The organism is Streptomyces sp. NPDC017225, assembly GCF_044331465.1.
GTDB lineage: Bacteria > Actinomycetota > Actinomycetes > Streptomycetales > Streptomycetaceae > Streptomyces.
In genome coordinates this window covers 86,141-143,811 of sequence record NZ_JBIRNE010000019.1, presented here as the reverse complement: position 1 = coordinate 143,811, position 57,671 = coordinate 86,141, and the positions used below count along the sequence as shown (strand labels likewise).

40 protein-coding genes and 1 pseudogene (1 of these 41 cut by a window edge) are annotated in these 57,671 nt (G+C 72.9%); 18 read left to right on the top strand and 23 right to left on the bottom strand.

Annotated elements, in window-relative coordinates; all coding sequences use genetic code 11:
• The 5 genes from ACH4NX_RS31305 to ACH4NX_RS31285 all read right to left on the bottom strand — a co-directional run.
• Positions 1 to 453 carry the beginning of a DUF58 domain-containing protein gene (locus tag ACH4NX_RS31305; protein WP_351399836.1) on the bottom strand. 858 nt of this gene lie to the left of the window's left edge, so the window shows 453 of its 1,311 coding nt (coding positions 1–453); its start codon is at positions 451 to 453; its stop codon lies off the left edge, out of view.
• Entirely contained in the window at positions 453 to 1,442 is a 990-nt protein-coding gene (locus ACH4NX_RS31300; RefSeq protein ID WP_398129571.1) for an AAA family ATPase, read from the bottom strand. The genes ACH4NX_RS31305 and ACH4NX_RS31300 overlap by 1 nt, the downstream gene beginning before the upstream one ends.
• Positions 1,442 to 2,680 (bottom strand): DUF4350 domain-containing protein, encoded by a 1,239-nt coding sequence (locus ACH4NX_RS31295; protein WP_351399841.1) that lies wholly within the window; start codon positions 2,678 to 2,680, stop codon positions 1,442 to 1,444. Before ACH4NX_RS31295 ends, ACH4NX_RS31300 begins: the two co-directional genes overlap by 1 nt.
• On the bottom strand, positions 2,677 to 3,369 hold the full coding sequence (locus ACH4NX_RS31290; protein ID WP_398129572.1) for a DUF4129 domain-containing protein: 693 nt from the start codon (positions 3,367 to 3,369) through the stop codon (positions 2,677 to 2,679). The genes ACH4NX_RS31295 and ACH4NX_RS31290 overlap by 4 nt, the downstream gene beginning before the upstream one ends.
• A 94-nt stretch (positions 3,370 to 3,463) precedes the next feature.
• Entirely contained in the window at positions 3,464 to 4,819 is a 1,356-nt protein-coding gene (locus ACH4NX_RS31285) for a glycerophosphoryl diester phosphodiesterase membrane domain-containing protein (protein WP_398129519.1), read from the bottom strand.
• A 140-nt stretch (positions 4,820 to 4,959) separates the two neighbouring features.
• Here ACH4NX_RS31285 and mtnA point away from each other — a divergent pair, with 140 nt between their 5' ends.
• The 7 genes from mtnA to ACH4NX_RS31250 all read left to right on the top strand — a co-directional run bounded on the left by mtnA (position 4,960) and on the right by ACH4NX_RS31250 (position 13,872).
• Positions 4,960 to 6,102 carry an S-methyl-5-thioribose-1-phosphate isomerase gene (mtnA, locus tag ACH4NX_RS31280; protein WP_398129520.1) on the top strand — a complete coding sequence of 381 codons (1,143 nt, stop codon included), beginning with the start codon at positions 4,960 to 4,962 and terminating at the stop codon, positions 6,100 to 6,102.
• Between the two features lie 4 nt (positions 6,103 to 6,106).
• Positions 6,107 to 6,796, top strand: a complete 690-nt coding sequence (mtrA, locus tag ACH4NX_RS31275) for a two-component system response regulator MtrA (RefSeq protein ID WP_193776289.1) — start codon at positions 6,107 to 6,109, stop codon at positions 6,794 to 6,796.
• A 1-nt stretch (position 6,797) separates the two neighbouring features.
• Positions 6,798 to 8,882, top strand: coding sequence for an MtrAB system histidine kinase MtrB (gene mtrB / locus ACH4NX_RS31270; RefSeq protein WP_351399847.1), 2,085 nt, complete (start codon positions 6,798 to 6,800; stop codon positions 8,880 to 8,882).
• A complete protein-coding gene (locus tag ACH4NX_RS31265; RefSeq protein ID WP_398129521.1) occupies positions 8,872 to 10,752 on the top strand; it encodes an LpqB family beta-propeller domain-containing protein in 1,881 nt (626 codons plus the stop codon). The genes mtrB and ACH4NX_RS31265 overlap by 11 nt, the downstream gene beginning before the upstream one ends.
• Positions 10,753 to 11,002: 250 nt before the next feature.
• Positions 11,003 to 11,884, top strand: coding sequence for a ComF family protein (locus ACH4NX_RS31260; protein ID WP_351399851.1), 882 nt, complete (start codon positions 11,003 to 11,005; stop codon positions 11,882 to 11,884).
• A gap of 313 nt (positions 11,885 to 12,197) precedes the next feature.
• Positions 12,198 to 12,890, top strand: a complete 693-nt coding sequence (hpf, locus tag ACH4NX_RS31255; RefSeq protein ID WP_351399853.1) for a ribosome hibernation-promoting factor, HPF/YfiA family — start codon at positions 12,198 to 12,200, stop codon at positions 12,888 to 12,890.
• 223 nt (positions 12,891 to 13,113) lie between these two features.
• A complete protein-coding gene (locus tag ACH4NX_RS31250) occupies positions 13,114 to 13,872 on the top strand; it encodes a response regulator transcription factor (protein WP_351399855.1) in 759 nt (252 codons plus the stop codon).
• 21 nt (positions 13,873 to 13,893) lie between these two features.
• Here ACH4NX_RS31250 and ACH4NX_RS31245 read toward each other — a convergent pair whose 3' ends face one another.
• Positions 13,894 to 15,069, bottom strand: coding sequence for a DNA glycosylase AlkZ-like family protein (locus ACH4NX_RS31245; RefSeq protein WP_351399857.1), 1,176 nt, complete (start codon positions 15,067 to 15,069; stop codon positions 13,894 to 13,896).
• A gap of 244 nt (positions 15,070 to 15,313) precedes the next feature.
• Positions 15,314 to 15,880, bottom strand: coding sequence for a GNAT family N-acetyltransferase (locus tag ACH4NX_RS31240; protein ID WP_351399860.1), 567 nt, complete (start codon positions 15,878 to 15,880; stop codon positions 15,314 to 15,316).
• A gap of 276 nt (positions 15,881 to 16,156) precedes the next feature.
• On the opposite strand from ACH4NX_RS31240, the gene secA reads away from it, so the two are divergent.
• A complete protein-coding gene (secA, locus tag ACH4NX_RS31235) occupies positions 16,157 to 19,003 on the top strand; it encodes a preprotein translocase subunit SecA (protein WP_398129522.1) in 2,847 nt (948 codons plus the stop codon).
• A gap of 177 nt (positions 19,004 to 19,180) precedes the next feature.
• Here the strand turns inward: secA and ACH4NX_RS31230 are convergent, their stop codons facing one another.
• Positions 19,181 to 19,969 carry an Rv3235 family protein gene (locus tag ACH4NX_RS31230; protein WP_398129523.1) on the bottom strand — a complete coding sequence of 263 codons (789 nt, stop codon included), beginning with the start codon at positions 19,967 to 19,969 and terminating at the stop codon, positions 19,181 to 19,183.
• A 330-nt stretch (positions 19,970 to 20,299) separates the two neighbouring features.
• Between ACH4NX_RS31230 and ACH4NX_RS31225 the strand changes: the two genes are divergently transcribed.
• The 3 genes from ACH4NX_RS31225 (at position 20,300) to ACH4NX_RS31215 (ending at position 27,146) form a co-directional block, all read left to right on the top strand.
• The gene (locus tag ACH4NX_RS31225) at positions 20,300 to 20,845 is read left to right on the top strand and encodes a DUF6912 family protein (protein WP_351399866.1); all 546 of its coding nucleotides are present in this window, start codon (positions 20,300 to 20,302) and stop codon (positions 20,843 to 20,845) included.
• Between the two features lie 137 nt (positions 20,846 to 20,982).
• Positions 20,983 to 21,654 carry an HAD family hydrolase gene (locus ACH4NX_RS31220; RefSeq protein ID WP_351399868.1) on the top strand — a complete coding sequence of 224 codons (672 nt, stop codon included), beginning with the start codon at positions 20,983 to 20,985 and terminating at the stop codon, positions 21,652 to 21,654.
• 542 nt (positions 21,655 to 22,196) lie between these two features.
• Positions 22,197 to 27,146, top strand: coding sequence for an NAD-glutamate dehydrogenase (locus tag ACH4NX_RS31215; protein ID WP_351399870.1), 4,950 nt, complete (start codon positions 22,197 to 22,199; stop codon positions 27,144 to 27,146).
• Positions 27,147 to 27,231: 85 nt separating this feature from the next.
• On the opposite strand, the gene ACH4NX_RS31210 is transcribed toward ACH4NX_RS31215, so the two are convergent.
• Both ACH4NX_RS31210 and ACH4NX_RS31205 read right to left on the bottom strand, forming a co-directional pair.
• Positions 27,232 to 28,083 carry an ABC transporter ATP-binding protein gene (locus tag ACH4NX_RS31210; RefSeq protein ID WP_398129524.1) on the bottom strand — a complete coding sequence of 284 codons (852 nt, stop codon included), beginning with the start codon at positions 28,081 to 28,083 and terminating at the stop codon, positions 27,232 to 27,234.
• Positions 28,076 to 29,005 carry an ABC transporter permease gene (locus tag ACH4NX_RS31205; protein WP_351399874.1) on the bottom strand — a complete coding sequence of 310 codons (930 nt, stop codon included), beginning with the start codon at positions 29,003 to 29,005 and terminating at the stop codon, positions 28,076 to 28,078. The genes ACH4NX_RS31210 and ACH4NX_RS31205 overlap by 8 nt, the downstream gene beginning before the upstream one ends.
• A 176-nt stretch (positions 29,006 to 29,181) precedes the next feature.
• On the opposite strand from ACH4NX_RS31205, the gene ACH4NX_RS31200 reads away from it, so the two are divergent.
• Complete coding sequence (locus tag ACH4NX_RS31200; RefSeq protein WP_351399876.1) at positions 29,182 to 29,808, top strand: TetR/AcrR family transcriptional regulator; 627 nt, start codon at positions 29,182 to 29,184, stop codon at positions 29,806 to 29,808.
• 113 nt (positions 29,809 to 29,921) lie between these two features.
• Complete coding sequence (locus ACH4NX_RS31195; protein WP_398129525.1) at positions 29,922 to 30,359, top strand: glutaredoxin domain-containing protein; 438 nt, start codon at positions 29,922 to 29,924, stop codon at positions 30,357 to 30,359.
• 19 nt (positions 30,360 to 30,378) lie between these two features.
• Here ACH4NX_RS31195 and ACH4NX_RS31190 read toward each other — a convergent pair whose 3' ends face one another.
• The 3 genes from ACH4NX_RS31190 to ACH4NX_RS31180 all read right to left on the bottom strand — a co-directional run bounded on the left by ACH4NX_RS31190 (position 30,379) and on the right by ACH4NX_RS31180 (position 32,861).
• Positions 30,379 to 31,317: an ADP-ribosylglycohydrolase family protein gene (locus tag ACH4NX_RS31190; RefSeq protein ID WP_398129526.1), complete on the bottom strand. Its 939-nt coding sequence runs from the start codon at positions 31,315 to 31,317 to the stop codon at positions 30,379 to 30,381.
• Between the two features lie 16 nt (positions 31,318 to 31,333).
• Positions 31,334 to 32,314, bottom strand: a complete 981-nt coding sequence (gene galE / locus ACH4NX_RS31185; RefSeq protein WP_398129527.1) for a UDP-glucose 4-epimerase GalE — start codon at positions 32,312 to 32,314, stop codon at positions 31,334 to 31,336.
• A gap of 76 nt (positions 32,315 to 32,390) precedes the next feature.
• Complete coding sequence (locus ACH4NX_RS31180) at positions 32,391 to 32,861, bottom strand: MarR family winged helix-turn-helix transcriptional regulator (RefSeq protein WP_398129528.1); 471 nt, start codon at positions 32,859 to 32,861, stop codon at positions 32,391 to 32,393.
• 125 nt (positions 32,862 to 32,986) lie between these two features.
• On the opposite strand from ACH4NX_RS31180, the gene ACH4NX_RS31175 reads away from it, so the two are divergent.
• Positions 32,987 to 33,400 carry an organic hydroperoxide resistance protein gene (locus tag ACH4NX_RS31175; protein WP_351399884.1) on the top strand — a complete coding sequence of 138 codons (414 nt, stop codon included), beginning with the start codon at positions 32,987 to 32,989 and terminating at the stop codon, positions 33,398 to 33,400.
• 65 nt (positions 33,401 to 33,465) lie between these two features.
• Here ACH4NX_RS31175 and ACH4NX_RS31170 read toward each other — a convergent pair whose 3' ends face one another.
• The 10 genes from ACH4NX_RS31170 to ACH4NX_RS31125 form a co-directional block, all read right to left on the bottom strand.
• A complete protein-coding gene (locus tag ACH4NX_RS31170; RefSeq protein WP_398129529.1) occupies positions 33,466 to 35,031 on the bottom strand; it encodes a hypothetical protein in 1,566 nt (521 codons plus the stop codon).
• A 113-nt stretch (positions 35,032 to 35,144) separates the two neighbouring features.
• Positions 35,145 to 36,422: a hypothetical protein gene (locus ACH4NX_RS31165; protein ID WP_351399888.1), complete on the bottom strand. Its 1,278-nt coding sequence runs from the start codon at positions 36,420 to 36,422 to the stop codon at positions 35,145 to 35,147.
• Complete coding sequence (locus tag ACH4NX_RS31160; RefSeq protein WP_398129530.1) at positions 36,419 to 38,674, bottom strand: CDP-glycerol glycerophosphotransferase family protein; 2,256 nt, start codon at positions 38,672 to 38,674, stop codon at positions 36,419 to 36,421. Before ACH4NX_RS31160 ends, ACH4NX_RS31165 begins: the two co-directional genes overlap by 4 nt.
• A 7-nt stretch (positions 38,675 to 38,681) precedes the next feature.
• Positions 38,682 to 40,889: a CDP-glycerol glycerophosphotransferase family protein gene (locus ACH4NX_RS31155; RefSeq protein ID WP_398129531.1), complete on the bottom strand. Its 2,208-nt coding sequence runs from the start codon at positions 40,887 to 40,889 to the stop codon at positions 38,682 to 38,684.
• A gap of 234 nt (positions 40,890 to 41,123) precedes the next feature.
• Positions 41,124 to 43,385, bottom strand: coding sequence for a CDP-glycerol glycerophosphotransferase family protein (locus tag ACH4NX_RS31150; protein ID WP_398129532.1), 2,262 nt, complete (start codon positions 43,383 to 43,385; stop codon positions 41,124 to 41,126).
• A 183-nt stretch (positions 43,386 to 43,568) separates the two neighbouring features.
• Positions 43,569 to 44,486 carry a carbohydrate ABC transporter permease gene (locus ACH4NX_RS31145; protein ID WP_351399895.1) on the bottom strand — a complete coding sequence of 306 codons (918 nt, stop codon included), beginning with the start codon at positions 44,484 to 44,486 and terminating at the stop codon, positions 43,569 to 43,571.
• A gap of 91 nt (positions 44,487 to 44,577) precedes the next feature.
• Positions 44,578 to 45,951, bottom strand: coding sequence for a carbohydrate ABC transporter permease (locus ACH4NX_RS31140; RefSeq protein WP_398129533.1), 1,374 nt, complete (start codon positions 45,949 to 45,951; stop codon positions 44,578 to 44,580).
• Between the two features lie 4 nt (positions 45,952 to 45,955).
• On the bottom strand, positions 45,956 to 47,353 hold the full coding sequence (locus tag ACH4NX_RS31135; protein WP_398129534.1) for an ABC transporter substrate-binding protein: 1,398 nt from the start codon (positions 47,351 to 47,353) through the stop codon (positions 45,956 to 45,958).
• 296 nt (positions 47,354 to 47,649) lie between these two features.
• On the bottom strand, positions 47,650 to 48,270 hold the full coding sequence (locus ACH4NX_RS31130) for a proteophosphoglycan 5 (protein ID WP_398129535.1): 621 nt from the start codon (positions 48,268 to 48,270) through the stop codon (positions 47,650 to 47,652).
• A 139-nt stretch (positions 48,271 to 48,409) separates the two neighbouring features.
• Positions 48,410 to 52,375: an FHA domain-containing protein gene (locus ACH4NX_RS31125; RefSeq protein ID WP_398129573.1), complete on the bottom strand. Its 3,966-nt coding sequence runs from the start codon at positions 52,373 to 52,375 to the stop codon at positions 48,410 to 48,412.
• A 429-nt stretch (positions 52,376 to 52,804) separates the two neighbouring features.
• Here ACH4NX_RS31125 and ACH4NX_RS31120 point away from each other — a divergent pair, with 429 nt between their 5' ends.
• The 4 genes and pseudogenes from ACH4NX_RS31120 to ACH4NX_RS31105 form a co-directional block, all read left to right on the top strand.
• Positions 52,805 to 54,556 (top strand): serine/threonine-protein kinase, encoded by a 1,752-nt coding sequence (locus ACH4NX_RS31120; RefSeq protein WP_398129536.1) that lies wholly within the window; start codon positions 52,805 to 52,807, stop codon positions 54,554 to 54,556.
• Between the two features lie 105 nt (positions 54,557 to 54,661).
• A complete protein-coding gene (locus ACH4NX_RS31115) occupies positions 54,662 to 55,906 on the top strand; it encodes a serine/threonine-protein kinase (RefSeq protein ID WP_398129537.1) in 1,245 nt (414 codons plus the stop codon).
• Positions 55,907 to 55,982: 76 nt separating this feature from the next.
• Complete coding sequence (prfB, locus tag ACH4NX_RS31110; protein WP_351399907.1) at positions 55,983 to 57,089, top strand: peptide chain release factor 2; 1,107 nt, start codon at positions 55,983 to 55,985, stop codon at positions 57,087 to 57,089.
• A gap of 318 nt (positions 57,090 to 57,407) precedes the next feature.
• Positions 57,408 to 57,671: pseudogene (locus ACH4NX_RS31105) on the top strand (hypothetical protein); the annotation flags it as partial.

The window sequence follows — 57,671 nt, the reverse complement described above, 5'->3', positions numbered from 1 at the left end:
GGTGCCCTGACGGGCGAAGAGCCCCAGGGGGCCGTACGAGCGGATCGTGACGCGGTCCGCCTGGCGGTCGCCGCGGCGGGTGGGACGTAGGCGGGTGGTGACGCGGCGGCGTTCGCCTGCGGGCACCGTCACGCGATGGCGGGAGGCCGTCGTCTCCGTTCCGGGCTGCCAGGTGCTGGGCGGCCAGGCGTCGCGGAGATGGGCTCGGAGCGGTCGGCCGGACGGGTTGCCGACCGTCAGGGTGACGTCGGCGGTGTCGCCCAGGCGCGTGGAGGTCTCGCCGGAGCGGGTCAGGAGCAGGCGTCGTACGGGGGCGGCCAGGGCGAAGTCGCAGGCGCAGGCCGCGGCCAGCGGGGCGTTGACCGCGAGGACGCCAGTCCAGCTGGGGTCCCAGATGCCGATCGGGACGGAACCGATGGCCGCGAGGAGCGCGGCGCGTCCGGTGAAAGCCATCAGCGGGGGACGGGGACGTGGGCGAGGATCGCGTTGATCACGGAGTCCGTGGTCACGCCCTCCATCTCGGCCTCCGGGCGGAGCTGGACGCGGTGCCGGAGAGTGGGAAGAGCCAGGGCCTTCACGTCGTCGGGGGTGACGTAGTCGCGGCCCGTCAGCCAGGCCCACGCGCGGGCCGTGGAGAGAAGCGCCGTGGCACCGCGGGGGGAGACCCCGAGGGTGAGGGACGGCGAGTCGCGGGTGGCGCGGCAGAGGTCGACGACGTAGGCCGTGATCTTGGGGGAGATCGTCGTCCTGGCCACCTCGGCGCGGGCGGCGTCCAGGTCGGCGGCGTTCGCCACGGGGCGTACGCCGGCGGCGCGCAGGTCGCGCGGGTCGAAGCCCGAGGCGTGGCGGGTGAGGACGTCGATCTCGTCCTGCCGGGAGGGGAGCGGGACGGTGAGCTTGAGGAGGAAGCGGTCCAGCTGGGCTTCCGGGAGGGGGTACGTGCCCTCGTACTCCACCGGGTTCTGGGTCGCAGCGACCAGGAACGGCTCGGGGAGCGGGCGGGGCGTGCCGTCGACCGTGACCTGGCGTTCCTCCATGGCTTCGAGGAGGGACGACTGGGTCTTCGGGGGTGTGCGGTTGATCTCGTCGGCGAGGAGCAGGTTGGTGAAGGCCGGGCCGGGCTGGAAGGAGAACTCGGCGGTGCGCGCGTCGTAGACCAGCGAGCCGGTGACGTCGCTCGGCATCAGGTCGGGGGTGAACTGGACGCGCTTGGTGTCGAGCTCGGTGGCGGCTGCCAGGGCGCGGACCAGAAGGGTCTTGGCGACTCCGGGGACGCCTTCGAGGAGGACGTGGCCGCGGCACAGGAGCGCCACGACGAGACCGGTGACGGCGGCGTCCTGGCCGACCACGGCCTTGGCGATCTCGGCGCGCAGGGCCTCCAGGGCGGCGCGGGCTTTGCCCGGGTCCCCGGTCTGCCCGGCGTTGTCAGTGGTCGGGTCCATCATGGACGGCGTACCTCTCTTTCGAGGGCGTCGAGTTGGTCGGCGAGTGCGATGAGGGCCGCGTCGTCGCCGGGCGGCGGGCCGAAGAGGAGGGCGTGCGGGGACTGTCCGTCGCGGTGTTCGCCGTGTTCGCCTTGTTCGCCGTGGAGGTGGGCGGACAGGGCGGGGAGCAGGGCCTCGGGCGTGTGCGCCTGGGTGGCGGGGACTCCTACGAGGGGGGCGAGGCGGGTGCGGGTGGCGGAGCGAAGAGCGGTGGCCGCGCGGTCGCGGGCGCCCGCCTTGCGGTAGAGGCGGGCGCGGCCTTCGGCGGTTTCGGAGGCGCGGATCGCCACGGGGAGTCTTTCCGGCACCAGGGGGCCGAGTCGGCGTGCCCGCCACAGGGCCGCGAGGGCGGCGGCGACGAAGAGCTGCAGGGTGCCCCAGAGCCAGCCGGAGGGGAGCAGGTCGAAGAAGCTGCGCTCGTCGTCCGGGGCCGTGGTGTCGGAGACCGAGGGGAGGTACCAGACCAGGTGGTCGCGGGAGCCGAGGAGCTGGAGGGCGAGCGAGGCGTTGCCGTGCTCGTCGAGGTGGTTGTTGTAGAGGATGTCGGGGGCGCCGAGGACGACCGTGTCGCCCGGGGCTCCCTCCTGGGCGGTTTCTCCGGATGCCTCGGGGATGCGCAGCAGGGTGGCCAGGCGCCGGCTGGGGTAGCAGGCGTCGGCTTCGAGGTGGGCGCTGCTGTAGCGGATGCCGCCGGTGTCGGCGGTGCCCGCACGCCGGGCGGCGGGCAGGTCGCAGTCGGGGGCCAGCGTCGAGTCGAGGCTGAGCGCGGGGTCGGCGGTGACGCCGGGGACGAGACGTTCGACAGCGGGACCGCCCGGAGCCACGAGCACGGTACGGCCGCCGGAGCCTTCGGTCGCGGAGCGCAGCCGCGTCTGCTGATGCCCGGTCAGGAGGTCGGGGACGGCGACCAGCAGGGTGGTGTCGGGACCGGCCGCGGCGCGGGCCTCGTCCAGGGTGGTGACCACGCGTGTGGATACGCCCCGGTCGGCGAGGAGCTCCGCGGCGGCCCGGCTGCCGTAGGGGTCGGCGGAGCGCGGGTCGAGTTCGCCGTGCCGGGCGTCGGAGCGGACGACGGCGATCGCGACGGCGCCGACGAGCAGCACGACGAGGGCGAGCGCGATGCCCCGCGTGCGTGTCCACACCTGGCGTGCGGTGGGCGAGGCCGAGGTGGTGGGGAGCGTGGCCTCGGTGGTCATCCGGCGGCTCCCTGGCGGGCGTTCGGGTCCGTGCTGTCGGCGTTACCGACGGTCGTGCTGTCCGCCGGCTGTGGCTTGCCGCGTTCCAGCGCGCGGTCGAGTTCGGTGAGGCGCCAGTACGACTGCTCGGTACCGGGACGGCCGCCGTATGTGACGTCGTCGAAGTCCCGGGCGGCGGCGCGCAGTCCGGCGCCGTGGGCGGGCAGGGCGCGGCCGGCCTCGACGGCCGCCTCGTCGGCGGTGCGGCCGGGGCGGATGTCGAGGAGGGCGCGTTCCTCCAGGGCACGGACGACGGCCCGCATGCGTTCCTGGACGGCCTGGTTCCAGTGGCCCTGGGCGGCGTGCGCGTCGGCGGCGGCGCGGTGGTCGGCGGCGCTGCGAGGGCGGTCGTCGAAGAGAGCGGGCGCGGAGGCCGCCTGGCGGCGCGGGGTGCCCAGGCGCCACCAGAGGGCGCCCAGCACCGCCACGACGGCCACGATGACGATGACCAGGCCGAGCGTGCCGCCGGGGGTTGCGGAGGCGGCGCTGCTGAACAGGTCGTCGATCCAGTCCCAGAAGGCGTTCAGGGCGCGCTGGAACCAGCTGGGGTCGTTCTCGTGGTACATCCGCTTGGACAGCTCACGCCGCGCGGCCTCCCGCGCGGGGTCGCGCGGGATCGTCACCGGCGGTTCGTCGCCCGAGCGTGACATCGACAGCGCGAAGCTGTCGCCGGCCCGCGCCGGCGCCCGTACGGCGGCGCGTGACAGCACCTCTGTGAGAACTCCCCCCGCCGGGATCACCGCATCAGCTCCCCGGGGTGGTGCCGGGCGCGCCGGTGTCCCGGAGACCGGCGGCACGGGCCAGTTCGAGGTCGAGGGCCTCGCGGCGGATTCGCTGGTCGATGTAGAGCAGCACGGTGACGCCCGCCGTGATCGGGAAGGTGATCATGGAGCCGATCACCGAGCCGATGCCGCTGACGATGAGAAACGTCCAGCCGAGGCCCCCGGTGCCCTCCAGGAAGCCGCCGACGCCGTCGCCGCCGAGGGCCGCCGCGAGGAAGGTGAAGGGGATGATGATGATCGACGTGATGACGTACGCGATGATCGTCGCGAGCAGCTGGATGCCGAAGACCCGCCACCAGGAGCCGCGCACCAGCTTCCCGGAGCGGCTCATCGCCTTCTTGACGCCCTGCTTCTCCAGCATGAGAGCGGCGGACGCCAGCGAGAAGCGGACCATGAGCCACACCGCGACGACGCCGGCCGCCAGGACTCCCAGGACGGTCAGGGCCACGCCCGCGTCGCCGCCTCCCGCGGCCGCGACGAGGAGACCGGGTGCCATGCCGACCGTGACGATGCCGGCGACGATGAGCAGGAGCAGGACGATCAGGCCGAACAGCTTCGGTACCTGGGGGCGGGCGTCCCGCCAGGCCTCGCCGATGGCCACCGGCCTGCCCAGGACGGCGCGGCTGGTGACGGTCGTCAGCAGGGCGGTGGCCAGGACGGTGCCGATCAGGGAGATCAGGAGGATGACACCCGAGCTGATCGTGGTTTCGGCAAGGGCGTCGCCGAGTTCGCTCAGGGTGGCGTCGGGGTCGTTGAGGGCCTCGGTGCCGGTGTCGTCCAGGACCAGGCCCTGGAGCAGCACGACGATGATCTCCGTGAAGACCGCGACGGTCAGCGAGATGCCGAGGACCGTGCGCCAGTAGGTGCGCATGGTGGAGACGGCGCCGTCGAGGATCTCGCCGACGCCCAGCGGGCGGAGCGGGATCACGCCGGGCTTGGCCGCGGGCGGGGGTCCTCCCCAGCCGCCTCCCCAGCCGCCGTGCCCACCAGGGGGGCCGTAGCCGCCGTATCCGCCGCCCTGACCGCCGTATCCGCCCGGACCTCCGTAGCCGCCCCCGGGGGGCGGGGCGCCCCAGCCCTGGTTCGGCGGTGGGGGAGGCGGGGCCTGGTCGGGGCCGGTGGGCGCGGACCACTGGCCGGCGGGCGGCTGCTCCTTGGACCACTTCGTGCCGGGACTCGTCGGTTCCGCGCCCGGCCGGTCCGCGGGCTGCGCGGGCTGATCGGGGCCGCCGGGGCGGTCGGCGGGGCCGGACGCGCCGGGCTCCCGCCCGTCGGACGGGGCGGATCCGGGCGAGGCCCAGCCCGGAGTGTCGTTCATCGTCGCTCCTTCACGGTGCCCGTCCGCGGTCGCGGCGGCAGGTTGGCAGCCATCGTGCCATGGGGCGGTCGGCCGTGGACCGGGCGCGGTATGGGCTGCGCACCTTCAATTGTCCGTCGGGTAGGGGGCAGACTGGCCGCATGGCTGATCAGTACGCGCAAAGCGGCGACGGCAAGCGGCCGGCCGGCATACCGGCTCTTCGCTGGGAGGAACCCCCCGATGGCCCGGTTCTGGTCCTGCTGGACCAGACCAGGCTGCCGGCCGAGGAGGTCGAGCTGGTCTGCACGGACGCGTCCGTGCTCGTGGAGGCGATTCGCTCGCTCGCCGTGCGCGGGGCGCCACTGCTCGGCGTCGCGGGCGCCTACGGTGTCGCGCTCGCCGCCGCCCGGGGCTTCGAGGTGGAGGAGGCCGCGGCCGCGCTGGCGGGGGCCCGGCCCACCGCGGTGAACCTCGCCGTCGGGGTGCGCCGGGCGCGGGCCGCTCACCAGGCGGCGCTCGTGAGGACCGGTGACACCCGGCAGGCCGCCGCGGCCGCGCTGGCCGCGGCGCGGGCGCTGCACCGGGAGGACGCCGAGGCCAGCGCCCGGATGGCCGCGCACGGGCTGGCCCTGCTGGACGAGCTGCTGCCCGCCGGCGGGCACCGCGTCCTCACCCACTGCAACACCGGTTCGCTGGTGTCGGGCGGCGAGGGAACCGCATTCGCGGTGGCCCTCGCGGCGCACCGGTCGGGGCGGCTGCGGAGGCTGTGGGTGGACGAAACGCGTCCCTTGCTGCAAGGTGCTCGCCTGACGGCATACGAGGCGGCCCGCCACGACATGGCGTACACCTTGCTCACCGACAACGCGGCCGGTTCGCTGTTCGCGGCGGGTGAGGTGGACGCGGTGCTCATCGGCGCGGACCGCATCGCGGCCGACGGTTCGGTGGCGAACAAGGTGGGGAGCTATCCGCTCGCCGTGCTCGCGAGGTACCACCACGTGCCGTTCATCGTGGTGGCCCCGGTCACGACGGTGGATCCGGACACGCCGGACGGGGCGTCCATCGAAGTGGAGCAACGCCCCGGATACGAAGTGACCGAGGTCACAGCACCTCAGGTGCCGGTGGCCGGAGCGGGAGGCGGGATTCCGGTGGCACCCCTGGGGACCCAGGCGTACAACCCGGCGTTCGATGTGACTCCGCCCGAACTGGTGACGGCGATCGTCACCGAGGAGGGCGCGGTTTCGCCCGTGACGACCGAGGCTCTCGCCGAGCTGTGTGCCAGGTCACGCCAGGTAACGATTAGCTAATGGGATGATGTCGTTTATGAAGGGACGAGTCCTTGTCGTCGACGACGACACCGCACTGGCCGAGATGCTCGGCATTGTGCTGCGTGGTGAGGGTTTTGAGCCGTCTTTCGTAGCCGACGGTGACAAGGCGCTGGCCGCCTTCCGGGAGACCAAGCCGGACCTGGTGCTCCTCGACCTGATGCTGCCCGGTCGGGACGGCATCGAGGTGTGCCGCCTGATCAGGGCGGAGTCGGGTGTGCCGATCGTGATGCTGACGGCGAAGAGTGACACCGTCGATGTCGTGGTGGGTCTGGAGTCGGGCGCCGACGACTACATCGTGAAGCCGTTCAAGCCGAAGGAGTTGGTGGCCCGTATCAGGGCGCGCCTGAGGAGGTCCGAGGAACCGGCGCCGGAGCAGCTCGCCATAGGCGACCTGGTCATCGACGTGGCCGGTCACTCCGTGAAGCGGGAGGGTCAGTCGATCGCGCTGACGCCGCTGGAGTTCGATCTGCTGGTGGCGCTGGCCCGCAAGCCGTGGCAGGTGTTCACGCGTGAGGTGCTCCTCGAGCAGGTCTGGGGTTACCGGCACGCGGCCGACACCCGGCTGGTCAACGTGCATGTGCAGCGGCTGCGCTCCAAGGTCGAGAAGGACCCGGAGAAGCCGGAGATCGTGGTGACCGTCCGTGGCGTCGGTTACAAGGCCGGACCGAGCTGACATGACCAGGGACAGTGCCGCTTCGGCGCCCGGCCGGTCCGGGGCCCACGCCGGAGGGCCTGTCGGTCACCCGTCCACCGGTTCCCGCTGGAACCGGCTGCTGGAGGGTGGGCTGCTGCACGGCGGGGTGCAGGGCAGCCCGGTGCTCCGGCTGTTCATGCGCTGGGTGCACCGTCCGCTGCTGCCCGTCATGCGGCTGTGGCGGCGCAACATCCAGCTCAAGGTCGTCGTCACCACGCTGCTGATGTCGCTCGGCGTGGTGCTGCTGCTCGGCTTCGTGGTGATCGGGCAGGTCCGCAACGGGCTGCTGGACGCGAAGGTGAAGGCGTCCCAGAGCCAGGCCACCGGCGGGTTCGCGGTGGCCAAGCAGAAGGCCGAAGAGGCGGCCAGTGTGACCGGTGACGACGGCGTGCCCGTCGTCCCCGTGGACGGCCGCCCCCCGCAGAACGTCAACCAGTGGATGAGCGAACTGGTGAAGTCGCTCTCCAGCGGCGGCCAGGGCGCCTTCGACGTGGTCACCCTCCCCATGGGCGGGGAGAGCGGCAGCGGGCGCGGTCTGCGCGCCTCCGGCTTCGTCAACTGGTCGCGCAGCGTGCCCGAGGATCTGCGGGAGCGGATCGACGGCAGCACGGTGGCGGCGCAGAGCTACACCCGGATCGTCTACGACTTCGGCGAGCCGTCCCAGCCCGGTCTGGTCATCGGCAAGCAGGTCAACGACCCCAACGGTGAGCCGTACCAGCTCTACTACCTCTTCCCCCTCACGCAGGAGGAGGAGTCGCTCAGCCTGGTCAGAGGCACGCTGGCGACGGCCGGGCTCTTCGTCGTCGTCCTGCTCGGGGCCATCGCCTGGCTCGTGGTGCGCCAGGTCGTCACGCCCGTACGGATGGCGGCGAGCATCGCGGAGCGGCTGTCCGCCGGGCGGCTGCAGGAACGGATGAAGGTCACCGGCGAGGACGACATCGCGCGGCTCGGCGAGGCCTTCAACAAGATGGCGCAGAACCTGCAGCTGAAGATCTCCCAGCTGGAGGACCTGTCGCGGATGCAGCGGCGGTTCGTTTCCGACGTGTCGCACGAGCTGCGAACGCCGCTGACCACGGTGCGGATGGCCGCCGACGTCATCCACGACGCGCGCGTGGACTTCGACCCGGTGACCGCGCGGTCGGCGGAGCTGCTCGCCGACCAGCTGGACCGGTTCGAGACGCTGCTCGCGGACCTGCTGGAGATCAGCCGCTTCGACGCGGGCGCGGCGGCGCTGGAGGCGGAGCCGATAGACCTCAGGGAGGTCGTACGGCGGGTCGTCGGCGGCGCCGAACCGCTCGCCGAGCGCAAGGGCACACGGATACGCGTCGTCGGCGACCAGCAGCCCGTCGTCGCCGAGGCGGACGCCCGGCGGGTGGAGCGGGTACTGCGCAACCTCGTCGTCAACGCCGTCGAGCACGGCGAGGGCAACGACGTCGTCGTCAAGCTCGCCGCGGCCGGAGGCGCGGTCGCCGTGGCGGTGCGCGACTACGGCGTCGGACTCAAGCCGGGCGAGGGCGCCCGTGTCTTCAGCCGCTTCTGGCGGGCCGACCCGGCACGCGCGCGTACCACCGGCGGTACGGGGCTGGGGTTGTCGATCGCCCTGGAGGACGCGCGGCTGCACGGCGGCTGGCTGCAGGCCTGGGGTGAGCCCGGTGGCGGCTCGCAGTTCCGGCTGACGCTGCCCAGGACGGCGGACGAGCCGCTGCGGGGTTCGCCGATACCACTGGAGCCGGCGGACTCGCGGAGCAACCGCGCGCTGGTCGACGCCGGCCCCGACGGCGCCGGTCCGCCGCGGGGCGCGGACAGGGCGGCCACCGTCCCGGCGCAGGCGTCGGTCGGGCAGGCACCCCCGGTGTCCGCCCGAGGACCGATCCCGCCGCGGTCGGCCGCCGGGGCCCCCACGGCCGATCCGACGGCACTGCCCGGCAACGGCGCGCGCGTGGTGCCGCGGCCCGTGTCGGGCGCGAGGAGACAGGACGGCGGATCCGCGCCGGAGGCGTCGAGCCGTCCGGACGCCGGACCGGAGGACTCGAGCAGGCAAGGGGAGGCATCTCGTGGGCGCTGACCGCGAGGGGAGCGGTCGGCGGGGGCCGGCGCGCGCGGTGACGTACGCCGTCTGTGGCGTCGTACTGCTGGCCGGGTGTGCGTCCATGCCCGACAGCGGGGATCTGCGGGGAGTGGAGTCGACGTCGCGGCAGGACCCGCAGGTGCGGGTGTTCGCGATGCCGCCGCGGGAGGACGACTCGCCCACGGAGATCGTGCAGGGCTTCCTGGAGGCGCTGACCAGCAACGAGCCCCAGTACGAGACGGCGCGCAAGTACCTGACGGGCGAGGCGGCGAGGACCTGGCGGCCGGAGCGGGCCACGACGGTGCTGACGGGAGGTCCGGGCACCGAGTCCGACCACTCCGGAAGCCGCGACGACGGCGACGACTACTCGGTCACGCTGACCGGTACCAGGGTCGCCACGGTGGACGGGCAGCAGTCGTACTCGCCGGCGGACGGTGAGTACCGCGAACCGGTGCACCTGACCCGGGACAACAAGAGCGGGCAGTGGCGCATCGACGATCTGCCGCAGGGCGTCATCATGGGCAAGGCGGACTTCCAGCGCACCTACATGTCCGTCAACAAGTACTACTTCGCCTCGAACACGGCTGCCACCACACAGGCCGGTACGAGCGCGCAGCCGGCGGCCGTCGCCGACCCCGTCTACGTGCGCCGGCTCGTGGACCCCATGACCCAGGTGGTGCGTTCCCTGATCAACGGGCCGACGGGGCTGCTCGGGCCCGTGGTCAGGTCGAGCTTCCCGACCGGGACGGCGCTGGCGAAGGACGCCGGCTCGCTGACACCCGACGATCACAACAAGCTGACGGTGCGGCTGAACGACAGGGCTGCCCGGGCCGGCGACGACAAGTGCGACGAGATGGCGGCCCAGCTCCTCTTCACGCTGCAGAACCTCACCCCGGTGGTGGAGGAGGTCGAGCTGCGCTCGGGCGGCGAGCGACTGTGCTCGCTCACCGAGGACCGGGCCGAGGCGGTCGCGACGCGCGGCTCGGCCCAGCGGCCCGACTACCTGTACTTCGTCGACGACGAGAACCGGCTGGTGCGCATCGCCGCGGGCAGTAACGGGACCCGGCCGGAACCCGTCCCCGGGGCGCTCGGCGAGGGCTCGGTGGGACTGCGGTCGGTGGCGGTGTCGCGGGACGAACACAGTGCGGCCGCCATCGGCCTCGACAACAAGTCGCTGTACGTCGGCTCGCTGGTCCCGGGTGGTTCGCTCGGCGACCCGGTACTGGTCAGCAAGGGCAAGACGGAGGAGAACCGGCTGACGCCGCCCAGCTGGGACGCGCGGGGCGACCTGTGGATCGCCGACCGCGACCCGGGCGCCCCCCGGCTGCTGCTGAAGGAGGGCGCGGGCGAGCCGCTGGAGGTGCGGACCCCGGGGCTGGACGGGCGGGTCCAGGCCGTGCGGGTGGCGGCCGACGGCGTGCGGGTCGCGCTCATCGTGGAGAAGGACGGCAAGCGGGCGCTGCTCATCGGGCGGATCGAGCGGGACGGGAAGACCGAGCGGGACGGGGAGGCTACCGAGCGGGACGGGAAGGCCGGCGGGTCTTCCTCCGCGGTGACCGTCGTCGAGCTGCGCTCCGCGACTCCGGAACTGGAGGAGGTCACGGCCATGTCCTGGGCCGGTGACAGCCGGCTCGTGGTGGTCGGGCGTGAGCGTGGGGGCGTCCAGCAGATCGGATACGTCCAGGTCGACGGCTCCACGCCGGAGGCGTCGGTGCCCGCGGCCCTGACCGGGGTGAAGGAGATCGCCGCGACGGAGGACGAGGGGCTGCCGCTGGTGGCGTACTCGGAGGACGTGATCGTGCGGCTGCCGTCAGGGCTGCAGTGGCAGAAGGTGACGGAGGGGACGGCGCCGGTCTATCCGGGGTGAGGCCTGTTTCCCGGGGTCCTGTCCCGGGGGGAGGCCTGTCCCGGGGTGCGGGCGGCCGGGGTGCGGTCTGTCCGGGGCGTGGTCGGTCCGGCCGAGGTCTGTCCACGGTGAGGTGACCGGCTGTTCCGACGCGGGCGTTCACTCGTGTGGGTGATGCGTGGCGATCGTGATCCGGAGTTTTCCACAGGGAGCCCTCCAGCGTTGTCCACAGGCCTGGTCGAGTCCTGCGGGTGTTGGCACAGTGGTGGCCATGCGGAGATGGTGGCAGGACCTCACGGACCTGGTGCTGCCGGCCGAGTGCGGAGGCTGCGGCAGGGCTCGCGCGGTGCTGTGTCCCCGGTGCCGTACGGCGTTGAACGGGGGCGCGCCGCGCCGGGTCCGGCCGGTGCCGGAGCCTTCCGGGCTGCCGGTGGTGCACGCGGCCGCCCGGTACGCGGACGAGGTGCGGGCCGCCCTGCTGGCCCACAAGGAGCGCGGCGTACTGGCTCTCACGGCACCGCTCGGCGCCGCTCTGGCGGGAGCGGTGCGGGCAGGACTCCGGGAGGCGGAGGCGGGTGCCGGTGACATGGGGTCCCCAGACCGGCGGGGGCCGGTGCTGCTCGTGCCCGTGCCCTCCGCGCGCCGGGCGGTGCGCACACGCGGGCACGACCCGGCGCGGCGGATCGCCCTCGCGGCGGCGCGGGAGTTGCGGCGGACCGGTAGGTCCGCCCGGGTGCTGGCCGTGCTGCGTCAGCGGCACGCCGTGGCCGACCAGTCGGGGCTCGGCGCCCGCCGGCGGCTGGAGAATCTCGCCGGCGCGCTGGCCGTGGTTCCCGGCGGTGGCCGGCTGCTGTGCGGGGGTGGGCCGGTCGTCCTCGTCGACGACCTGATGACCACGGGGGCGTCTCTGACGGAGGCGGCGCGTGCCGTGCGTGCGGAGAGGACCGACGCGGCTGAGTGGAGGACGGGGCCCGCCACGTACGGGACGGTGAGATCGGCTGTGTATCCGTCGGCGGCAGGGGAAGGCAGAGAGGAACGGAAGACCGGGCCCCGAATGGCGGGCCCGAACGGAGGCGGTGGCGTGATTCGTGAAGCGATCTGCGCGGCAGTGGTCGCGGCCTCACCAGATTCTTTCGAAATAAACCGGAACTGACTGAGAACTTGCGTCGTTGCAGGTAATGAGAGGTTCAATTCACCGGAACGGAGGTACGCCGCGGTAGAGGGTGACGACATCCGTCCGGGCGAGATATGTTCGGTTGTGAGGCAAAGGCGCAGGCCACACCTCTTAAATCCGAATGCCGTGCTGCGGGTTTCACCGTCATCACCCGCACCGGTGGAGTGGAGATCTCGCCCGCGGGGGAGGAGGTGGAAGTCACCGAGTCCGAGGTTCTGGGACAGACCGGAACCTGGTGCGAAAGGGAGATGCTCCGCCACAGAAGCGGAGCGATCCGGGAACGGAGTTCTGCGTGGACATCGTCGTCAAGGGCCGCAAGACCGAGGTGCCCGAGCGGTTCCGGAAGCACGTGGCCGAGAAGCTGAAGCTGGAGAAGATCCAGAAGCTCGATGGCAAGGTGATCAGCCTCGACGTCGAGGTGTCCAAGGAGCCGAACCCCCGGCAGGCCGACCGCTGTGACCGAGTGGAGATCACGCTCCGCTCCCGCGGTCCGGTGATCCGGGCGGAGGCAGCGGCGAGCGACCCGTACGCGGCACTCGACCTGGCGGCGGAGAAGCTCGGTGCCCGGCTGCGCAAGCAGCACGACAAGCGCTTCTCGCGCCGCGGTGCGCGCAGGATCTCGGCAGCCGAGGTCGCCGACCACGTCCCCGGCGCGGCGACGCTCAACGGGAGCGGTGAGGTCGTCCCGCAGGAGAAGCCGGACGGCGTACCCACCAAGAAGATCGGCTCGCTCGAGGTCCAGGGCGACGGCCCGCTCGTCGTCCGCGAGAAGACCCACGTGGCCGCACCGATGTCCCTCGACCAGGCGCTCTACGAGATGGAGCTGGTCGGGCACGACTTCTACCTGTTCGTCGACTCCGAGACCAAGGAGCCCAGCGTCGTCTACCGGCGGCACGCCTACGACTACGGCGTGATCCACCTCACCACGGACACGATGGTCACCCAGGCGAACGCTCCCGATGCGGGCGACGCACTCGGCGGCTGACGACGCCCGGTGACAGCGGACCGGTGCCCCTGGAGCGCGTGTGCGCCCCCAGGGGCACCGGTGTGCGACGGTGCGCGAGGGTGTGCGACCCCTTCGTGGCCCGTGAGTCACCCCGGTGTCGGCCGGACATGGAATCATGGCGGCAACGGCCCAACCGGTGGGTCGTTGCTCTGGGTTGGCGATGGCTCAGGACCACAGGCCACAGCCTTCAGGGGGAGGAACGATGGCGGACAGTTTCGGACCGATGCGGAGCGAGGGCGTCGACGAGGGGATCGACGACGGCGCTGCCGGCATGGGCCCGGACGCGGGCTCTGCGCGCAAGGAGCCGATCAGGGTCCTTGTCGTGGACGACCACGCCCTGTTCCGCCGCGGTCTGGAGATCGTGCTCGCGGCCGAGGAGGACATCCAGGTCGTCGGGGAGGCCGGTGACGGCGCCGAGGCCGTGGAGAAGGCCGCCGACCTGCTGCCGGACATCGTCCTGATGGATGTGCGGATGCCCAGGCGGGGCGGCATCGAGGCCTGCACCTCCATCAAGGAGGTGGCTCCCAGCGCCAAGATCATCATGTTGACGATCAGCGACGAGGAGGCCGACCTCTACGAGGCGATCAAGGCGGGTGCCACCGGATATCTCCTCAAGGAGATCTCGACGGACGAGGTGGCCACCGCCATTCGCGCGGTGGCCGACGGACAGTCGCAGATCAGTCCGTCCATGGCGTCGAAACTGCTCACCGAGTTCAAGTCGATGATCCAGCGGACCGACGAACGCCGACTCGTGCCCGCGCCCCGGCTCACCGACCGTGAGCTGGAGGTCCTCAAGCTCGTCGCCACGGGAATGAACAACCGGGACATCGCCAAGGAACTGTTCATTTCCGAGAACACCGTGAAGAACCACGTGCGCAACATCCTGGAGAAACTGCAGCTGCACTCCAGGATGGAGGCCGTGGTGTACGCGATGCGGGAGAAGATCCTCGAGATTCGGTGAAGCCGGTGACGCGCACTCCCCTCAGGTGAGGAGACGGGCCAGCTCCCTCGTGAGGGGCTCGCGCAGGTCGGGCGCGTCGACCCGTTCCACGCGCACGTCGGTGCAGCCCACCCAGCCCGCCGCCTCGACCAGGGCCTGGGCCACCGCCGGGGCCGCCTTCGCGCCGTCCAGCGTGACCTGCTTGGCGACCAGAGTGAGCCCCTCGCGCGCCGGGTCCACGCGGCCGACGAGCCGGCCGCCGGCCAGGACCGGCATCGCGAAGTAGCCGTGCACCCTCTTCTGCTTGGGCACGTAGGCCTCCAGCCGGTGGGTGAAGCCGAAGATCCGCTCCGTGCGCGCCCGCTCCCAGACCAGGGAGTCGAAGGGCGAGAGCAGCGTCGTGCGGTGCCGGCCGCGCGGGGGTGTCTCCAGGGCCGCGGGGTCCGCCCAGGCGGGCTTGGACCAGCCCTCCACGGTGACCGGGACCAGGCCCGAGTCGGCGATCACGGCGTCGACCTGCTCGGCCCTGAGCCGGTGGTAGTCCGCGATGTCCGCGCGCGTGCCGACGCCCAGGGACTGGCCGGCCAGGCGGACCAGGCGGCGCAGGCACTCGGCGTCGTCCAGCTCGTCGTGGAGCAGCGCGGCCGGGACCGCGCGCTCGGCCAGGTCGTACACCCGCTTCCAGCCGCGGCGCTCGACGCACACCACCTCGCCGTACATGAGAGCGCGCTCGACGGCGACCTTCGTACCGGACCAGTCCCACCACTCGCTGGTCCTCTTCGCGCCGCCCAGGTCCGTGGCGGTGAGGGGGCCCTCGGTGCGGAGCTGCTTGACGACCTGGTCGTAGGTGCCGTCGGGAAGGTCGTGGTTCCAGTGCGGGCGGTCGCGGTAGGCGCGGCGGCGGAAGGCGAAGTGGGGCCACTCCTCGATGGGGAGGACGCAGGCGGCGTGGGACCAGTACTCGAAGGCGTGGGTGTCTTCCCAGTAGGCGGCTTCGACTGTTCCTCGACCGACCGCGCCGAGGCGGGCGTACGGGATGAGTTCGTGGGAGCGGGCGAGGACCGAGATGGTGTCGAGCTGCACCGCGCCCAGGTGACGGAGGACACCGCGGACGCCCGCGCGGCGGTCGGGGGCGCCGAGGAACCCCTGTGCGCGGAGGGCGAGGCGGCGGGCCTCGTCTGCGGACAGTTCCGTGACGGGGGGCGGGAGGGTCGTCATACGTCCGCACGATAGGGGGTGGGTCTGACAGAGGGTGGGGGCGGCGCTCGCGGGGTGCCCGGCGTGGGGGTGGGCCGGGGTGCGTCGCGCGGCCCGGCGGTGCGGGGTGCCTCTGCCTCCCCCCAGTGCCTGAACGGCCGGGGAGGTGCCCCCAGCGCCCACCCGTACGTCCCAGTGGCACGACTGCCCGCGGCTGCGGGGGTACGGCTGCCTGTCCGCGGCCGCGTGGTGTGGCTGTCCGCGGTCAGGGCGCCGGTAGGTACGGGGACGTCGACGGGAGGGAGAGGTCCGAGGGGAGGAGGGAGCCGATCCAGCAGTCGCGGCGTATGCCGTTGTTGGTGATCGCGGAGCGCAGGGTGCCCTCCATGGTGAAGCCCGCGCGCCGGGCCACCGCGCGGGAGGCCGTGTTGCCGACCTCGGCGCGCCACTCCAGACGGTCGATCGCCCGGTCGGCGAAGGACCAGCGGGAGACGGCGACGGCGGCCTCGGTGACGTAACCGTGCCCGCGGTGCTCCTTGGCACCCCAGAAACCGATCTCGCCGACGCCCGGGGAGACCATCGTGACGCCGAGCATGCCCGCCAGCGCGCCGGAGGGGAGGAAGACACCGAAGGTGAACATCGAGCCGTTCGCCCAGCCGTCGGGGACGACGTGCTCCGTGAAGCTTCGCGCGTGCTCCGGAAGGTAGGGCGAGGGGATCGTGGTCCAGCGCTGGATGTCGGGATCCTGACAGGCGGCGTACACGGAATCGGTGTCCCGGGGGCCGACCGTGCGCAGGACGAGGCGGTCGGTGGTGAGGGCGAGGGGGTCCATCGGCCGATTCTGCGCGGCGGTCCGTGGCGGACGCCATCGTTTTGCCGTGCGTGAACAGACGGTCACTTTTCGCGCGAATCGTCGGCGGCGCGGCACCAACCGCCATGCCCGGACGTTGAACCCGACGACAGCAGACCGGAAGCTGGATGAAGGAGCACACGGTCCCCGTTACAGCAGGCTCCCGGGGTGGCGGGGTCCTCGCATACGATGGCCGTTGCTCAGTCCGTCACAGGAAAACGACCGTCCCAGGCCCGACCGGCAAGGAGACCAACCCCCGTGTCCGTCCTCTCGAAGATCATGCGTGCAGGCGAAGGCAAGATCCTGCGCAAGCTGCACCGCATCGCGGACCAGGTCAACTCCATCGAAGAGGACTTCGTCGACCTCTCCGACGCCGAGCTGCGGGCCCTCACCGATGAGTACAAGCAGCGCCACGCCGATGGTGAGAGTCTGGACGACCTGCTTCCGGAAGCCTTCGCCACCGTCCGGGAGGCCGCCAAGCGCGTCCTGGGACAGCGGCACTACGACGTGCAGATGATGGGCGGCGCGGCCCTGCACATGGGCTATGTGGCCGAGATGAAGACGGGTGAGGGCAAGACCCTCGTCGGCACCCTGCCCGCCTACCTCAACGCCCTGTCCGGCGAGGGCGTGCACATCGTCACGGTCAACGACTACCTGGCCGAGCGCGACTCCGAGATGATGGGCCGCGTCCACAAGTTCCTCGGCCTGAACGTCGGCTGCATCCTCGCCAACCAGACGCCGGCCCAGCGCCGTGAGATGTACGGCTGCGACATCACCTACGGCACGAACAACGAGTTCGGCTTCGACTACCTGCGCGACAACATGGCGTGGTCCAAGGACGAACTCGTCCAGCGCGGCCACAACTTCGCCATCGTCGACGAGGTCGACTCCATCCTCGTCGACGAGGCCCGTACGCCGCTGATCATCTCCGGCCCCGCCGACCAGGCCACCAAGTGGTACGGCGACTTCGCCAAGCTGGTCACGCGCCTGAAGAAGGGCGAGGCCGGCAACACCCTCAAGGGCATCGAGGAGACCGGCGACTACGAGGTCGACGAGAAGAAGCGCACCGTCGCCATCCACGAGTCCGGCGTCGCCAAGGTCGAGGACTGGCTGGGCATCGACAACCTCTACGAGTCGGTGAACACCCCGCTGGTCGGCTACCTGAACAACGCCATCAAGGCCAAGGAACTCTTCAAGAAGGACAAGGACTACGTCGTCATCGACGGCGAAGTCATGATCGTCGACGAGCACACCGGCCGTATCCTCGCCGGCCGCCGCTACAACGAGGGCATGCACCAGGCGATCGAGGCGAAGGAAGGGGTGGACATCAAGGACGAGAACCAGACGCTCGCCACGATCACCCTCCAGAACTTCTTCCGCCTCTACAAGCGCCACGACCACAACGGCAAGGAACAGCCGGGTCTGTCCGGCATGACCGGTACGGCGATGACCGAGGCCGCCGAGTTCCACCAGATCTACAAGCTCGGCGTGGTGCCCATCCCGACCAACCGGCCGATGGTCCGCAAGGACCAGTCGGACCTGATCTACCGCACCGAGGTCGCGAAGTTCGAGGCGGTCGTCGACGACATCGAGGAGAAGCACCGCAAGGGCCAGCCGATCCTCGTCGGCACCACCTCGGTCGAGAAGTCCGAGTACCTCTCGCAGCAGCTCAGCAAGCGCGGTGTCCAGCACGAGGTGCTGAACGCCAAGCAGCACGACCGGGAGGCGACGATCGTCGCCCAGGCGGGCCGCAAGGGCTCGGTGACGGTGGCCACGAACATGGCCGGCCGTGGTACGGACATCAAGCTCGGTGGCAACCCCGAGGACCTCGCCGAGGCGGAGCTGCGCCAGCGCGGCCTCGACCCCGAGGAGCACATCGAGGAGTGGGCCGCGGCCCTGCCCGCCGCGCTGGAGCGGGCCGAGCAGGCGGTCCAGGCGGAGTTCAACGAGGTCAAGGAGCTCGGCGGGCTCTACGTGCTGGGCACCGAACGGCACGAGTCGCGCCGTATCGACAACCAGCTGCGCGGTCGGTCCGGCCGTCAGGGCGACCCCGGCGAGTCCCGCTTCTACCTCTCCCTGGGCGACGACCTGATGCGGCTGTTCAAGGCCCAGATGGTCGAGCGCGTCATGTCGATGGCGAACGTCCCGGACGACGTGCCGATCGAGAACAAGATGGTCACGCGCGCGATCGCGTCCGCCCAGTCGCAGGTCGAGACGCAGAACTTCGAGACCCGTAAGAACGTCCTGAAGTACGACGAGGTCCTCAACCGGCAGCGCGAGGTCATCTACGGCGAGCGGCGCCGCGTCCTTGAGGGCGAGGACCTGCAGGAGCAGATCCAGCACTTCACGAACGACACGATCGACGCGTACGTGCAGGCCGAGACCGCCGAGGGCTTCCCGGAGGACTGGGACCTCGACCGTCTGTGGGGCGCCTTCAAGCAGCTCTACCCGGTGAAGATCACCGTCGAGGAGCTGGAGGAGGCGGCCGGCGACCGGGCCGGGCTGACCGCCGACTACATCGCGGAGTCCATCAAGGACGACGTCCAGGAGCAGTACCAGGCGCGTGAGGCGCAGCTCGGCTCCGAGATCATGCGTGAGCTGGAGCGCCGGGTCGTGCTGTCGGTGCTGGACCGCAAGTGGCGCGAGCACCTCTACGAGATGGACTACCTCCAGGAGGGCATCGGCCTGCGCGCGATGGCGCAGAAGGACCCGCTGGTCGAGTACCAGCGTGAGGGCTTCGACATGTTCCAGGCCATGATGGAGGGCATCAAGGAGGAGTCCGTCGGCTACCTGTTCAACCTGGAGGTCCAGGTCGAGCAGCAGGTCGAGGAGGTCCCGGTCGCGGACGCGGCGCCGTCTCTGGAGAAGGGCGCGCAGGACGCGGTCCCGGCCCAGGCGGGCGCTCGTCCGGAGATCCGCGCGAAGGGGCTCGACGCCCCGAAGCGCCGGGACCTGCACTTCTCCGCGCCGACCGTGGACGGCGAGGGCGGTGTCGTCGAGGGCGAGTTCACCACCGACGGCGAGCCCGCGCAGGCCCAGTCCGACGGTCTCACGCGCGCGGAGCGCCGCAAGCAGGCCAAGGGCGGACGACGCCGCAAGAAGTGACGGCGCGGGAGTGACGGTGCGGTGCCCGCGGGCGGCGTAGCGGTGGGAGGGGCCGGTCACCTCGGGGTGGCCGGCCCTTCGGCCTGTGGCGGGCCGGCCACAGGCCGGCGTCCAGCCGTCGGTGTTTCAGCTGCCGGCCGTGTCAGTCGTCGGCCGTGTCAGGTGTCGTCGGCCGTGTCAGTCGTCGTCGGTGTGCGGGCGGCGGGGGCCGCCCAGTTCCACCGCCGTGCAGCGCCAGCGCAGGTCGCGGCCCTGCTCCAGCCGGAAGGCCATGGCGCGCAGCCGGTCGCCCGCGCCGATGCGGGCGAAGACCTCCAGGGCACCCGGCCGGGGCTCGAAGTAGCCGATGTCGCGGACGACGGGATGGGCGCCCCGCAGACGCAGGGGGCCGTGATCGGCGAGGTGGGCCAGATCGTCGTAGGCCCGGCCGACGGTGTGGCGGAGCATCGAGTGGACGGGGCGCCGGCCGCTGAGCACGTTCAGGAGCAGTTCGGCGAAGCGGTCGGTGGGGCGGAGCTGCGGAACGGGGCGGCGAGGGGTCTGCGCGGGAACGACAGGCGCCGCCGGGGCGGGGACGGCCCCCTGGGCGGCAGGCGCGGCCGGGACGGTCACCGGGGCACCCGCCGCCGTGCGAGGAGCGGTCCTGGCCGCCCTGCCCGGGCCGGCCGTGGGCGGGCGGGTGTCCGTCGGCCTCGTGCGGGCCCGCGGGCCCCTGCCAGGGGCTCCCGGCGGCCTGCCACCGGGAGCCCCGGACCGCACGGCGCTTCCGCCGGGCCTGCGGGGAGGCGCACCGCCGGCCACGAGGGACGGGGCGTCGGCGGGCAGGTACAGCGGCGGTACGCCGGGCGGGCGGGACGTGGGATCGCCGCCGGGCCCGCGGGGCGGGGCGGGGGCGAGCGAGCCGTCCGGCGCGCGGAGGGGCGTGCTGCTCGGGCGGGGCTGGGTCCGGGTCATGACCTTGCGCATTGGGGGCTCCCCGTTCGGCGGCCCGGGAGATACCGGGCAGTAACTTCGCGTTCGGGGATCTTGTACGGGGTGGTGGGGCAGGACGGCAAGGAGGAAGGGGCCGCGTCGAGCGGGCCGGAAGGTTCACCTATCAGGGTGACCGGGATGCTCGGTAAGCCCGGGGCGGAGGGGGTGCACCGGGTGACTTCCGGGGCCGGGAGTGGACGCGTCGGGCGTCACACGCGGGAACCCGAAAGAGGACATCCGCACGTATCCTGAAGGCTCTTGCAGAGTCATCCGAGGCCGTCCGCGGCCTTCGGTGGAGCTCCCGACCACGAAAGCGGAAGTCTCATGCGCGTCTACGTCCCCCTGACCCTCGCCGGCCTCGCCGAGGCGCACAGGACGGGAAAGCTGGGGACCGGGCCGCTCGTCGCCTACGCCGTCACACCGGCGCTGCGCGAGTGGTACCGCTCGGACGACATGGAGGAGCTGGAGTACGCCGCGCTGAGCCGCGCCGCGCTGGCCTCGCTGCGGTTGCTGGCGGGCGGTGCCGGTGCGACGCGGCGCCGGGTCGTGGTCGCCGCCGACGTGGCCGAAGGCGCGGCCTCGGCCGGCCCGGGCCGGGGGCTCGGGGACGACCCGGGACAGGGGGCCGAGGACGACCCGGCGTCGCTGGGCGAGGTGCTGCTCGCCGGGCCCCTGCGGCTGGCCAAGGCGGCCGCGGTGCACGTCGACTCCGCCGACGCGGAGGCGGACGTGAGCGCGGCGGTGGAGGCCCTCGCCGCGGCGGACGGCGGGGACGACGACGCCCAGTCCGTCGTGGACGGGGCGGAGGACCACGAGCTGCTGTGGTACGCGACGCAGGAGATCCCGAACCTGCTGGGTCCCGGTCGCTGAGGGTCCCGGTCGCTGAGGGTTCTGGCCACTGAGGCGCCCGGTCACTGAGGCGCCCGGTCGGCGCGAGCCCGGTCACTGACCTCCTGTCGTCGTGGCCCCCGTCCTGGTTGTCAGTGGCGGCGGGTACGTTTTCGGGCATGGGGATGCAGACAGGGGCGCACATCGTCTGGGACTGGAACGGGACGCTGTTCCACGACAACGACGCGATCATCAGGGCGACGAACGCCGCGTTCGCCGAGCTGGGTCTGGCGGCGATCACGCTGGAGCAGTACCGGGCGCTGTACTGCGTACCGGTGCCGAAGTTCTACGAGCGGCTGATGGGGCGGCTGCCCACCGAAGCCGAGTGGGAGGTCATGGACGCGACCTTCCAACGCCACTACACCGAGCACCGGATGCGGTGCGGCCTCACCGACGGTGTGGCGGAGCTGCTCGCGGGCTGGCGGTCGGCGGGGCGCAGCCAGTCGATTCTCAGCATGTACGGGCATGACGAGCTTGTCCCGCTGGTCAAGGGGTTCGGGATCGAGACGCACTTCATACGCGTCGACGGGCGGACCGGGCCGTCCGGGGGCAGCAAGGCCGAGCACATGGTGCGGCACCTCGCGGAGCTGGCACTGGCCGGGGTGGAGCCCGCTCGCACGGTGGTCATCGGGGACGCCGCCGACGACGCGGTGGCCGCGCGGCATGTGGGGGCGGGGGCGGTGCTGTACACCGGGGGGTCGCACAGCCGGGCCAGCCTTGAGGGGGTCGGCGTGCCGGTGGTGGACACCCTGGGGGAGGCCGTGGCGGAGGCGGCGCGGCTGGCGGCGTGAGGGCGGCGCGGGTGCTGTGGCGCCGGTGACCGCGCGGTGGGCCGTGCTGCGGTGCGGCGCCCGGTGCGTGTGCCGGCCGGGGGGCGCGCGCGGCCGACGGCGGTCCCGGCGGCGTTCTGTGCAGAACGTCAAAATCGCGACCCCGGTTTTGTACACATACGGCTCGTGACGGGGCCCCGGCGAGGAGCGATAGCCTTGTGGCGTGATCAGCGCGATAGCTCGCGGGGGCACTGGTGCCCTCGCCCCGCGCCCGGTGCGCACGGACGACATCCGTGTCCGGGCGGCGGTCGCTGATCCTCGCGGGCGGGACGGGGCATCGAAGGCCCCCGGTACGGCGCCGCGCACGTTCCGGACGGTGACGGCGAGAGCGATGTCACATCCGGCGGGCGCGGCGACATTGGCTGATATGCCCCCGCTCTCCTCGCCCTGCGGCATAGCGTCGGAACGGACCGGACACCCCGTGTCCCGACGTCATGCCGGAAGGCAGGAGACCGTACTTCCTTCTACGTCACGCAACGGCGCGCGACAGGAGTCAGAGGACAATGCAGACCAAGCTGGACGAAGCCAAGGCCGAGCTGCTCGAAAGGGCTGCGCGGGTAGCTGAGAACAGCCCGGTCGGGGTGCATCTACCGACTGGGACGACGGGCGAGGGCACTCCGGACACCCCCGGGACCCCGGACCACGCATCCGTGTCCGCGTTCCTCCAGCGCTACTACCGGCATACCGCCCCGGAGGACCTGGCCGACCGCGACCCGGTCGACATCTTCGGAGCCGCCGTCTCGCACTACCGGCTGGCCGAGCACCGCCCGCAGGGCACGGCGAACGTGCGGGTGCACACCCCGACGGTCGAGGAGAACGGCTGGACGTGCAGCCACTCCGTCGTCGAGGTGGTCACGGACGACATGCCCTTCCTCGTCGACTCCGTGACCAACGAGCTGACCCGGCAGGGCCGCGGCATCCACGTCGTCGTCCACCCGCAGATCGTGGTGCGGCGCGACGTCACCGGCAGGCTCGTCGAGGTGCTCGCCGGTCCGCCCACCGCCGACCTGCCGCACGACGCGCACGTCGAGTCCTGGATCCACGTCGAGTTCGACCGTGAGACCGACCGCGGCGACCTGAAGCAGATCACCGCCGACCTGCTGCGCGTCCTGAACGACGTCCGGGAGACCGTCGAGGACTGGGGCAAGATGCGGGACGCGGCCGTCCGCATCGCGGAGCAGCTGCCGACGGAGCCCTCGCCCGGCGACCTCCCCCCGCGTGAGCTGGAGGAGGCCCGCGAGCTGCTGCGCTGGCTGGCCGACGACCACTTCACCTTCCTCGGCTACCGCGAGTACCAGCTGCGCGGCGACGACTCCCTCGCCGCCGTCCCCGGCACCGGCCTCGGCATCCTGCGCTCCGACCCGCACCACGCGGCCGACGAGAGCCACCCCGTCAGCCCCTCGTTCGGGCGGCTGCCCGCCGACGCCCGGGCCAAGGCCCGCGAGCACCGGCTGCTCGTGCTCACCAAGGCCAACAGCCGGGCCACCGTGCACCGGCCGTCGTACCTGGACTACATCGGCGTCAAGAAGTTCGACGAGAACGGCAACGTGGTCGGCGAGCGCCGCTTCCTCGGCCTGTTCTCCTCCGCCGCCTACACCGAGTCCGTCCGCCGCGTCCCGGTCATCCGGCGCAAGGTGGAGGAGGTGCTGGAGCGGGCCGGCTTCTCGCCCCACAGCCACGACGGGCGGGACCTGCTCCAGATCCTGGAGACCTACCCGCGCGACGAGCTGTTCCAGACCCCGCCGGACGAGCTGCAGGCCATCGTCACCTCCGTGCTCTACCTCCAGGAGCGGCGCCGCCTGCGCCTGTACCTGCGCCAGGACGACTACGGCCGCTACTACTCGGCCCTCGTCTACCTCCCCCGCGACCGCTACACCACCGGTGTCCGGCTGCGGATCATCGACATCCTCAAGGAGGAGCTCGGCGGCACCAGCGTCGACTTCACCGCCTGGAACACCGAGTCGATCCTGTCCCGGCTGCACTTCGTGGTCCGCGTCCCGCAGGGCACCGAGCTGCCGCAGCTGTCCGACGCCGACAAGGAGCGCATCGAGGCCCGCCTCGTCGAGGCGGCCCGCTCCTGGGCCGACGGGTTCGCCGAGGCGCTGACCGCCGAGGTCGGCGAGGAGCGGTCCGCGGAACTGCTGCGCCACTACGGGAGCGCCTTCCCCGAGGGCTACAAGGCCGACCACGGCCCGCGCTCCGCGGTCGCCGACCTCGGTCACCTGGAGCGGCTCGACGAGGAGCGGACGTTCGCGCTGAGCCTGTACGAGCCGGTCGGCGCCGCGCCCGAGGAACGGCGTTTCAAGATCTACCAGAAGGGCGGCCAGGTCTCCCTGTCGGCCGTCCTGCCGGTGCTCAGCCGCCTGGGCGTCGAGGTCACCGACGAGCGGCCGTACGAGCTGCGCCGCGCGGACCGCACGACCGCCTGGATCTACGACTTCGGGCTGCGCATGCCCAAGTCGGTGGCGGGCGGCGCCGACTACCTCGGTGACGACGCGCGCGAGCGAGTCCAGGACGCCTTCGCCGCCACCTGGACCGGCCAGGCGGAGAACGACGGCTTCAACGCCCTCGTGCTCAGCGCCGGGCTGACCTGGCGGCAGGCGATGGTGCTGCGCGCGTACGCCAAGTACCTGCGGCAGGCCGGCTCGACGTTCAGCCAGGACTACATGGAGGACACCCTCCGCAACAACGTCCACACCACGCGGCTGCTCGTCTCCCTGTTCGAGGCGCGGATGGCCCCGGAGCGGCAGCGCGCGGGGTACGAGATCGTCGACGCCCTGCTCGAGGAGGTCGACGCGGCCCTCGACCAGGTCGCGAGCCTCGACGAGGACCGCATCCTGCGCTCCTTCCTCACCGTCATCAAGGCGACGCTGCGGACGAACTTCTTCCAGGAGACGAGCGGCGGCGAGCCGCACGACTACGTCTCCATGAAGTTCGACCCGCAGGTCATCCCCGACCTGCCCGCACCGCGTCCGGCGTTCGAGATCTGGGTGTACTCGCCGCGTGTCGAGGGCGTGCACCTGCGCTTCGGCAAGGTCGCGCGCGGTGGTCTGCGCTGGTCGGACCGGAGGGAGGACTTCCGCACGGAGATCCTCGGCCTGGTCAAGGCGCAGATGGTGAAGAACACCGTCATCGTGCCGGTGGGGGCCAAGGGCGGCTTCGTCGCCAAGCAGCTGCCCGACCCGAGCGTGGACCGCGACGCCTGGATGGCCGAGGGCATCGCCAGCTACCGGACCTTCATCTCGGCGCTGCTCGACATCACCGACAACATGGTGGCCGGCGAGGTCGTGCACCCGGCGGACGTCGTCCGGCACGACGAGGACGACACCTATCTCGTCGTCGCCGCCGACAAGGGCACCGCGAAGTTCTCGGACATCGCCAACGAGGTCGCCGAGTCCTACAACTTCTGGCTCGGCGACGCCTTCGCCTCCGGCGGCTCGGCGGGCTACGACCACAAGGGCATGGGCATCACCGCCCGCGGCGCCTGGGAGTCCGTCAAGCGGCACTTCCGGGAGCTGGGCGTGGACACCCAGACCCAGGACTTCACCGTCGTCGGCGTCGGTGACATGTCCGGTGACGTCTTCGGCAACGGCATGCTGCTCAGCGAGCACATCCGCCTGGTCGCCGCCTTCGACCACCGGCACATCTTCGTCGACCCGGCCCCGGACGCGGCCACCTCGTACGCCGAGCGGCGCCGCCTGTTCGAGCTGCCGCGCTCGTCGTGGGCGGACTACGACACCGCGCTGCTGTCGGCGGGCGGCGGCGTCTTCCCGCGCTCGGCCAAGTCGATCCCGGTCAACGCCCACATGCGCGAGGCCCTCGGCATCGAGCCCGGCATCACCAAGATGACCCCGGCCGAGCTGATGAAGGCGATCCTCACCTCCCCGGTGGACCTGCTGTGGAACGGCGGCATCGGTACCTACGTCAAGGCGTCCACCGAGTCCAACGGCGACGTCGGCGACAAGGCCAACGACGCCATCCGCGTCGACGGCAAGGACCTGCGGGTCCAGGTCGTCGGCGAGGGCGGCAACCTGGGCATGACCCAGCTGGGCCGGATCGAGTTCGCGCTGCACGGCGGCAGGATCAACACCGACGCCATCGACAACAGCGCGGGAGTGGACACCTCCGACCACGAGGTGAACATCAAGATCCTACTCAACGGTCTCGTCAAGGACGGCGACATGACCGTCAAGCAGCGCAACAAGCTGCTCGCCGAGATGACCGACGAGGTCGGCGCCCTGGTCCTGCGCAACAACTACGCGCAGAACACGGCGATCGCCAACGCACTGGCCCAGTCCAAGGACATGCTCCACGCCCAGCAGCGCTTCATGCGCCACCTGGTCCGGGAGGGGCACCTCAACCGGGCCCTGGAGTTCCTGCCCACGGACCGCCAGATCCGCGAGCGCCTCAACACGGGGCACGGCCTGACCGGCCCGGAGACGGCCGTGCTGCTGGCGTACACGAAGATCACGGTCGCCGAGGAGCTGCTGCACACCTCGCTGCCCGACGACCCGTACCTCAAGGGCCTGCTGCACGCCTACTTCCCGACCGCGCTGCGCGAGCGGTTCGGCGACCGGATCGACGGCCACCCGCTGCGCCGCGAGATCACGACGACCGTCCTGGTCAACGACACGGTCAACACGGGCGGTACGACGTACCTGCACCGGATGCGTGAGGAGACCGGCGCGTCGCTGGAGGAGATCGTGCGGGCGCAGACCGCGGCCCGGGCGATCTTCCGCTCCTCCCCGGTCTGGGACGCGGTGGAGGCCCTGGACACCAGGGTCGAGGCCGGTGTGCAGACCCGTATCCGGCTGCACTCGCGCCGCCTGGTCGAGCGCGGCACGCGCTGGCTGCTCAACAACCGGCCGCAGCCGCTGGAGCTCGCCGAGACGGTGGACTTCTTCGCCGAGCGCGTCGAGCAGGTCTGGGCGCAGCTGCCCAAGCTGCTGCGCGGCGCGGACGCGGAGTGGTACCAGCACATCTACGACGAGCTGACCGCCGCCGGGGTGCCGGACGAGCCGGCCACGCGGGTGGCCGGGTTCTCCTCGGCCTTCCCGACGCTGGACATCGTGTCGGTGGCCGACCGCACGGGCAAGGAGCCGCTGGACGTCGCCGAGGTGTACTACGACCTCGCCGACCGGCTGAGCGTCACCCAGCTCATGGACCGGATCAGCGACCTGCCGCGCACCGACCGCTGGCAGTCCATGGCCCGCGCGGCGATCCGCGAGGACCTGTACGCGGCGCACGCCTCGCTCACCGCCGACGTCCTGGCGGCGGGCAACGGCACGTCGACGCCCGAGCAGCGGTTCCAGGCGTGGGAGCGGAAGAACGCGGCGATCCTCGGCCGGGCCCGCACCACGCTGGAGGAGATCCACGGCTCGGACGAGTTCGACCTGTCCAACCTGTCGGTGGCGATGCGGACGATCCGGACGCTGCTGCGCACCCACGCGTGACGGCGTGACGGCGTGACGCGATAGCGGCACGGCCGCGTGAGGCGCCCCGGGGCCGCGGCCCCGGGGCGCCTCTGCCGTGCGGTGTTCACGCGGCCGTCTTCGCCTTGGCCGCCGGCTTGGGCTTCGCCGGCCTGTCCGGGCCGCCCGTGAACTTCTCGTACTCCCTCAGGACCTCCTCCGTCGGCCCGTCCATGCGCAGCTCGCCGCGTTCCAGCCACAGCACCCGGTCGCAGGTGTCGCGGATGGACTTGTTGCTGTGGCTGACCAGGAACACCGTGCCCGCGTGCTTGCGCAGCTCCCGGATGCGTTCCTCGGAGCGCTTCTGGAAGGAGCGGTCGCCGGTGGCCAGGGCCTCGTCGACGAGGAGGACGTCGTGGTCCTTGGCGGCGGCGATGGAGAAGCGCAGCCGGGCCGCCATGCCGGAGGAGTACGTGCGCATCGGCAGGGTGATGAAGTCGCCCTTGTCGTTGATGCCGGAGAAGTCGACGATCTCCTGGTAGCGCTCCTTGATCTGCGCGCGGGACATGCCCATCGCCAGGCCGCCGAGGTGGACGTTGCGCTCGCCGGTGAGGTCGTTCATCAGGGCCGCGTTGACGCCGAGGAGGGAGGGCTGGCCGTCCGTGTAGATACGGCCGTTCTCCACCGGGAGCAGGCCGGCGACCGCCTTGAGCAGGGTCGACTTGCCGGAGCCGTTGGTGCCGATCAGCCCGATGGCCTCGCCCCGGTACGCCACGAACGACACGTTCCGCACGGCGTGCACCCGGCGTACGCCCGCCGCCTTCTCGGCCTTCCCGCGGCGCAGGATGCGGTTGAGGGCGGCGGTCGCGGAGCCGCGGCCGGCGCCGGTGCCGTTGACCCGGTAGACGATGTCGACGCCGTCGGCGACGACGGTGGGGACGCGTTCGCCCACCTGGTTGCTGGGGGTGTTGTCAGCCACGACCGTACGTCTCCTCGGCCTTCCAGAAGTAGATGAAGCCGCCGATTCCGGCGAGCAGCGCCCAGCCCGTCGCGAGCGCCCACACGTGGGGCGGCAGGGCGCTCCCGTCGAAGGTGTCGATCAGGGCGAAGCGCATCAGGTCGATGTAGACGACGGCGGGATTGAGCTGGAGCACGGTGCCGACCCAGGACGGCAGGCCGCTGTCCGGGCCGGTCATGTGGTCGATGCTGAACATGACGCCCGAGGCGTACATCCAGGTCCGCAGCAGGAACGGCATCAGCTGCGCCATGTCGGGGATCTTGGAACCCACCCGGGCCATGACCAGTGCCACGCCCGCGTTGAACACGAACTGCAGCACCAGCGCCGGGACCGCCAGCACCCAGGAGGCGGCGGGCGGTACGCCGAAGCCGAGCAGGATCACGGCCAGGGCGGCCATCGAGAACAGCAGCTGCTGCAACTGCTGGAGGCAGAAGGAGACCGGCAGTGCGGCCCGGGGGAAGTGCAGGGCGCGCACGAGGCCGAGATTGCCGGAGACGGCCTTGGTGCCCGCCATGATCGAGCTCTGTGTGAACGTCCACACGAACACGCCGGTGACCAGGAACGGAACGAAGTCCTCCACGCCCCGGCTGGTGTTCATCAGCATGCCGAAGATGAAGTAGTACACCGCCGCGTTGAGCAGGGGCGTCATCACCTGCCAGACCTGGCCCAGCTTGGCCTGGCTGTACTGGGCGGTGAGTTTGGCGGTGGAGAAGGCGGTGATGAAGTGCCGGCGCGCCCACAGCTGTCGGACGTACTCGGGCAGGGAGGGGCGGGCACCGCTGACCGACAGACCGTGGCGGGCGGCGAGGGCCGCGAGGTCGTGGTCGGCGGCGGGGGCGGCCGGGGCCGCTGTCGGGGGCGGTGTGTGGAGGGCCTGGCTCACATCCGCTGCTTTCGGTTCGGGAGGAGGGGGAGGCGAGGGACGGCGCCCGTCGTTCACCTGGGTGACCCGGCACGTTCATTCACGTCGGGACGGCACCGTATCGTCGTGACGTGAGCGTAGGGCGTGATGACGCCGGAACGCAACCGTTTCGTCGTGACGCCCTATGCTTGGCTCGCATGACGACCAACGCCGACGAGCCGCAGCCGCGACCGCGCCGCCGGGCCCCCGCGGGTGCGGCGGTGCTCCGTGAGGACGTGACGGAGGCCATCCGGGCGGCGGTCTTCGAGGAGCTCGCGGCGGTCGGCTACGCGCGGATGTCCATCGAGGGCATCGCGCGCCGGGCGGGCGTCGGCAAGACGGCCGTCTACCGGCGCTGGCGCTCCAAGCTCCACCTGGTGCTCGACATCGTCTCGGCGCTCGCCGTGCAGGGCCTGCCCGCGCCCGACACGGGGTCCCTGGAGGGCGACCTGCGACTGCTGTACGAGGTGACGTCCCGCGCCCTGCGCCACCCGGTGGCCTCGCAGATCATCCCCGACCTCCAGGCGGAGGCGGCCCGCAATCCCGACATCGCGGAAGCCATGCAGAAGACTCTGCGCCAGGGCCAGGACGGTGTCGCCAGCAAGATCCTCGCGGCGGCCGAACAGCGCGGTGAGCTCGCCGCCGGCCTCGACACCGACCTGGCCCTGGACCTGATCTCGGGCCCGCTGTACTGGCGCTCGGTGGTCGTCCGCGGCCCGAAGCCGCCGAAGGGGTACCTGGGGGCGCTGGCGCGCGCCACGGCCGAGGGGCTGAAGGCGCTGTGAGTCGGACCGGCATCTGACGACCGCGCACCCCGCACGTCCGGGCCCGAGCCTGGAGGCGGGCGTGCGGCGCACAGCCTGTCCGTGCTTCGGCTCAGTCGATAGCCTGTGGCGCTATGAGGCGTGCGTGGATGTTGCCGGTGCTGCTGGTGGTCTCTGGCTCAGGTGCTGCGATCGGGCTGATCGCCCAGGGGAGACTCGGCACAGCCGTCGCACTCCTGCTGATGTTCGTGCTGCTGGCGGCCGTGTACTCGCCTCTGGTCTTTCCGAGGTCGATCGGCGCGCTGGAGGCGCGACGCCGCAGCGCCGCCGACGGCCGGCCGATCGTCTACTGGCGGCCGGGCTGCGCGTACTGTCTGCGACTGCGCTTCCGGCTGGGCCGCGGCGCCCGCCGGCTGCACTGGGTCGACATATGGCGTGACCCGGAGGGGGCGGCGGTGGTGAGAGCGGCCAACGACGGCAACGAGACCGTGCCCACGCTCATGGTGGCGGGCCGGCCGTACGTCAACCCCGATCCCGACTGGGTGCGCGAACAGGCCCTCTCCTCCAGGTGAACGGGCGCGTCACCGTGGTTCAGCCGCACAGCGCCCGGGTGAGCCCGGCCAGTTCCGCCATGCGCAGCACCCGCCCGCCGAACCCCGGCAGCGGTACGCGCAGGACCTCGGTCCAGCGGGTGGGGACCGCCGCGACGCCGTGCACGGCCCCGGCCAGTCCGCCGGTGACGGCGGCCACGGTGTCGGTGTCGCCGCCGAGGTCGATCGCGGCGCGCACGGCGTCCTCGTAGGAGGAGGTCGTACGCAGCGCCCACACGGCGGAGCCGAGGCAGGGCCGGACGGCGCCGTTGAACTCGGTCGCCAGGTCGGGGTGCCAGTCGGGGGCGAGGACGGTGGCGTAGCGGGCGCGGTGGTCGGGGTGGACCGCGCGCAGGGTGCCGGGCAGGGCGGTGAGCGGGTCGTCGCCCGCCAGGGCGACCCGCACCAGCTCGTGGAAGACCGCCGTGCCCTCCCACGCCGCGCGGTCCCCGTGGGTGAGCGCGGCGAGGCGGCGGGCGGCGTCCATGGTGGCGTCCCGGCCCAGGGGCGCGAAGTGCACGGCGGACGGTGCGGCCCGCATCAGCGCGCCGTTGCCCGCGCCCCGTCCGTTGGTGTGGAAGTGCAGGGCGGCGGCCGTGTCCCAGGGGCCGCCGGCGCTCAGTACGGCCTCGGTCAGCAGGCCGATGTCCTTGGGACCGGCGGCGGCCCAGCGGCAGAACCGCCCGAAGACGTCCGGCAGGTCGAGCCCGCCGCACTCCAGCAGGGACTCGGCGACCAGGACCGCCATCTGGGTGTCGTCCGTGGCCTCGCCCGGGTCCCAGCCGCCGCCCCCGCACATCTCGCCGCCCTGTCCGGGACGGGGCAAGCGGGCGGAGAAGGCGCCCTGCGGGCCGAACTCGAAGGGCGCGCCCAGCGCGTCACCGACGGCCGACCCGACGACGGCACCCAGGGCGCGTTCGGTGGTCGAGAGCTTCGGCATCGACCGGCGGCACGCTTCAGTCCCGCGCCGCCCCCGGATGCAGCCGCACCCACCCCGCCCAGGCCGACGTGATCATGTCCTCGACGTCGTACTTGGCCTTCCAGCCCAGTTCCACGGCGGCGCGGTCGGCCGAGGCGACCACGCGGGCCGGGTCGCCGGGGCGGCGGGGCGTGACCGTCGGGGGGTGGTCGTGACCCGTGAGGGTGTTGACGCGGTCGATCATCTCGCGGACGGAGACGCCCTCGCCCCGGCCGATGTTGAGGGTGAGGGAGCGTCCGGGGGAGGCCGCCAGGCCGCGGGCCGCGGCGACGTGGGCCTCGGCCAGGTCGGCCACGTGGATGTAGTCGCGCACGCAGGTGCCGTCCGGCGTCGCGTAGTCGTCGCCGAAGACGCGCGGGGCGGCGCCCTCCGTCAGCTTCTCGAAGACCATCGGGACGAGGTTGTGGACGCCGGTGTCGGCCAGCTCCGGGCTCGCGGCGCCCGCCACGTTGAAGTACCGCAGACAGGCCGTGGACAGTCCCGTCGCCCGGCCGGTCGCGCGGACCAGCCACTCACCGGCCAGCTTGGTCTCGCCGTACGGAGACATGGGCAGGCAGGGTGTCTCCTCCGTCACCAGGTCCACGTCGGGCATGCCGTACACGGCCGCGGAGGAGGAGAAGACGAAGGACCGGACGCCGGCCGAGGCGACCGCCTCCAGCAGGACGCGCAGGCCCTCGACGTTCTCCCGGTAGTAGCGCAGCGGCTGGTCCACCGACTCGCCGACCTGCTTCTTGGCGGCCAGGTGCACCACACCGGTGACCGCGTGGTCGGCCAGGGCGCGCGCGACCCGCTCGCCGTCCAGGACCGAGCCCACCACCAGGGGCACACCGTCGGGCACGCGCTCGGCGATCCCGGTGGACAGGTCGTCGTACACGACCGCCTTCTCGCCCGCCTCGGTCATCGCCCGTACGACGTGCGCCCCGATGTATCCGGCGCCGCCGGTGATCAGCCAGGTCATTGCGGCCGTCCCCTCGTCAGTGGTCCTCGGTAGTCATGATCCGTCATTCCGGCACCCGGGCGGGCACCGGCACCCCTCAGGACGGGGCGGGGGCCGACTCGGTGCCGTACGCGTCGATGGCCGCAGTGAGGCGGTCGAGGCGGGCGCGCAGGTCCTGGACCTCCGCCAGGTCCAGGCCGGTCGCCGCGGCGATCCGGCGCGGCACCTCGACGGCCCGCTCGCGCAGCGCCACGCCCCGCGCGGTCAGCCGTACCTCCACCGACCGCTCGTCGCGCGCGCTGCGCTCCCGCCGGACCAGACCGGCCGTCTCCAGCCGTTTGAGCAGCGGCGAGAGCGTGCCGGAGTCGAGCCGCAGGTGCTCGCCGAGCTTCTTGACCGGCAGTTCCCCGTGCTCCCACAGCACCAGCAGCACCAGGTACTGCGGGTAGGTGAGGCCGAGGTCCTTGAGGACCACGCGGTAGACGCCGTTGAAGGCGCGCGAGGCGGCGTTCAGGGAGAAGCAGATCTGCTGGTCCAGGCGGAGCCAGTCCGTTGCGGGCGTGGTCATGCGTTTCAGGGTAGCCGACAGCCCTTGTCCACGATTCAGTTGTGCGCAATTGAATTGCGTGCTCTACTTGTCGTCGTCAGGCGTCGCCACGACGCTTCTCCTCGAACCGAGAGGGACGGTCTCCCATGGACGCGCTCTACACCGCCGCCGCCACCGCCACCCACGGCCGCGACGGCCGCACCGTCAGCTCCGACGGCACGCTCGACCTCGCGCTCGGCGTCCCCGTCGAGATGGGCGGCAACGGACAGGGCACCAACCCCGAGCAGCTGTTCGCCGCCGGGTACGCCGCCTGTTTCGGCAGCGCCCTCGGCCTCGTCGGCCGGCAGGCGAAGGTCGACGTCAGCGACGCCGCGGTGACCGCCGAGGTCGGCATCGGCAAGCAGGGCGAGGGATTCGCGCTCGCCGTCACCCTGAGGGTCGAGCTGCCCGAGGGCCTGGACGAGGAGATGGGCCGCAAGCTGGTCGAGCAGGCCCACCAGGTCTGCCCGTACTCCAACGCCACCCGCGGCAACATCCCGGTCGACCTCGTCATCGAGTAGGCACCGCCGCCGACCCGTCACCGGGCAGCCGCAGGGCGCAGCCACAGCCGCAGCCGGACGGGCGCTCACCCGACCCGCGCCAGCACCTCCCCCGTCCGTCCGCTCCACGCCACCACCACCGCCTCCTCGGGCACCCGCTGCCAGCGGGTCAGCAGCAGCCAGCGGACGTGGTAGCGGCGGACGACGGTGGCGCGCCCGGCGCGGGTCGAGCCGGGCGCGAGGTACGCCTCGACGTCCGCCACCCGCCGCGCGCGCTCCCGCTCGTCCAGCGACGGGTCCGGCCAGGCGGGCGCCGCGAGGTTCGGCCCGTACCCGGCGATGGCGTGCCCGGCGTAGTAACCGTCGGTGATCACGACCTCGCCGGGGCCGATGTGCCGGGCCGCCCACCCGTACGCCGGCCAGCTCGGCGGCTGCTCGAAGCCGACCGGGTCCAGCGCGCGCGGCACCACCGCCCCGGCGTGGACCGTGAGGAACCCCAGCAGGGCCCCCGCGGCCGCCGCCCGGCCCAGTACTGCGCGCCACCGCCCCCACGGCCGGGGCGCCGCCAGCTCCACCGCCAGGGCGAACTGGAGCGGCACGAGCGTGAGCCCGAGGATCCGGCCGTAGGTGTAGTGGCCGCTGAACCAGCCGTACGCCACCACCGCGCACTCCAGCGCGAACATCAGCACCAGCGGGTCCCGCGCCGACCGGCGTCCGCGCAGCCACAGCGCCGGCAGCCCGAGCAGCGCCAGCCAGAACTCCCCGGGCAGGCGCAGGTAGAGGACCCGGTGCATCGCGTCCACGCTGTCGTCGCCGGCCAGCGCGAACACGTCGAAGTACGGCCACGCCGCCGCCGTCGCCACCGCGACGCCGGCCGTCAGCGCCCACCGCCCGGCGATCGCCCCGCGCGGACCGTGCCGCCACCCGTGCTGCCATCCGGCCACCAGCGCGACCGCGCCCAGCGCCGCCGCCACCGCCGTGATCGGGTGGACGAGGAGGATCAGGCCGTACAGGGCGCCCAGGCCCGCGTACCCGGGCAGGCCCCGCTGGCCGCTCGGCCCCACGTACCGCACCCGGCGCGCGTCCCGTGCCCGCGCCCCGGTCAGTGCCCAGGCCCAGAAGGTGAGCCCGATCGCGAACGCCGACGGGTAGCCGAGGTTGCCCGTCATCGACATCAGCCCGAGATAGCCGCTCCACCAGGCCCGCTCGGTGCCCCACAGCAGCGTCATCGCGCCCAGTGCCAGCACCGGAGCCCACGGCCGCGGGGTCAGCACCCGTACGAAGCGGCCCAGCCCGGTCAGCAGCACCAGCAGGTTCACCGGCCCGGCGAGCCGCACCACCTCCCAGCCGCCCAGCCCGGTCAGCCGGGCGGACAGGCCCTGCGTCACCGCGTACGGCGAGTAGTAGGCGCTCCCCGCGCCGGGGAGGTCGGCCATCGGGTGGCGGGGGTGCAGGAGGTCGGCCTTCAGGCGCTCCACGACGGCGGCGTGCTGGCCGGCGTCGCAGCACAGCGGCACCGCCCAGTACGCCAGCGTCATCAGCAGGAAGAAGAGGAATCCGGCGGCCTGGTACGGGGTGGGGCGCCAGGAGCGGCCGCCGCGCAGCGCCGTCGCGCCGCGCACGGACCGCCGGACGAGGACGCCGGCGCTCACGGGACAGGCGAGGAGTGGGACATTCGGGGCATTTGCCGTATGTTCCCGATGGGTCGCCAGACGTCGACGACATGACCTCACGTCACCTCATCGAGTGACGCCCAGGGTGAAGTTCAGCCGGCCGCGCGGGCCCGCTCGGTGTGCCCCTGCGCGGGCAGCGTCACCCGCTCCCGCACCACCGGCTCCAGCAGCAGCGGCACCCCCATCACCGGCAGCAGCCACGCCAGTACGATCAGCCGCCCGCCCCAGATGTTGATGTCCGGATGACCGGCCTGGGTGAGGATCCCGGTGAACGCCGCCGCGACCAGGAAGACGCCGGCCGCGCCCCCGCGCCGCAGCGCGCCCCACGCCCCGGCGGCCAGGGCCGCGACGAACAGCGGCTCCCACGCCTGCCGGCGCAGCCACTCCACCCAGAAGTTGCCCTGCAACTGCCAGAACTCCGCCCACGGCCGCTCCCGGTCGGGCCGGGCGAAGTGGCCGGTGAGCAGATCCTGCAGACTGTCGGCCACGGAGGGGTGGTGCAGCAGCCGCGCCAGGGCCAGCGTCACGACGACGCCGGCCAGGCCGACCGCCGTGAGCGACAGCACCTCCCGGCCCGGCGGCCGGCCCCGCCGGTGCCGTCGCAGGGCGATCAGCGCGCCGGCCGCCGCCAGGCAGAGCCCGAGGAACAGCGCCTGCGAGTGCTTGACCGTGAACAGCGCGAGCAGCGACCCGGCGACCAGCGCGAGCCCCGCCCGCGTACGCCCCGCCCGCACCACCAGCGCACAGCCCCACACCGCCGCCAGGGTCAGCGCCATCAGCAGCCCCTCGGTCATCGGGCGCATGGCGGTCGTCCCGCACGGCAGCAGGTAGTACAGCGCCTGCCCGGTCAGCGCGAGCGGCACCGGCACGGACAGCGTGCGCAGGACCAGGAAGGCGAGGACGCCGCCCGCGGACGCGATGACGACACCCGCCGCCCACAGACCCCACGTCGCCCCGAAGGCCGTGACGAACGGCACCAGGAACACCGGGTAGCCGGGCCGCGCCTCGAAGATCCGCATGAAACGCTCCGGCATGTACGGCACGGTGTGCCCGCCGGTCTGCCCGGCCGCCAGCCGCGGCTCCACCGCCCGCCACTCCCGCTCCCGGCACTCGGACATCACCGGTCCGGTCGGGTCGGGGCGATGGAAACGGACCACGTGCACGCCCTGGTCGCGGCGGGCCGTCGCCGCCTCGCTCGCGCACACGTACTCGATGGTCGACGCCGCCACCTCGTGCTTGCTCCCGCCGCCGAGGCTCAGGGCGTACGACAGGTAGTTCTTGGTGTCGGGCGTGTCCCGACCGGTGACGTTCGCGAGCTGGAGCAGGGCGAACACCGAGGCCAGGACCAGTACCCAGGTACGCGGCCTCACTGCGAGGTCAGCGCGTCGCGGCCGGCCGGGACGGCGCGGGCGCCGGGGACGCCCCGGGGCTCCGGGCCGGGCATCGCCTCCCCCAGCATCAGCGTCCGGACCACCCGCTCGGCGGCCCGGCCGTCGTCGTACTCGCAGAACCGCGCCCGGAACGCGGAGCGCAGCCGCGCCGCCTCCTCGTCCCGCCACGCCCCGGAGGCCAGCAGCCAGGCCAGCTCCCGGTAGGAGCGCGAGACATGACCCGGCGCGTCGGCGGTGATGTCGAAGTAGGCGCCGCGGCTCGCCGCGTACGCGGCCCAGTCGTCGGCGTGGATCACGATCGGCCGGTCCAGGAGGACGTAGTCGAACATCAGGGCGGAGTAGTCGGTGATCAGCAGGTCGGAGGCGAGCATCAGCTCCTCGACGTGCGGTTCGCCGGTCGCGTCGACCAGGACGCCCCGCCGGTGCAGCTCGGACAGGCCCATGCCGCGCGCCGGCCCGGTGGCGAGGGACGGGTGCAGCCGGACCACGAGGGTGTGACCGTCGCCGAGGTCGGCGGCGAGCCGGGCCAGGTCGATCCGCTCCACGTGCCCGCCCCGCCGGTAGTCGCGGCGGGTCGGCGCGTACAGCACGACGGTGTGACCGTCGGGGACACCGAGCCGCTCACGGACCCGGCGGCCGTCCTTCGGGCCGGCGCCCACCAGTACGTCGTTGCGCGGACTGCCGGTGCGCACCGACGTGAAGTGGCACGGGTACGCCCGCTCCCACACCCGCTCCGCGTACCGGCTCGCGACCAGGCTGTAGTCCCAGCGGTCGGCCCGGCGCAGCATCTGCGGCACGTCCAGCCCGTGCCGGGCGCCGGGCCTGCCCAGCAGGTCGGCGCCCATGTACTTGAGCGGGGTGCCCTGGTGGGTGTGGATGTGGACGCTGCCGGGGCGCTTGGCCACGGCACCGGGCCAGTTGACGTTGTTGACGAGGAACGTGGCCCGCTCGGTCACCCGGCGCCAGGCGGCGCTGCCGAGGATCACGTGCTCCGTGTCCGGCGGCAGCGCGGCCGTGTCCGCCGCGTACTCCTCGTCGCGCACCACCCACACCCCGCGCAGGTGCGGGGCGATCTCGCGAGCCTTGCGGTGGATCGCCGCGGGGTCGCCGAGCACGCCCCGGTGGGAGAAGGCCGAGTAGACGGCGAGGCCGGGATCCAGCGGACGGCGCGTGTTCACCGCGGTCCGCACCCGGCCCAGCCGCCCGCCGACCGCACCGTGCGCCTGCCGCGCCCGCCGCTCCAGCTCCCGGCCCGCACGGCCGGACTGTCGCCGCAGCCGGTAGGCCGCGTACCCGAGGGCCCCGCCGTCCAGGACCCGCAGCCCGGCCGGGATCTCGGCGCCCCGCGGCCGGTACGCGCGGAACATCTCGGCGGTGCGCCGGAAGAACTCGGCCTTGTCGCCCGGGGGCAGCCGGTCCGGCTTGGACAGGATGTCCAGGCAGTGCTCACCCATCTTGGCGTGCAGGAACGGCCGCCACCGGGCCAGGTGCGGGCGGGCGTCGAGGAACGCGAAGACCCGCTCGTACTGCGCGTGGACGTCGAAGTGCTTGCGGCTGGTGGTGGACAGGATGTTGCCCTGGCGGCGCTGCCGGTAGTGCAGGCAGACACGGTCCAGCGTGGCGATCCGCCCGGCGGAGAACATGACCGGGAACGTCCAGGGCGTGTCCTCGTAGTAGCCCGGCGGGAAGGTGAAGCCCTCGCGCTCGACGAAGTCGCGCCGGTGGACCTTGTTCCAGACCACCATCAGCAGGTCGAGGATCTCCGGGTGGCCCTCGGCGGTGAAGGTCCCGTCGGCGGTGCCGGCCCCGGCCTCGGCCAGGACGTGGGCCAGGACGTTGCGCCGGGTGCCGCCCCACCAGTAGGTGCGCGCGTAGTCGAAGACCAGGACGTCCGGGTCGGCCGTCTCCGCGAGCCGGTCGGCCACCGCGCGCAGGGCGCCCGGGGTGAGCGTGTCGTCGCTGTCGAGGAAGAGGAGGTAGTCGCCGGTGGCGTGCGGCAGACCGGCGTTGCGGGCCCGGCCGAGGCCCACGTTCTCCTCCAGGTGCAGTACACGCACCCGCTCGTCACGGGCGGCGTACTCGTCGAGGATCGCGCCGCAGCCGTCCGGCGAGCAGTCGTCCACGGCGACGACCTCGATGTCCCGGTAGGACTGGTCCAGGACCGAGTCGAGGCACTCGCGCAGGAAGCCCTGCACCTTGTAGCAGGGGATGATGACGCTGAAGCGGGGCACTGCGGGATCAGCTCCTTACGAAGGTGGCGGCGGCGGGAGCCGGGACGCGCTCCGCGAGCGGGATCACGGGCGGGAGCGCCTCGGGCGGCTCGCCCAGCAGCACCCGGCGTACGACGCGCTCGGCGGCCCGGCCGTCGTCGAACTCGCAGAACCGCTCCCGGAACGCGGCCCGCGCCGCCGCCGAGGCGGGGCCGGCGTAGGAGCCGTCGTGGAAGACCCGGGCCAGTTCGTCGGGCGTCCGCACCACCGGGCCGGGGGGTGCCGTCATCAGGTCGAAGTAGACGCCGCGGGTCTCCCGGTAGACGTCCCAGTCGTCGGCGTACACGACGATCGGCCGGTCCAGGTTGGCGTAGTCGAACATGATCGACGAGTAGTCGGTGACCAGCGCGTCGGCGGCCAGGCACACGTCCTCGGAGGAGCGGTGCGCGGTGACGTCGATGATCCGGCCGGTGCTCCGCGCACCGCCCCGGTCGTAGAAGTAGTGGGCGCGCAGCAGCACCACCACGTCCTCGCCGGCCGCCTCGCAGAACGCCTCCAGGTCCAGGCCGCCGGTGTCGAAACCGGTCGCGTAGTCCCGGTGGGTGGGCGCGTAGAGGACGGCCGTCTTCCCCTGCGGTACGCCCAGTTCGCGCCGGACGCGGGCGACGTCGTCGGCGGTCGCCGTGCAGTAGACGTCGTTGCGCGGATAGCCGTACTCCAGGTTCTCGTAGGAGCCGGGGAAGGCGCGCTCCCACATCTGGGTGGAGTGGCGGTTGGCGGAGAGGTTGTAGTCCCAGCGGTCCACGCGGCCCAGCAGCTTGGCGAAGCTGCCGCTGGCCGCGGCCACCACGGGGTACGTCGACTGGTCGACGCCCATCGTCTTCAGCGGGGTGCCGTGCTGGGTCTGTACGTGCACGCTGCCGGGGCGCTTGACGACGTCCTCGGCGAAGTTGGCGTTGTTGACCAGGTACTTGGCGCGGGCCAGCACGTCCCAGTAGCGGCGGCTGCCGATCACCGCGTGGTCGACGTCCTCGGGGACCGTGTGCGCCTGGTCCGGCTCGACCAGGAACACCGAGCGCAGGTGCGGGGCGAGTTCGCGGGCCCTGGCGTGGATCGCGGCCGGGTTGCAGGCGTAGCCGCGGCCCCAGTAGGCGCAGTACACGACGAGGCCGGGATCCAGCGGGCGGCGCAGCCCGAGACGGTAGCGCAGGCGGGTGCGCAGGCCGTGCGGGCGGGGCAGGCGGCCCAGGACCCCGGCCGCCGCCCGGTTGGCGGCGCGCAGGGCGCGGAAGGCGGCGTACGACCCGGACGCCAGCAGCCGGTGCTGCACCCCGAGCCGGCCGCCCGGGGGCCGGAACCCGGCGGGACGGTGGCGCCGGTACAGGCCGCTCGCCCGGCGGAAGAAGGCGCGGCGCCCCTGGCGCGTCAGGCGCCGGGGATGCGTGGCGGTCTTCAGGACGGCGGCGAAGAGCTGCTCGAACAGCGGGCCGCGCCGCTCCACCGGCAGCCTGCGCACGGCCGCGTCCGCGAGCGCCAGTCCGGCCTGGTCGAGGAGGTCCGCGTGGTGCTCGCCGGGCAGGTTCAGCCGGTTGCCCTGGCGCCGCACCAGATGCCGTACGACCACGGAGCGCAGCACGGCCACGCGTTCGGCGCGCGCCGCGACCAGGGCGCCGAAGCCGACGTCCGTGAAGTGCCCGTCGGGGAAGGCCAGTCGCCGCTCGGTGAGGAAGGTGCGGCGGTAGACCGCGCTCCAGGCGGGCAGCCGCACGCCGGTGAGGTGCGGGGCGCGGTCGGGGGCGAAGGCGCCGTCCGGTGCCTTCGCCAGCAGCGGGGCGGCCGGGTTGGTCGTCTCGCCCTCCCACCAGGGCACGCGCTCGTGCTCGGTGTACAGCACGTCGACGCCGCCGGTGTCCGCCAGCCGCGCGTCCAGCGCCGCCAGCGCGCCCGGGACGAGGACGTCGTCGCCGTCCAGGAACAGCAGGTACGCGCCGGTCGCCGCCCGCATCCCGGTGTTGCGGGCCCCGGCCAGCCCGTCCGACGGCGGCGAGTGCGCGGGCGCCACCCGGGAGTCCCGCTCGGCGCGCTCCCGGACGACCTCCGCCTCGGCGCGGTCCGGGGCGTCGTGGACGGGGATCAGCTCGAAGTCACCGAAGGACTGGGCGAGGACCGAGTCCAGCGCCAGGGACAACCGCCCCGCGACACCGTGGGACGGGACGATGATGCTGAAGCGGGGCATACTGCTCTTTCTCTCGTTCTCCTGGTCGCACGGGAGGCGCGTGTCCGGTGGAAGCCTCCTGTCCGGCGGGCGCCTCCTTGGCAGCCGCACTCGCCGCACTCGCCGCTCCTGCCGCGCCCGCCGCTCCTGCCGTCCGGCGGCCCGGCCGTCCTGTCGGCCGCCAGGTGGGCGGCCGGGTCGGAGTGGGCCGCGACGAACTGCGGGGCATGCGAACTCCCAGTGGGCAAACGGCGGTCAGAGGCTGTCGGTGACGGTGCGCGGCCCGGCGGGTTTCGGTACCGTCGCCAGCGGGGTGCGCGCGAGGGCCGAGGCGGCGGAGGGCACGGGGCACCGTTCGGCGAGCGGCACGACCGGCGGGAGGTCCGTCTCGCCCAGCACCACGCGGCGTACGACGCGCTCGGCGGCGCGGCCGTCGTCGTACGGGCAGAACCGCTCGCGGAAGTCGGCCCTGAGCCGGTCGGAGCGGGCTCCGCGCCAGTGGCCGTCGGCGAAGACGTCGATCAGCTCGTCCTCGTCCCGCGCGATCGCGCCCGGCGGGAGGGCACTCAGGTCGAAGTAGGTGCCGCGGGCCGCCTCGTACGCCTCCGGCTCGTCCGCGTGGATCACGATCGGCCGGTCCAGGCCGGCGTAGTCGAACATCAGCGACGAGTAGTCGGTGACGAGGGCGTCCGAGGCCAGGCACAGTGACTGAACGCTCGGGTGGTCGCTGACGTCGAGGATCCGGCCCCCGGACCCGGCGATCGGACCGCCGCGTCGGGGGTGGGCGCGGGCCAGCACCATGAAGCGGGGGCCGAGGCGGGTGAGGACGCGCTCCAGGTCCAGGGCGGCGCGCTGGGTGCGCCGGTAGTCGCGGTGGGTGGGCGCGTAGAGGATGGCGACCGTGCCCTCGGGGATGCCGAGGCTCTCGCGCAGCCGGGCCACGTCCGCCGGCGTCGCCCGCTGGAGGGCGTCGGTGCGGGGCTGGCCGTACTCCAGGGTGGTGTAGCCGCCGGGGTGGACGCGTTCCCAGGTCAGGGTGGAGTGGCGGTTGGCGGAGACGACGTAGTCCCAGGAGTCGACGTCGCGCAGCAGCCGGGCGAAGTCGGTGCCGCCCGCCGCGGCCGGACGTTCCTGGAGGTCAAGGCCCATGTGCTTGAGGGGGGTCCCGGCCTGCGTCTGGATCAGGACCTGCCCCTTGCGCTTGAGCAGGCCGGCGTCGAAGGCGGTGTTGTGCACCAGGTAGCGGGAGCGGGCCAGCGCCGTCCAGTAGGCGGCCGTGCCGGGGGTGAGGCGGCGCGTGCCGGTCGGGATCGTGTGGTGGTGCGCGGGGTCGGCGGCCCACGCGGTGCGCACGTGCGGCGCGATGTCGCGGAACGCCTCCTCCAGCGCGCCCGGGTCGCCGCCGTGCCCCCGGCCCCCGTCGGCGGCGAAGAGGGCGCGGTCGGCGCGCAGCGGGAGGCGGCGCTGGACGCGGTAGTGCAGGCGGAGGGCGGTGGCCCGCACGGCGCGCGACAGCTTGGCGGCGGCCTTCACCGTCCGGCGGCGCAGGGCGGACGCCAGCCGCAGGGCCTCGTAGGTGCGGCGCAGGCCGAGGCGGAGCAGGGCGTGGCGCAGGCGGACGGGCAGCGGGGCGGGGGCGCCGGGGACCCGGTAGCGGCGGCAGTGGACGCGGGCGCGGCGCAGGAACTCGCCGCGCAGGGAGCGCGGGAGGCGGTCGGGGCGGGTGAACACCGTCGTCAGGTGGTCGGCCATGCGGCGGTAGAGCACCGGCCGCCAGCGGGCCAGCTCCGGGTGCGACTCCAGGAACGCGAACACGCGGTCGTACTGCGCGAACACGTCGAGGTGCCGCTCGCTCGGCGTGCCCAGGATGCTGCCCCGCCGGCGTTGCCGGTAGTGGACGCAGACCCGGTCCAGGGTGGCGATGGAGTCCGCCGTCATCAGGACCGGGTACGTCCAGGGGGTGTCCTCGTAGTAGCCGGGCGGGAAGGTGAAGCCCTCGCGCTCGGCGAACTCCCGCCGCACCGTCTTGTTCCAGGCCACCATCAGGAGCTTCAGCAGCGCCGGCCGGTCGGTGAGCCGGAAGGGCGCCGGGCCCTGTTCGGTGAGGTGCGCGGCGGCCTGGTTGCGGACCGCCTCGCCCGACCAGTGGGTACGCGCGTAGTCGTAGACCAGGACGTCCGGGTCCCCGGTCTCCTTGATCCGGTCCGCGACGGCCAGCAGCGCGCCCGGGGTGAGGGTGTCGTCGCCGTCGAGGAAGACCAGGTAGTCGCCGCTCGCCCGATCCATCCCGGCGTTGCGGGCGGGACCCAGGCCCTGGTTGCGGGGCAGGTGCACGGCCTGTACGCGCGGGTCGCGGACCGCGAACTCGTCGGCGATCGCGCCGCAGGCGTCCGGCGAGCAGTCGTCGACGACGATCAGTTCGAGGTCCGGATACGACTGGGACAGCACCGACTCCAGGCACGCGTGCAGATACGCCTGGACCTGGTACGCGGGGACGATGACACTGAACCGGGGCACGGGGCATCCATGGGTCGGCGGGGCCGGCGGAGTCGGCGCGGGCGTTCGGCCCGGGAACGGCCGGTGGAGTGACTTGGTTACGGCCCCTGCGGCATTCGGGGGACTTCGCGCACCCGGAAAACGCTCGTACGAGGGAGGGGGCGGGCCGGTGTTCGGCCCGCCCCCTCGGTGTCGCTGTCGCGCCTACTTGACGGCGCCCGCCATGACGCCGGACACGAACTGCCGCTGGAACGCGAAGAACACGGCCAGCGGGATCACCATGGAGATGAACGCTCCCGGCGCCAGTACGTCGATGTTGTTGCCGAACTGCCGTACCTGCGTCTGCAGGGCGACCGTGATCGGCTGGCTCCCGGAGTCCGAGAAGATCAGCGCGACCAGCATGTCGTTCCACACCCACAGGAACTGGAAGATGCCCAGGCTCGCGATCGCGGGCCCGCCCAGCGGCATCACCACCCGCACGAACAGCCGCAGTTCACCCGCGCCGTCCAGCCGGGCGGCCTCCAGCAGCTCTCTCGGGATCTCCGCGAAGAAGTTCCGCAGCAGGAACACCGCGAACGGCAGCCCGAAGCCGACGTGGAACAGGATCACGCCGACGACCGAACCGAACAGGCCGACCTTGCCGAAGAGTTCGGCGATCGGGATCAGGGCGACCTGGACCGGCACGACGAGCAGCCCGACCACGGCCAGGAACCACCAGTCCCGGCCCGGGAAGTCCATCCAGGCGAAGGCGTATCCGGCGAGCGATCCGATGACCACGACCAGGACGGTCGCCGGGACCGTGATCATCACGGTGTTGAGGAGGGAGGAGGTGATGTCGCCGTTCCTCAGCAGCTCCTCGTAACTCTGGAAGGTGAGCTGGGACGGCTTGGTGAGGATCTCCCACCAGCCGCTCGCCGCCATGTCCTGCGGCGTGCGCAGCGAGGACAGCAGCAGGCCGATCGTCGGGACCAGCCAGAACAGGCCCACGACGATCAGGAACACCTGGACCAGTCCGCCGCTGACGCCCTCGGCGAGCCGGGAGCCCAGCGACCGCTTCGCCCTGACGGCCGTCCCGGGCGGCGTCGACGCCGTCTTCGTGGGGGAGCCCGCGTCCGTGGTCATCGCCGCACCTCCCGCCCGAGCCGCCCTGCGTTGCCGTACCCACTCGCGGGGCGACCCCCGGACCCCCAGCCGTCACCCGGCGGACGCGATGTCATCGCCTGACCTCCCGCCGCAGCCGCCGTACGTTGAACCACATCACCGGGATGACCAGGAGCAGCAGGAACACCGCGATGGCACTGGCGATGCCCGGCTGGTCGGTGGCGAAGCCCTTGCGGTACAGCTCCAGGGCGAGCACGTTCGCGTCGTCCTGGGAGGAGCCCGGGGCGATGATGAAGACCAGGTCGAATACCTTCAGCACGTTGATCATCAGGGTGACGGCGACGACCGCGAGGACCGGCGCCAGGAGCGGGACCGTGACCCGTCTGAGGACCTGCCACTCGTTGGCGCCGTCGACCCGGGCGGCTTCGAGGAGTTCCCGGGGGACACCCGCCAGCCCGGCCGCGATCAGCACCATCGCGAAGCCCGCCCACATCCACACGTACGACCCGATGATGGCCGGGGTGACGAGGGAGGGTCCGAGCCAGTTCAAGCCGTTGTACGGCTCCTTGAAGTTGTCGGCGGGGAGTCTGAGCTGTGCTCCCTCGGCCGCGGCGGGGAGCGAGAAGGTGCCGTCGCCGGCCGCCGTCGTCTCCGCGACGACCTCGCCGTCCTTCACCGCCTCGATCCTCATCCCGGCGTAGCCCAGCTCGGCGGCGTCGACGCCGTTGAGTTTCCCGACGCCCTTGCCGCGCGTGAAGTCCTGCCAGGTGGTGCCGGTGATCCTCCCGTCCTCGGCCTGTGCGGGTACGGCCTTCCTCGCGCCGTCCGGCATCATGTCGGGGGCGACGCCGACGAGGGGGAGGACCACCGTCCCGCCCGCGCTCACCGGCTCCTTGGTGATGAACGCGCCACCGCCGGCCGGCTCCAGCGGCGACTCACGCCCCGGGTGCGCCTTCGGGAAGGCGGACGACTCGGCGAACGTGTCGTGCACCCCGACCCACACCGCGTTCGCGACGCCCTTGTCCGGGTCCTGGTCGTACACCAGGCGGAAGATGATGCCTGCCGCCAGCATCGAGATCGCCATCGGCATGAAGACGACCAGCTTGAACGCCGTGCCCCAGCGCACCCGTTCGGTCAGCACCGCGAAGATCAGGCCCAGCGCGGTGGCGACCGTGGGTGCGAACACCACCCAGATGATGTTGTTCTTCAGGGCGGTGCGGATGCCGTCGTCGGTGAACAGCGCCTGGTAGTTGTCGAATCCGGCGAAGCCGTCACCGGACTGGTCGTAGAAGCTGCGGATCAGCGAGTACCCGATCGGGTACACCACGAGCGCGCCGAGCAGCACCAGGGCGGGCAGCAGGAACAGCACCACCACGGTCCTGCGGGTGCCGGTCACGCTCCTGCGCGGCCTGGGTGAGGTGGGTGACTTGGGTGACTTGGGGGCGGCCGGGGCCGGTGAGGACCCCGCCGCCGGGGCCGCAGTCATCGCGTCAGCCTCCGTAGGCGGCGGCCGCGTCCGCCTCCAGCTGCCGCTGCGCGCCCTCGACGTCGCCCGGGTTCTTCAGGAAGTCCTGCAGCGCCTTCCACTCGCCCTTGCCGGGCGTGCCGCCGAAGGCCTGCGGGGCCTGGTCCGACATGTCGAAGCGGAAGTCGTCACCGGCCGCCACCAGCGCCTCGGCGATCTTCCTCTGCACGTCGTTCGGGTACGCCGACGTGTCGACGTTCTTGTTCGGCGAGAGGTAGCCGCCGAGCTTCGCGTGGATCTCCGCCGCGTCCGAGGAGGCCAGCCAGGTGGCCAGTGCCTGCGACGCCTTCGAGTCCTCCAGGATCACGGCCGCGTCGCCGCCGGAGACCACCGGCGCGGTGTCGCCGACGGCCGGGAACGGGAAGACCTTCGCGTCCGTGCCGACCTTCGCGTCCGTCTCGGCGATGTTGACCTGCACGAAGTCGCCCTCGTAGACCATGCCCGCCTTGGGCTGGTCGCCGCCGGTGAAGGTCTGCGTCACCGAGGCCGGGAACTCGGTCTGCAGCGCGCCGGTCGCGCCGCCCGCGACGTAGTCCTTCTTGCCCCAGATCTCGGCGAGGGTGGTCAGCGCCTCCTTCACGGACGGGTCGGTCCACTTGATCTCGTGCTTGGCCAGCTGGTCGTACTTCTCCGGGCCCGCCTGCGAGAGGTAGACGTTCTCGAACCAGTCGGTGAGGGTCCAGCCGTCCGCGCCGCCGACGGAGAACGGCGTGACGCCGGAGTCGTAGATCGTCTGGGCGGCGGTGAGCAGCTCGTCCCACGTCTTGGGCTCGGCCGCGCCCGCGTTCTCGAAGACCTGCGCGTTGTACCAGATCAGGGACTTGTTCGCGGCCTTGTAGTAGACGCCGAACTGCTTGCCGGCGACCGTGCCGATGTCCTGCCAGCCCTGCGAGTAGTTCCGGCCCAGCTCGGCGCGGGCCGCGTCGCCCAGCGGCTTGGCCCAGCTCTTCTCGACGGCCTGCTTGATGGCGCCGGGCTGCGGGAGCATCGCCACGTCCGGCGGGGCGCCGCCCGCGATCTTCGAGCCGAGGAAGTTGATGATCGGGTCCTGGGCGGGCACGAAGGTCACCTTGGCGCCGGTGCGCTTCTCGAACTCGGCGAGGACCTTCTTGAAGTTCTCCTGCTCGGCGCCGGTCCAGACGGCGGCGACCTCCAGGCTCTCGCCGTCCAGCCTGGGGAGGTTGACGGTGGTGGCCGTCTCCTTGGCGCCGCTGCCCTGACCGCCCTTGTCGTCACCGCCGTTGTCGTCGTCACCGCCGCACGCCGTGAGCGAGAGCGCGAGAGCTCCCGCGGCGAGGGTGGCGGCGGCCCGGGTGGTCCTCTTGACGGTCCTGTGGGATCGGAAGGTTCTGCTTGTGCGCATCACTGCCCCGTTCTTCGTTCCTCGTCGAACGTCCGGCGCTGTCCCGTGGGCTCTGGTGTACGCCAGGGGGGTGGGAGCGGCAAGAGCGCGTCCGGTGTCCTGAGGAAGATCGTGACCGCGTCGTGACTGTCGCCGGAGGGCCGCCGGGGTTCCGGCAGCCCTCCCGCACCGTCCGCGGGCCGGCGGCTACGGCCGGCGGGAGGATCTGTGGTCCCTCGCGTCGACGGGGGCGAGTCCCGCCGGGCGGGGCGAGTTCGCCTCCTCCCGACCTCGGGCGAACGGCTGACGCGGCGGGTTCACGCGGTCAGGAACGCGCGGGCGTGCGCCGCACCGGCCGCCGGGTCGCCGGCCTTCGCACCCACCACCGCTGCCACCAGTTCCTCCGTGACGTCGGCGTCGGCCGCGATCAGCGCGTCGATCGTCTCGTCGGACGGGGCGGGGCGTGTGGGGTCGAACAGGCCGGTGGCGGGGTCGTACCGGCAGGCGTCGGCAATCCTCTCCCGGGTCCTGGCGAGGGGCAGCGCGGGCAGGCCGATGGCGGAGAAGCCGTCGTCGACGTCACTCGCCACACGCTGCCAGACCGTGCCGTCGAAGCCGTAGACGACGGCCACGTTCTCGTTGGCCCGCACGGCTTCCCGCACCGGGTCCTCCCACCACCAGGGCGCCCCGTCCATCGGGTCGAAGTCCTCGTCGTCGGGGTCGGGTGAGCACGCGTGGTCGTTGCCGGTCAGGACGGCGCGCCCGTCACCGAGGTGGTGCAGGTCGATCCAGTTGCCGCCGCCGTCGTCGTAGTGCCACACGGGCCCCTTCGCGTAGCACCTCTTCCCCCCACCCGTGGCGCGGCCGACGGCCGCCCATGCGGCCCAGCGGCCGCGCATCGACTGCGGAGCGGCCAGATCGACCGTGACGAGCGCCATGCGGGTCCTTGTGTCAGTGCTCTTTGCCGGGAGTTGTCCTGGCGGGCCATCAGGTCACATGTCCGGCAGGCGGGACGATGGCGCGTGAACGCCCGGTCGTTCGCCGGTGTCCCGCCGCGGTGGGCCGGGACGGCACCGGCTAGAGCAGCGACGGCACCTCCGCCGCCGACACCTCCCGTGCCGCCCGCTCCAACGCGCTGGCCAGCAGCGCCAGATCGGTCGGCCCGTTGCCCAGTTCGCGGACGGGGCGCCGGGTGGGCGGGTCGCCCATGCGGTGCCACTCCAGCGGGACCACCGTGGGCCGCAGGGTCGCCGTCCGCGGGATGCGGCCCGTGACCCGGCCGCCCTGGAACACCACGACCCGCCCGTCCGGGCCGGCCAACCGCCCACGCCCCGGCATCGGTTCGTCCGGTCCGGGTGCTGGTGTGTCGAGGGTGACGCGCAGGGTGGCGCGGAGCGCGGGCTCCGTCTGGGCCGTACGGCCGCCGGGCGCGGTGGCGGCCACCAGGTGCACGCCGAGCCGCTCGCCCTCCCGCGCGACGGCCTCCAGCGCCCGCATCACCGACCCCGCCGCGGGCCGCCCGGGGGAGCCGAGCGGGGGAGTGACCAGGGCGTCGAGGTCGTCCACGACCACGACGAGGCGCGGAAGCGGAGGCGCCGCCCCCGCCCGGCGCCGGGCCGCGCCCGGTCGCAGCCGCAGCGTGGAGCTGGGCGGGGATTCGACGTCCCCGGTGTCCGGTATCACCCCTGGGCCGGGGACGGCGGAGCCGCCACCCGTCGGCGTGCGCTGTGCGACCAGCCGGCCCGACACCTCGCGCCCGGTGTGCCACTCGGTGAAGTCCGACCGCCCGAGCAGCTCGGCACGCCGCTTCAGCTCGGCGCTCAGGGACTGCGCGAACTCCCGCATGCGCACCGGGTCGTTGGCGGTGAGGTGGGTGGTGACGTGCGGTACGTCCGTACAGACGCGCAGTCCCTCTCCGTGCCCGCCGCCGTCCGAGCCCACGCTGTCCCGGCCGTCCATCAGGACGATTCCGAGGCGGTCGGGGCGTTCGGCGGAGGCGAGCGAGGCGACGAACGCCCGCAGCAGCTCGGTACGGCCGCTGCCGGGCGGGCCCTCGACCAGCAGGTGGGGTCCTTCCGCGGCGAGGTCGGCCGTGACCGGGCCGCGCGGTCCGGCGCCCAGCACGGCGTGCGCCCGTCCGCCGAGGGCCTCCGTGTCGTCGGCCGCGTCGGCCCACCGGGCCATCAGGGAGGCCGGGGTGGCCCGGGCGAGGCCCAGCTCGTCGAGGAGCCGGGCCGCCTGGGGCAGCGGTGCGGACACGCGCGCGTGGCGGTCGCCGACCGCGCCGTCGGTACGCAGCGGGGCCAGGGCGCGCGCGAACCGCTCCGCCCAGGCGAGGGAGACGGCGTCGACCGTACCGAGGGTGCCGTGCCCGACCGGGCCGGCAGGGCCGGTGGGGGCGGCAGGGCCGGTGGCCGAGCCGGCTGGTGTGGCCGAGCCGGCTGGTGCGGCGGGGCCGGTGGGAGCGGTCGGGCCGGTGGCCGGAGCGCCCTGGGGGGCGCCCGTGCGCGCGACGCGCAGCAGTCGCAGGGCCGTCGCCACGTCACCGCTGAGCAGCGCCACGGCACCGCACTCCCGGAAGACCGGCGACACCGCGCAGGCCGCCTCGTAGGTCTCCGTCACCGGGGACGTCGGGGAGGCGGCGGCCGTCTCGGCGAGGCACAGGACGTGGATACCGGCCCGCGGGCCCTCCAGGGCCAGCCGCGCCACCGCGTCGCGCACGTCGGCACCGCCGGGGTCCCCGTCCACGACGACCACGGTGTACGGCCCGGCGAAGCCGCCGGCCGGATCGGTTCCGCCGCCGGGCCGCGCCCAGGAGGGCCGGCGGGTGCCGGCCGGGGCCGTGGCCGGGTTCTGGGGTGTGTCCCGGGCGGGAGCCGTCGGCTGGGCCGGGATCGTGCCGGCCGGAGCCGGCGGCCGCGCTCCGGTCCGGGTGTCCGTCTGGTGATCCTCCAGGCGGCGGAGGAGTTCGTGGGCACGGGCCGTGGCCTGTTCGCGGTCGTAGGCGAGCAGCAGGCGGCAGTCCTGGCCGTGTCCCGGGCGCAGCTGCGGCAGCCAGCCCACCCAGGACCACTCGGCGGCCCGCTCGGCGAGCGGACGGGAGCGGTCCGCGCTGATCAGGACGATCTCCAGGACGTCGGCGGAGTGCAGTGCGGCGAGCTGGGCCAGGACCGCGCGGGCCAGCCCGGAGAGCCGCGCGCGCGGGCCCGCCAGCCCGAGCGCCCCGACCTCGCGGAGCCCGGCGGTCACCGGAACCGCGGGCAGCGGCGCGTCGCCGGCCCGGGCCACCCGGTCGGCCGTGCCGAGCCGCACGGTGAGCGCCTCCGGGTGGCCCGGGCCGCGCTCCCACAGTCGTGGTCCCGGTCCGAGCGCCGTCAGCAGCAACGAGGCGGGGTCCGGCCAGGTCTCCGGCGCGCGGGCCGTGCCGGCCGGGGCCGTCGGGGCCGGTCCGGCGGGCTCCCGGTCGTAGGCGTGGGCCCCGGCCTCGGGGGCGTCCTGCGTGCCGCCGCGGCCTCCGGCCAGCCTCCGCGCCCACGCGCCGAGCCCGCCGCGCCTGCGCACGCCCGGGGGCACGTCGGTCCCGCGCGGGGGCGTGCCCTTGCGCCGGGTGCCGCCGTCCGGTCCGGGGACATCGGCGAGGCCGGAAGCCTCACCGAAGGGGGCGGTCCCGAGGACGTGTGCGCCCTGGGTGGCCGCACCGTGGGCGTCCGCGCCGGACGGTCCCGCGCCGTGCGCGCCCGCGCCGTACGGGTCTGAGTCATAGGGGTCGGATCCGTAGGCGCCCGTGCCGGATGTGCCTGTTCCGTATGTCCGTGCCCCGTGCCCGCCCGCTCCAGGGGCCGCGCCCGCACCGGTGGCGCCGCCGTGGGTCTCGCCCCCGGCCGGGAACGGTCGGGGGGTGCCCGCCGCGGGGCCGGTGCCGTGGCTCTCGAGCCGCGGTGCGCCGCCCTGCCCGGGTACCTGCGGGGACTCGGGCGACGCCGCGCCGGTGCCGGAGCCCGTGGTGCCGTAGACGTGGTGCGTTCGCCCGGAGGGGCGGTCCCGGTCCGCGGACCCGGCGGCACCGGTGGTCTCGGCACCGGCTCCCCGCAGGGAACCGTCCCATCGCCCTTCCCCGGCCCTGCGCGAGGAGCCGCCCTCCGTCCCGCCCGGCCGCGCGGCGCTGTCCGTCTCTCCGTCCGCGCGGGCGGAACCGTCCCCGCCGCCGTACGGGTGCACGGTGCCGTCCGTGCTGCCGGTCGTGCCGGCGGGACCGCCCGCCTCGCCCCCCACGCGGGCGTGGCGGCCCTCCGCTCCGTCGGCCACGCGCGCGTGTGTCACCCCGGCCCCGGTATCCGCCCCCGGTCCGGCTCCCCGCGACGGGGACCTCTCCGGGCCGGAAAGCCGTACGTGCCCCTCCCCGTCCGGCGTCGTCGCCACGCGCGCGACCGCGTCCTGGGGGACCGGTACGAGACGCAGGGCCGACTCGCCGATCCGCAGCAGCGCCCCCGGCGCGAAGCGGACCGGGCGGTTGCCCACGCGGGTGCCGTCCAGGACGGTGCCGTTGGTGGAGCCGAGGTCGGCGACCGAGACGCGGCCGTCGGGGGCGACGGTCACGGCGCAGTGCGTCCGGGAGACGTCCGGGTCGTCGAGCGCGATGTCGGCGTCGGCGGAGCGGCCGAGCTGGATCTGGCCGCCGTGCAGCAGATGGACGCCGCCCGCGTCGGGGCCGGCGACCACGTGGAGCTGGGCGGGGACGTCGGCCGGTTCGGAGTGCGGGTCGGGCTCGCCCGGAGCGCCCAGGCAGAGCACCGCGCCGTCGGTCAGCGGGGGCTCGCCCAGGGTGCTGCGCTGGGCGTCGAGCCGCTGCGCCCCGGCGTAGAGCACCACCTGGCCACCGGAGCCAGGACTCTCACCACCGGGCAGCGCCGCGGCCAGCGCGGAGGCGATCGCGGCCAGGGCCGTGCCGGGCGGTGCGGTGACCAGCACGTCGCAGCTCGCGGCGTGGCCCCCCACCGAAGCATGCGGGCCCAGCGGGTCTACGACGGTCAGCCGGATCTGCATCGCCGTCAGCGGTCCCTTCGCGCGGGCGCCCGCGCGCCGGGGACAGAAGCCGTCTACCACGGTCCCCCACCGCGGACTTCCCCCACCGCCACACGAGCACGTCGGCCAGTACTGCACGCATCCTCGCACCTGCCACTGACAATGTGCCCGCCGCCCGCCATCAAATGATCTTGATTGGTCGGCTCTGCCCGCAAAAATGCCTGACGGGTGTCGCGTCGGTGATCGAATGACGTCCGCTTGAGATCGGTCACGTCCGGGCCCGGCAACCAAGGGACCGGGTCGAGCGTCTTTCCCTCGAACACGCGCCGGAAGCGGAACGTAAGGCGCACCGGTGGACCAATGGGAAGCACAGGGCGAGGACAGCCCGGTGCCGGGAGCGCGGCACTACAGTGGGTCGGAACAGCCAGCAAGCAACAGGGAGCGCATGACGTGCGGCCGGTAGGCAGCAAGTACCTCCTCGAGGAGCCCCTCGGTCGCGGCGCCACGGGCACCGTCTGGCGCGCCAGCCAGCGGGAGACCGCGGGCGCCGAGGCGGCCGTGGCCGGACAGCCCGGCGAGACCGTCGCGATCAAGGTCCTCAAGGAGGAGCTCGCGAGCGATCCCGACATCGTGATGCGCTTCCTGCGGGAGCGCTCCGTCCTGCTCCGGCTGACCCACCCCAACATCGTCCGAGTCCGCGACCTGGTCGTCGAGGGCGAGCTGCTGGCCCTCGTCATGGATCTCATCGACGGCCCGGACCTGCACCGCTACCTGCGCGAAAACGGGCCGCTCACCCCGGTTGCCGCCGCCCTGCTCACCGCGCAGGTCGCCGACGCGCTCGCCGCCAGCCACGCCGACGGCGTCGTCCACCGCGACCTGAAGCCGGCCAACGTCCTGCTGAAGCAGACCGGCGGCGAGATGCACCCGATGCTCACCGACTTCGGCATCGCCCGTCTCGCGGACTCACCCGGCCTCACCCGCACCCACGAGTTCGTCGGCACGCCCGCGTACGTCGCGCCGGAGTCCGCCGAGGGCCGCCCGCAGACCTCCGCCGTCGACGTCTACGGCGCCGGCATCCTGCTGTACGAGCTGGTCACCGGCCGGCCCCCGTTCGGCGGGGGCTCCGCCCTGGAGGTGCTGCACCAGCACCTGAGCGCCGAACCGCGCCGCCCCTCCACCGTCCCCGACCCGCTGTGGACGGTCATCGAGCGCTGCCTGCGCAAGAACCCCGACGACCGCCCCAGCGCCGAGAACCTCGCGCGCGGCCTGCGGGTCGTCGCCGAGGGCATCGGCGTGCACGCGAACAGCGCGCAGATCGGCGCGGCCGAGAGCGTCGGGGCACTCCTCGCCCCCGACCCGGCGCCCGCGCAGGTCCCGGGCGCCCCCGGGGCCGCCGACCCGACGCAGGTCCTGCCGCAGAACCCGCCCGGCGCCCACGACCCGAACGGCGCGACCAGCGTGCTGCCGCACACCGGCAGCACCGCGGGCGCCGCCGACCCCACCGCCGTACTCCCGAACCGCGGCGCGGCCGACCCGACCGCCGTCATGCCGCCGGTGCCGCCGGGACAGCCGGGCGGCCCGGGACAGGGGCAGGGGCAGGGCGGACAGTCCGGGGGCCCCGAGGACCCGCATCCCTGGCAGAACCAGCTGCGCGCCGCCCGTGACCGCAACGAGCAGACGCAGGTCCAGTACATCGATCCGAACGAGGACCCGCTGCGCCGCCGCCCCCAGCGGCAGGTGGCCCGCCCGCAGCAGCCGCCCCGGCAGGCTCCGCAGGGCCCGCCGCCCCAGCAGCCCGGCTACGGCTATCCGCAGCAGCAGCAGCAACAACAACAACAGCCGCAGCGGTACGCGACCCCGCAGCCGCAACAGCCCCAGCGGCCCCAGCCACAGCGCTACGCCCCGCCGCCCACGCCCGAGCCGCAGCCGCCCCGGCGCGAGCCCCGGCCGCCGAGGCAGCGCAGCGCCAACCCCATGCGCATCCCCGGTCTGGGCTGCCTCAAGGGATGCCTGGTCACGATCGTCGTCCTGTTCGTGGCCGGCTGGCTGATCTGGGAGCTGAGCCCGCTGCAGGAGTGGATCGGCACGGGCCAGGGTTACTGGGCACAGCTCAGTGACTGGTTCACCACCGCGACCGACTGGATCGGGGACCTGGGCGGCGACAGCGGCTCGGGCGACGGCGGGACGTCCACCGGCAACTGAGTCCGGAGATTTGTCGACACCCAGCGGGTGATTTCGGCCTCCGCTGTGAAGGTTGGCTCCTCGGACGCGTACTTTTAAGCGCAACACGCGTCGGTAGGAGCAGTCTTGGCACGGAAGATCGGCAGCCGGTACACCGCCCACCAGATCCTCGGGCGGGGCAGCGCCGGCACGGTGTGGCTGGGCGAGGGTCCCGAGGGACCCGTCGCGATCAAGCTGCTGCGCGAGGACCTGGCGTCCGACCAGGAACTCGTCTCACGCTTCGTGCAGGAGCGCACCGCCCTGCTCGGCCTGGAGCACCCGCACGTCGTCTCCGTGCGCGACCTGGTGGTCGACGGCAACGACCTCGCGCTGGTCATGGACCTGATCCGCGGTACCGATCTGCGCACCCGCCTCGACCGGGAGCGGCGCCTGGCGCCCGAGGCCGCGGTGGCCGTCGTCGCCGACGTCGCCGACGGCCTGGCCGCCGCGCACGCCGCCGGGGTCGTGCACCGCGACGTCAAGCCGGAGAACGTGCTGCTCGACATGCGGGGCCCGCTCGGCCCCGGCGGCTCGCACCCGGCCCTGCTGACGGACTTCGGGGTGGCCAAGCTCATCGACACCCCGCGGCGCACCCGCGCCACGAAGATCATCGGCACGCCGGACTACCTGGCCCCGGAGATCGTCGAGGGCCTGCCGCCGCGCGCGGCGGTGGACATCTACGCGCTGGCCACGGTTCTGTACGAGCTGCTCGCCGGCTTCACGCCGTTCGGCGGCGGCCACCCCGGCGCGGTGCTGCGCCGCCATGTGACCGAGTCGGTCGTCCCCCTCCCCGGTATCCCGGACGAGCTGTGGCAGCTGCTCGTGCAGTGCCTCGCCAAGGCGCCGGCCTCCCGGCTGCGCGCCTCGGAGCTGGGCGCCCGGCTGCGCGAGCTGCTGCCGATGCTGGCCGGGATGGGGCCGCTGGACGTGGACGAGCCCGGCGTGGAGCAGGAGGAGGACACGCCCGAGGAGCCCCCGGCGTCCCCCGCGCCCGCCGGTGAGCCGGTACGGCGCCGGGGAGCGGTGCCGCTGGTGCCGGGGCCGAAGCCGGCCGACTCCAACCGCGACACGCACACCTCCATGCGCGTACCGGCCCCCGACGAGCTGGCCGGCGGCGCCCGCGGCACCGCCCGGGCCCCTCGCGCGTCCGGCGCCCCGCGTCCCGGATCGGCCCGCAACCGGGCCGCCGCGCGGCGCCGCCGGCTGGCCGTGGGGGCGGGCGCGGTGGCTCTGGTGGCGGCGATCGGCGTCGGTACGTGGCTGGCCACGAGCGACGACGAGGGCGGCGCGGGGCCCCAGGACACGCGGAACTCGGCACCGGCCTCCCCGTGAGGCCGGGCGCGCCGCCCCACCGCCGTCCGGTGACGACCCGGCGAAGGCCGGTTGGCGGAGCCGTTACGCTGGATGCGTGGCAGTCGTCGATGTATCCGAAGAGCTGAAGTCCCTCTCCTCGACCATGGAGTCGATCGAGGCCGTCCTGGACCTCGACAGGCTGAGGGCAGACATCGCCGTGCTCGAGGAGCAGGCGGCAGCGCCCTCCCTGTGGGACGACCCGGAGGCGGCGCAGAAGATCACCAGCAAGCTCTCGCACCTCCAGGCCGAGGTCAGGAAGGCCGAGACCCTGCGCGGCCGGATCGACGATCTCGGGGTGCTCTTCGAGATGGCCGAGGAGGAGGACGACCCGGACACCCGCGCCGAGGCCGAGTCCGAGCTCACGGCCGTCAAGAAGGCGCTGGACGAGATGGAGGTCCGCACGCTGCTCTCGGGTGAGTACGACGCCCGTGAGGCGCTCGTGAACATCCGCGCCGAGGCCGGTGGCGTGGACGCCGCCGACTTCGCCGAGAAGCTCCAGCGCATGTACCTGCGCTGGGCCGAGCAGCGCGGCTACAAGACCGAGATCTACGAGACGTCGTACGCGGAGGAGGCCGGCATCAAGTCGACCACCTTCGCCGTGCAGTCGCCGTACGCCTACGGCACCCTCTCCGTCGAGCAGGGCACGCACCGGCTGGTGCGCATCTCGCCCTTCGACAACCAGGGGCGCCGGCAGACCTCCTTCGCGGGCGTCGAGATCCTGCCCGTGGTGGAGCAGACCGACCACATCGAGATCGACGAGTCCGAGCTGCGGGTGGACGTGTACCGCTCCTCCGGCCCCGGCGGCCAGGGCGTGAACACCACCGACTCCGCGGTGCGGCTCACCCACCTCCCCACCGGCATCGTGGTCTCCTGCCAGAACGAGCGCTCCCAGATCCAGAACAAGGCCACCGCGATGAACGTCCTCCAGGCCAAGCTGCTGGAGCGGCGCCGCCAGGAGGAGCAGGCCAAGATGAACGCCCTCAAGGGCGACGGCGGCAACTCCTGGGGCAACCAGATGCGTTCGTATGTGCTGCACCCGTACCAGATGGTCAAGGACCTGCGTACGGAGCACGAAGTGGGCAACCCCGAGGCCGTTTTCAATGGCGAGATCGACGGTTTCCTGGAGGCCGGCATTCGCTGGCGCAAGCAGCAGGAGAAGTAACGCGAGGCGCTGACGCCGCTTTGTCGACAAGGCAACTGCCGCCCTTCCGGCGGCGGTTGTCTTTTGTCCGGCCCCCTCTCCGCCGGTGATGTCTGGGTTTTACATCACACTCACACCCATTGTGTCCGGCATACGTCCCGTACCTGGACATCGCGTACGCAATGGCCTTGACGTTGCTTTGAACATTCGTAAGGGTGAGGCGCGGCATGCGTATTTCTGGGGCGCATGTGAACCGGGGGGCATCAGTAGAGCTACCTCCGTCGATCACGGCCCCGAGCGCGGCCTCTCTGACGATTAGCTACTGGGGGTAGCACACACATGATGAAGAAGACGCGGATCCGCGTCGCACGCATTGCAGCCGGCGCCGTGGTCGCCGCGGGTGCGTCGCTGATGGTGACGGGCGTCGCGCAGGCCGACGACGAGAATCCCATCTGTGACATCGTCGTCACTCCGGAATGCGAGGAGCCGGGCGGCGGTAACACCGAGGAGCCCGGTGGCGGTAACACCGAGGAGCCGGGCGGCGGTAACACCGAGGAGCCCGGTGGCGGTAACACCGAGGAGCCGGGCGGTGGCAACACCGAG

Bases quoted from the DNA above. Each gene is read 5' to 3' on its own strand.
- ACH4NX_RS31300 (WP_398129571.1), bottom strand. From the start codon at position 1,442: ATGGACCCGACCACTGACAACGCCGGGCAGACCGGGGACCCGGGCAAA.
- ACH4NX_RS31295 (WP_351399841.1), bottom strand. From the start codon at position 2,680: ATGACCACCGAGGCCACGCTCCCCACCACCTCGGCCTCGCCCACCGCA.
- ACH4NX_RS31290 (WP_398129572.1), bottom strand. From the start codon at position 3,369: ATGTCACGCTCGGGCGACGAACCGCCGGTGACGATCCCGCGCGACCCC.
- ACH4NX_RS31285 (WP_398129519.1), bottom strand. From the start codon at position 4,819: ATGAACGACACTCCGGGCTGGGCCTCGCCCGGATCCGCCCCGTCCGAC.
- mtnA (WP_398129520.1), top strand. From the start codon at position 4,960: ATGGCTGATCAGTACGCGCAAAGCGGCGACGGCAAGCGGCCGGCCGGC.
- mtrA (WP_193776289.1), top strand. From the start codon at position 6,107: ATGATGTCGTTTATGAAGGGACGAGTCCTTGTCGTCGACGACGACACC.
- mtrB (WP_351399847.1), top strand. From the start codon at position 6,798: ATGACCAGGGACAGTGCCGCTTCGGCGCCCGGCCGGTCCGGGGCCCAC.
- ACH4NX_RS31260 (WP_351399851.1), top strand. From the start codon at position 11,003: ATGCGGAGATGGTGGCAGGACCTCACGGACCTGGTGCTGCCGGCCGAG.
- ACH4NX_RS31250 (WP_351399855.1), top strand. From the start codon at position 13,114: ATGGCGGACAGTTTCGGACCGATGCGGAGCGAGGGCGTCGACGAGGGG.
- ACH4NX_RS31245 (WP_351399857.1), bottom strand. From the start codon at position 15,069: ATGACGACCCTCCCGCCCCCCGTCACGGAACTGTCCGCAGACGAGGCC.
- ACH4NX_RS31240 (WP_351399860.1), bottom strand. From the start codon at position 15,880: ATGGACCCCCTCGCCCTCACCACCGACCGCCTCGTCCTGCGCACGGTC.
- ACH4NX_RS31230 (WP_398129523.1), bottom strand. From the start codon at position 19,969: ATGCGCAAGGTCATGACCCGGACCCAGCCCCGCCCGAGCAGCACGCCC.
- ACH4NX_RS31225 (WP_351399866.1), top strand. From the start codon at position 20,300: ATGCGCGTCTACGTCCCCCTGACCCTCGCCGGCCTCGCCGAGGCGCAC.
- ACH4NX_RS31220 (WP_351399868.1), top strand. From the start codon at position 20,983: ATGGGGATGCAGACAGGGGCGCACATCGTCTGGGACTGGAACGGGACG.
- ACH4NX_RS31215 (WP_351399870.1), top strand. From the start codon at position 22,197: ATGCAGACCAAGCTGGACGAAGCCAAGGCCGAGCTGCTCGAAAGGGCT.
- ACH4NX_RS31200 (WP_351399876.1), top strand. From the start codon at position 29,182: ATGACGACCAACGCCGACGAGCCGCAGCCGCGACCGCGCCGCCGGGCC.
- ACH4NX_RS31195 (WP_398129525.1), top strand. From the start codon at position 29,922: ATGAGGCGTGCGTGGATGTTGCCGGTGCTGCTGGTGGTCTCTGGCTCA.
- ACH4NX_RS31190 (WP_398129526.1), bottom strand. From the start codon at position 31,317: ATGCCGAAGCTCTCGACCACCGAACGCGCCCTGGGTGCCGTCGTCGGG.
- galE (WP_398129527.1), bottom strand. From the start codon at position 32,314: ATGACCTGGCTGATCACCGGCGGCGCCGGATACATCGGGGCGCACGTC.
- ACH4NX_RS31180 (WP_398129528.1), bottom strand. From the start codon at position 32,861: ATGACCACGCCCGCAACGGACTGGCTCCGCCTGGACCAGCAGATCTGC.
- ACH4NX_RS31175 (WP_351399884.1), top strand. From the start codon at position 32,987: ATGGACGCGCTCTACACCGCCGCCGCCACCGCCACCCACGGCCGCGAC.
- ACH4NX_RS31155 (WP_398129531.1), bottom strand. From the start codon at position 40,889: ATGCCCCGCTTCAGCATCATCGTCCCGTCCCACGGTGTCGCGGGGCGG.
- ACH4NX_RS31145 (WP_351399895.1), bottom strand. From the start codon at position 44,486: ATGACCACGGACGCGGGCTCCCCCACGAAGACGGCGTCGACGCCGCCC.
- ACH4NX_RS31140 (WP_398129533.1), bottom strand. From the start codon at position 45,951: ATGACTGCGGCCCCGGCGGCGGGGTCCTCACCGGCCCCGGCCGCCCCC.
- ACH4NX_RS31135 (WP_398129534.1), bottom strand. From the start codon at position 47,353: ATGCGCACAAGCAGAACCTTCCGATCCCACAGGACCGTCAAGAGGACC.
- ACH4NX_RS31130 (WP_398129535.1), bottom strand. From the start codon at position 48,270: ATGGCGCTCGTCACGGTCGATCTGGCCGCTCCGCAGTCGATGCGCGGC.
- ACH4NX_RS31125 (WP_398129573.1), bottom strand. From the start codon at position 52,375: ATGCAGATCCGGCTGACCGTCGTAGACCCGCTGGGCCCGCATGCTTCG.